This window comes from Bacilliculturomica massiliensis, assembly GCF_900605495.1.
Classification (GTDB): domain Bacteria; phylum Bacillota; class Clostridia; order Peptostreptococcales; family Anaerovoracaceae; genus Bacilliculturomica; species Bacilliculturomica massiliensis.
Genome location: NZ_LR027603.1, coordinates 2,012,766 through 2,062,642 on the forward strand (window position 1 = coordinate 2,012,766; position 49,877 = coordinate 2,062,642).

General features: G+C 51.3%; 41 protein-coding genes, 1 tRNA gene and 1 pseudogene (1 of these 43 only partly in view). 14 read left to right on the forward strand and 29 right to left on the reverse strand.

Annotation, left to right across the window (positions count from 1 at the left end):
- A protein-coding gene (locus E0E37_RS18230; protein WP_130864393.1) for an MBOAT family O-acyltransferase crosses the window boundary here: on the forward strand, positions 1–805 show its 3' portion. It extends 671 nt beyond the left edge of the window; the window shows 805 of its 1,476 coding nt (coding positions 672–1,476); the start codon falls outside the window, past its left edge; its stop codon occupies positions 803–805.
- Positions 806–817: 12 nt separating this feature from the next.
- Entirely contained in the window at positions 818–2,098 is a 1,281-nt protein-coding gene (locus tag E0E37_RS18235; RefSeq protein WP_130864394.1) for a DHHW family protein, read from the forward strand.
- Here the strand turns inward: E0E37_RS18235 and E0E37_RS18240 are convergent.
- The 6 genes from E0E37_RS18240 to E0E37_RS18265 all read right to left on the reverse strand — a co-directional run bounded on the left by E0E37_RS18240 (position 2,095) and on the right by E0E37_RS18265 (position 8,467).
- A complete protein-coding gene (locus tag E0E37_RS18240) occupies positions 2,095–3,402 on the reverse strand; it encodes an MATE family efflux transporter (RefSeq protein WP_130864395.1) in 1,308 nt (435 codons plus the stop codon). The two genes, E0E37_RS18235 and E0E37_RS18240, sit on opposite strands and share 4 nt — an antisense overlap.
- Before the next feature lie 480 nt (positions 3,403–3,882).
- Positions 3,883–5,115, reverse strand: coding sequence for a DUF4179 domain-containing protein (locus tag E0E37_RS18245; RefSeq protein ID WP_130864396.1), 1,233 nt, complete (start codon positions 5,113–5,115; stop codon positions 3,883–3,885).
- Positions 5,105–5,674, reverse strand: coding sequence for an RNA polymerase sigma factor (locus tag E0E37_RS18250; RefSeq protein ID WP_130864397.1), 570 nt, complete (start codon positions 5,672–5,674; stop codon positions 5,105–5,107). The genes E0E37_RS18245 and E0E37_RS18250 overlap by 11 nt, the downstream gene beginning before the upstream one ends.
- Positions 5,675–5,819: 145 nt before the next feature.
- Complete coding sequence (locus tag E0E37_RS18255) at positions 5,820–6,638, reverse strand: protein-ADP-ribose hydrolase (protein WP_130864398.1); 819 nt, start codon at positions 6,636–6,638, stop codon at positions 5,820–5,822.
- Positions 6,635–7,489, reverse strand: a complete 855-nt coding sequence (locus E0E37_RS18260; protein WP_207302987.1) for an SIR2 family NAD-dependent protein deacylase — start codon at positions 7,487–7,489, stop codon at positions 6,635–6,637. Before E0E37_RS18260 ends, E0E37_RS18255 begins: the two co-directional genes overlap by 4 nt.
- Before the next feature lie 81 nt (positions 7,490–7,570).
- A complete protein-coding gene (locus E0E37_RS18265; RefSeq protein ID WP_130864399.1) occupies positions 7,571–8,467 on the reverse strand; it encodes a LysR family transcriptional regulator in 897 nt (298 codons plus the stop codon).
- A 199-nt stretch (positions 8,468–8,666) separates the two neighbouring features.
- On the opposite strand from E0E37_RS18265, the gene E0E37_RS18270 reads away from it, so the two are divergent.
- Positions 8,667–10,427 (forward strand): ABC transporter ATP-binding protein, encoded by a 1,761-nt coding sequence (locus E0E37_RS18270; protein WP_130864400.1) that lies wholly within the window; start codon positions 8,667–8,669, stop codon positions 10,425–10,427.
- Between the two features lies 1 nt (position 10,428).
- The gene (locus E0E37_RS18275) at positions 10,429–12,339 is read left to right on the forward strand and encodes an ABC transporter ATP-binding protein (RefSeq protein WP_130864401.1); all 1,911 of its coding nucleotides are present in this window, start codon (positions 10,429–10,431) and stop codon (positions 12,337–12,339) included.
- A gap of 45 nt (positions 12,340–12,384) precedes the next feature.
- On the opposite strand, the gene E0E37_RS18280 is transcribed toward E0E37_RS18275, so the two are convergent.
- Positions 12,385–12,858: a DUF3783 domain-containing protein gene (locus E0E37_RS18280; RefSeq protein WP_130864402.1), complete on the reverse strand. Its 474-nt coding sequence runs from the start codon at positions 12,856–12,858 to the stop codon at positions 12,385–12,387.
- A gap of 509 nt (positions 12,859–13,367) precedes the next feature.
- On the opposite strand from E0E37_RS18280, the gene E0E37_RS18285 reads away from it, so the two are divergent.
- Positions 13,368–14,228: an AraC family transcriptional regulator gene (locus tag E0E37_RS18285; protein WP_130864403.1), complete on the forward strand. Its 861-nt coding sequence runs from the start codon at positions 13,368–13,370 to the stop codon at positions 14,226–14,228.
- 125 nt (positions 14,229–14,353) lie between these two features.
- On the opposite strand, the gene hydF is transcribed toward E0E37_RS18285, so the two are convergent.
- The 9 genes from hydF to E0E37_RS18330 all read right to left on the reverse strand — a co-directional run bounded on the left by hydF (position 14,354) and on the right by E0E37_RS18330 (position 25,906).
- On the reverse strand, positions 14,354–15,721 hold the full coding sequence (hydF, locus tag E0E37_RS18290; RefSeq protein WP_130864404.1) for a [FeFe] hydrogenase H-cluster maturation GTPase HydF: 1,368 nt from the start codon (positions 15,719–15,721) through the stop codon (positions 14,354–14,356).
- Positions 15,722–15,853: 132 nt separating this feature from the next.
- Positions 15,854–17,266: a [FeFe] hydrogenase H-cluster radical SAM maturase HydG gene (gene hydG, locus E0E37_RS18295; RefSeq protein ID WP_130864405.1), complete on the reverse strand. Its 1,413-nt coding sequence runs from the start codon at positions 17,264–17,266 to the stop codon at positions 15,854–15,856.
- Between the two features lie 222 nt (positions 17,267–17,488).
- Positions 17,489–18,904: a [FeFe] hydrogenase H-cluster radical SAM maturase HydE gene (gene hydE / locus E0E37_RS18300; protein ID WP_330548603.1), complete on the reverse strand. Its 1,416-nt coding sequence runs from the start codon at positions 18,902–18,904 to the stop codon at positions 17,489–17,491.
- Complete coding sequence (locus tag E0E37_RS18305; protein WP_130864406.1) at positions 18,897–19,187, reverse strand: TM1266 family iron-only hydrogenase system putative regulator; 291 nt, start codon at positions 19,185–19,187, stop codon at positions 18,897–18,899. Before E0E37_RS18305 ends, hydE begins: the two co-directional genes overlap by 8 nt.
- A gap of 364 nt (positions 19,188–19,551) precedes the next feature.
- Entirely contained in the window at positions 19,552–20,664 is a 1,113-nt protein-coding gene (locus E0E37_RS18310) for an IS3 family transposase (RefSeq protein WP_246019637.1), read from the reverse strand.
- An 11-nt stretch (positions 20,665–20,675) separates the two neighbouring features.
- Entirely contained in the window at positions 20,676–21,077 is a 402-nt protein-coding gene (locus E0E37_RS18315; protein ID WP_130861771.1) for an HTH domain-containing protein, read from the reverse strand.
- 1,167 nt (positions 21,078–22,244) lie between these two features.
- Positions 22,245–23,384 carry a THUMP domain-containing class I SAM-dependent RNA methyltransferase gene (locus tag E0E37_RS18320; protein WP_130864407.1) on the reverse strand — a complete coding sequence of 380 codons (1,140 nt, stop codon included), beginning with the start codon at positions 23,382–23,384 and terminating at the stop codon, positions 22,245–22,247.
- Between the two features lie 354 nt (positions 23,385–23,738).
- Positions 23,739–24,761 (reverse strand): rod shape-determining protein, encoded by a 1,023-nt coding sequence (gene mreB / locus E0E37_RS18325; protein WP_130864408.1) that lies wholly within the window; start codon positions 24,759–24,761, stop codon positions 23,739–23,741.
- A 323-nt stretch (positions 24,762–25,084) separates the two neighbouring features.
- Positions 25,085–25,906: an endonuclease/exonuclease/phosphatase family protein gene (locus E0E37_RS18330; RefSeq protein ID WP_165445448.1), complete on the reverse strand. Its 822-nt coding sequence runs from the start codon at positions 25,904–25,906 to the stop codon at positions 25,085–25,087.
- Positions 25,907–26,476: 570 nt separating this feature from the next.
- Here E0E37_RS18330 and E0E37_RS18335 point away from each other — a divergent pair.
- From E0E37_RS18335 to E0E37_RS18345, 3 genes are read left to right on the forward strand one after another with little or no spacing between them, the layout of a single operon-like run.
- On the forward strand, positions 26,477–26,704 hold the full coding sequence (locus E0E37_RS18335) for a spore coat associated protein CotJA (RefSeq protein WP_130864538.1): 228 nt from the start codon (positions 26,477–26,479) through the stop codon (positions 26,702–26,704).
- 1 nt (position 26,705) lies between these two features.
- Positions 26,706–26,963 (forward strand): spore coat protein CotJB, encoded by a 258-nt coding sequence (locus tag E0E37_RS18340; RefSeq protein WP_246019779.1) that lies wholly within the window; start codon positions 26,706–26,708, stop codon positions 26,961–26,963.
- A 3-nt stretch (positions 26,964–26,966) separates the two neighbouring features.
- Positions 26,967–27,578 (forward strand): manganese catalase family protein, encoded by a 612-nt coding sequence (locus E0E37_RS18345; RefSeq protein WP_130864410.1) that lies wholly within the window; start codon positions 26,967–26,969, stop codon positions 27,576–27,578.
- Positions 27,579–27,734: 156 nt separating this feature from the next.
- Here E0E37_RS18345 and E0E37_RS18350 read toward each other — a convergent pair whose 3' ends face one another.
- The 8 genes from E0E37_RS18350 to E0E37_RS18385 form a co-directional block, all read right to left on the reverse strand.
- The gene (locus E0E37_RS18350; protein ID WP_130864411.1) at positions 27,735–32,306 is read right to left on the reverse strand and encodes an NACHT domain-containing protein; all 4,572 of its coding nucleotides are present in this window, start codon (positions 32,304–32,306) and stop codon (positions 27,735–27,737) included.
- Positions 32,307–32,504: 198 nt separating this feature from the next.
- Positions 32,505–33,392, reverse strand: coding sequence for a type III-B CRISPR module RAMP protein Cmr6 (cmr6, locus tag E0E37_RS18355; protein ID WP_130864412.1), 888 nt, complete (start codon positions 33,390–33,392; stop codon positions 32,505–32,507).
- Positions 33,376–33,756, reverse strand: a complete 381-nt coding sequence (gene cmr5 / locus E0E37_RS18360; RefSeq protein WP_130864413.1) for a type III-B CRISPR module-associated protein Cmr5 — start codon at positions 33,754–33,756, stop codon at positions 33,376–33,378. The genes cmr6 and cmr5 overlap by 17 nt, the downstream gene beginning before the upstream one ends.
- A 14-nt stretch (positions 33,757–33,770) precedes the next feature.
- Positions 33,771–34,760 carry a type III-B CRISPR module RAMP protein Cmr4 gene (gene cmr4, locus E0E37_RS18365; protein WP_130864414.1) on the reverse strand — a complete coding sequence of 330 codons (990 nt, stop codon included), beginning with the start codon at positions 34,758–34,760 and terminating at the stop codon, positions 33,771–33,773.
- The gene (cmr3, locus tag E0E37_RS18370) at positions 34,750–35,883 is read right to left on the reverse strand and encodes a type III-B CRISPR module-associated protein Cmr3 (protein WP_130864415.1); all 1,134 of its coding nucleotides are present in this window, start codon (positions 35,881–35,883) and stop codon (positions 34,750–34,752) included. The genes cmr4 and cmr3 overlap by 11 nt, the downstream gene beginning before the upstream one ends.
- A complete protein-coding gene (cas10, locus tag E0E37_RS18375) occupies positions 35,883–37,568 on the reverse strand; it encodes a type III-B CRISPR-associated protein Cas10/Cmr2 (protein ID WP_130864416.1) in 1,686 nt (561 codons plus the stop codon). Before cas10 ends, cmr3 begins: the two co-directional genes overlap by 1 nt.
- Positions 37,565–38,584, reverse strand: coding sequence for an RAMP superfamily CRISPR-associated protein (locus tag E0E37_RS18380; protein WP_130864417.1), 1,020 nt, complete (start codon positions 38,582–38,584; stop codon positions 37,565–37,567). The genes cas10 and E0E37_RS18380 overlap by 4 nt, the downstream gene beginning before the upstream one ends.
- Entirely contained in the window at positions 38,565–39,791 is a 1,227-nt protein-coding gene (locus E0E37_RS18385) for a DUF6602 domain-containing protein (RefSeq protein WP_207302988.1), read from the reverse strand. The genes E0E37_RS18380 and E0E37_RS18385 overlap by 20 nt, the downstream gene beginning before the upstream one ends.
- 565 nt (positions 39,792–40,356) lie before the next feature.
- Here E0E37_RS18385 and E0E37_RS18390 point away from each other — a divergent pair.
- A complete protein-coding gene (locus E0E37_RS18390) occupies positions 40,357–41,535 on the forward strand; it encodes an ATP-binding protein (RefSeq protein WP_130864418.1) in 1,179 nt (392 codons plus the stop codon).
- A 73-nt stretch (positions 41,536–41,608) separates the two neighbouring features.
- Here E0E37_RS18390 and E0E37_RS18395 read toward each other — a convergent pair whose 3' ends face one another.
- Together E0E37_RS18395 and E0E37_RS18400 are read right to left on the reverse strand one after the other, a co-directional pair.
- On the reverse strand, positions 41,609–42,079 hold the full coding sequence (locus E0E37_RS18395) for a hypothetical protein (RefSeq protein ID WP_130864419.1): 471 nt from the start codon (positions 42,077–42,079) through the stop codon (positions 41,609–41,611).
- The gene (locus E0E37_RS18400) at positions 42,076–42,429 is read right to left on the reverse strand and encodes a DUF3990 domain-containing protein (RefSeq protein ID WP_330548613.1); all 354 of its coding nucleotides are present in this window, start codon (positions 42,427–42,429) and stop codon (positions 42,076–42,078) included. The genes E0E37_RS18395 and E0E37_RS18400 overlap by 4 nt, the downstream gene beginning before the upstream one ends.
- Positions 42,430–43,061: 632 nt before the next feature.
- On the opposite strand from E0E37_RS18400, the gene E0E37_RS18405 reads away from it, so the two are divergent.
- Positions 43,062–45,023: a glycerophosphodiester phosphodiesterase family protein gene (locus tag E0E37_RS18405; RefSeq protein ID WP_130864420.1), complete on the forward strand. Its 1,962-nt coding sequence runs from the start codon at positions 43,062–43,064 to the stop codon at positions 45,021–45,023.
- 110 nt (positions 45,024–45,133) lie between these two features.
- Here E0E37_RS18405 and E0E37_RS18410 read toward each other — a convergent pair whose 3' ends face one another.
- Both E0E37_RS18410 and E0E37_RS18640 read right to left on the reverse strand, forming a co-directional pair.
- Positions 45,134–45,895 (reverse strand): Fic family protein, encoded by a 762-nt coding sequence (locus E0E37_RS18410; RefSeq protein WP_246019780.1) that lies wholly within the window; start codon positions 45,893–45,895, stop codon positions 45,134–45,136.
- A 29-nt stretch (positions 45,896–45,924) separates the two neighbouring features.
- Positions 45,925–46,104 carry a hypothetical protein gene (locus tag E0E37_RS18640; RefSeq protein WP_165445449.1) on the reverse strand — a complete coding sequence of 60 codons (180 nt, stop codon included), beginning with the start codon at positions 46,102–46,104 and terminating at the stop codon, positions 45,925–45,927.
- A gap of 197 nt (positions 46,105–46,301) precedes the next feature.
- On the opposite strand from E0E37_RS18640, the gene E0E37_RS18420 reads away from it, so the two are divergent.
- The 4 genes from E0E37_RS18420 to E0E37_RS18430 all read left to right on the forward strand — a co-directional run bounded on the left by E0E37_RS18420 (position 46,302) and on the right by E0E37_RS18430 (position 49,576).
- On the forward strand, positions 46,302–48,491 hold the full coding sequence (locus E0E37_RS18420; protein ID WP_130864422.1) for a DUF3160 domain-containing protein: 2,190 nt from the start codon (positions 46,302–46,304) through the stop codon (positions 48,489–48,491).
- Between the two features lie 173 nt (positions 48,492–48,664).
- Complete coding sequence (locus E0E37_RS18425; RefSeq protein ID WP_130864423.1) at positions 48,665–49,096, forward strand: hypothetical protein; 432 nt, start codon at positions 48,665–48,667, stop codon at positions 49,094–49,096.
- A 166-nt stretch (positions 49,097–49,262) separates the two neighbouring features.
- Positions 49,263–49,421 (forward strand): DUF6774 domain-containing protein, encoded by a 159-nt coding sequence (locus tag E0E37_RS18645; RefSeq protein WP_165445450.1) that lies wholly within the window; start codon positions 49,263–49,265, stop codon positions 49,419–49,421.
- A 78-nt stretch (positions 49,422–49,499) separates the two neighbouring features.
- Positions 49,500–49,576: transfer RNA gene (locus E0E37_RS18430), tRNA-Pro, on the forward strand.
- A 104-nt stretch (positions 49,577–49,680) separates the two neighbouring features.
- Here E0E37_RS18430 and E0E37_RS18435 read toward each other — a convergent pair.
- A pseudogene (locus tag E0E37_RS18435) lies at positions 49,681–49,877 on the reverse strand (IS5/IS1182 family transposase); the annotation flags it as partial.

Here is a 49,877-nt window from a genome sequence, read left to right on the forward strand (position 1 = left end):
CAGCGCCGGAGCCGTGTTCGAACAGGCCATGCAGTCCGGCGGCGCCGGTTCCGGCATATCCGTGCTCTCCGCCTGGATCGGCGTGCTGGCTTTTACCATGCAGATCTACTTTGATTTCTCCGGTTACTCCGACATGGCCATCGGCCTGGGCCGCATGTTTGGATTTCATTTTCCGGAAAACTTCAACTACCCCTATATCTCGCAAAGCATCACGGAATTCTGGCGGCGGTGGCACATTACGCTCAGCTCCTGGTTCAGGGAATACGTTTATATTCCTCTGGGCGGAAACCGCCGGGGAACACTTCTGCAGCTGCGCAATATCGCGGCAGTCTGGGCCCTGACCGGCATCTGGCACGGGGCCAGCTGGAACTTTCTGGTCTGGGGCGTCTATTTCGGCGTCCTTCTCATCGCGGAAAAGCTCTTTCTCCTGCGGGCGCTTCAGCGGGCTCCCGCCCTGTTGCGGCACGTCTACACCATGTTCTTCGTCATCGTCAGCTGGGCTGTTTTTTCCGCGGACGACCTCTCCGGAGCAGCCGCTTTTCTGGCTTCCCTCTCCGGACTTTCCGGCGGGCCGCTGAGCGATGGAACGGGCCTGTATCTGCTGCAGAACCACGCTCTGTTCTTCCTTCTGCTTATGATCGGCTCCACTCCCCTTCCCAAGCGGCTCTGGATCCGCCTCAGCGGCGGTCTCCCCCAAACGGCCGCGGGGCTGGTCCGAAGCGCGGGCATGGCCGCCGTCCTGCTCCTGTCCGTGGCTTACCTGGTATCATCATCGTATAATCCGTTTCTGTACTTTCGGTTTTAGGAGGGCCGTCCTATGAAAAAAAAGTGTGATCCCTGCGCCGTTCTTCCGGCGCTGGTCTTCATCGCGCTCATCGCCGGGATCTCCCTGTGGAATATCCTCCTGCCCCGGAAGGATTTTTCCGAGATGGAAAACCGCAGCCTTGCAGCATTTCCGCCGCTGTCTTTCGAACAGATCCGTTCTGGAAAATGGATGAGCGAATTCGACGACTACGCTTCCGACCAGTTTCTGTTCCGCGACGGCTTTATGAAAATAAAAACGGCCGCCGATCTGTCCCTTTTGCGGCAGGACAACGGCCGCGTGTATTTTGGGAAAGACGGCTATCTGTTTCCCATGAGCCAGATCGACGAAACTCAGGAGACCGCAGCCTTAAAGCTGGTCTCGGACTTTGCGGCCAAAGCCCTGGAAAGAGATCCCCGGCTCCGCCTGTCCGTCCTGCTGGCCCCCACGGCTCAGTCCGTGCTGTCGGATAAACTTCCTCCCCACGCTCCGGTCTCCGATGAACCGGCGGCTCTCAGGCGGGCGGCGGACTTCCTTCACGCTGCGGTTCCCGGTCTGATCTTTACCGACCCTCTTGCTCAACTGCGCTCCGCAGCCTCCGCCCCAGGCGGGGAAGATCCCGCGGGAGAGTACGGAGATGAACCGGCGGACGGCGAAGGGCAGCTGTATTACCGGACCGACCACCACTGGACCACCGACGGCGCTTATCTGGCTTACCGCCAATGGGCCCAGGACAACGGCTTCACCCCCGCCAGCCGGAACTCTTTTCAGCGCGAGACAGTCTCCCACAGCTTCCTTGGCACCAATCAGGCCAAAGCGCCGGGCTACACAGTCCTTCCTGATCCCATCGCCGTCTATACGCCGAAAGAGCCCGTCGGCCCCTGCCGTATCACCGTCTGGAAGGATGCGGCGGATCCGGCCGAAATAGAGATCCGGGACAGCTTTTATGATCCTGCTTTTCTTAAAACAAAAGATCAGTACGCCTACTTTCTGGGCGGCAACGACCCGCAGCTGCGCGTCGAGACCCCGGTCAAAAACGGCCGGAAGCTGCTGCTCATCAAGGATTCCTATGCCAACTGCATGGTCCCCTTCCTGGCTCTCCACTTTGAGGAGATCTATATCACTGATCTGCGCTATTCCCACGGAAAGCTGCTGCCAGCGCCGGGAGACGGAACCGGAGACGCAGCCGGCGGCGTTTCGCCCGCCGGCTTTACGGACGTGATGTTTCTCTACAATATCGAATCCTTCTCCAGCGATAAAAATCTGGCGTACCTGACTCAGCTGAAGCTGAACTAGATCTGGTCCATTCTGCGAAGCGCGGCCGCCGTGATCGCTCCGGCCGCAGCTTCGGCGCAGACAAAGGAGAGCCAGACGCCGTTCATTCCCAGAAGGCCCGGCAAGATCAGCACGAACAGCAGGATCGCTGCCAGTCCTCTGGTGACCGATACTGCAAAGCCGGCCCCCGGCCGTTCGGCCGCGCTGAGAAAGGCCGAGGCCACAATGTTGACGCCCGCAAATAAAAAACCTGCAAAATAAATGCGGAACCCTTCCAGCGCGATGGCTGCCAGCGCGCCGTCCCCCTCTCTGTTGAACAGGCTCACCACCTGATCCGCTCTCACATTGACCGCCGCGTAGATCAGGACCGCCAGCGCCGCGGCCAGCGTCACCGAATATCTCCGCAGCCGCTTCAGCGTCTCCCCGTCCTTTCTTCCCACCGCCTGACTCACAAGAGGCTGGACTCCCTGCGCCATTCCGGTAAACACCGCCACCGCAACCAGCGCCACATTGGCCACGATCCCGTAGGCGGCCACGCCCACATTTCCCTCCAGACTCAATATCACCAGATTGAACGCCACCAGCACGATCCCTGAGGAGACCTCCGTCACGAAGGTGGACGATCCCAGTGCCAGCACCGACTTTACCTGTCTCAGTTCCGGAATACACTTCACCGGATGAAATCCGTTCCGCTTTTTCAGGATATGCACCGAGAGCACGCCCATGCTGATCATGGGGGCCAGCCCTGTGGCGAAGGCCGCGCCAAAGATCCCCATGGAGAGCGGAAACATCAGCACATAATCCAGGACCACGTTGCTGAGGCTTCCCGCCAGCATCGCAGCCATGGCCAGCCGCGGTTCTCTGTCGTTGCGCACAAAGGCGATCAAAATATTGTTGGCGATGAAAAACGGGGCGAAAGACATCACCACCTTCAGATAGGTGTTGGTAAGCCCCAGCGTATCCTGATCCGCGCCCAGAACTTCAGCCAGGGGACTGGAGAAAAACACCCCTGCCAGCATGATCAGCAGTCCCGCCGAAAGGCCCAGCATCGCTGTGGAAGTAAAGATCCGGTCTGCTTCCCCGTCCTGTTCTCTGGATCTCAGCACCGTGTATTTCGCCGCCCCGCCGATCCCCAGCATCAATCCCGCAGCGCTGATGAGACTGTACACCGGAATAGCCAGGTTCAGCGCCGTCAGACCGTCGGCCCCCAGCGCCCTGGCGATAAAAAATGTATCTGCCAGAATATAGCAGGACAGGCCCAGCATTCCGGCCACATTCAGTCCCACATACTTCATAAAATCCATCTGCAGTCTTTTCCGATCCATTTCTTCCTCCGTCTTCCCCGCTTTCACAAATCTGTCCCCTTGCTCTGCTCCCTGACGCCGCAGCCCTTTCCGGCCTGCCGTCATACTGTCGAAATACAAAAAAATACCCGGACCATTCCTTCTAAGACCTAACGGAATGTACCCAGGCACAGCCCGCTTCACCCGGTGGCGAAACGGCGTGTTGTCATTTAGCTGCATATCAACTCAAGTGAGATGAGCATACCACAAAGGCGCGGCGGTTTCAAGAAAAATCTGCGCCACGGCCCGTCTCTTTTTTACCTGCGTCCCGGTTTCCGCTCCGTCCCGTCTGGGTTTTATGTGTCGGGGACGGTGTTTGCCCGGTCAATGTTTGCCGGGGCAGCGTTTGCCGGGGCGGTCCCCGCCTGCCCATAAAAAGAGCCTCCGCGGCGCGTGCTGCGCTGCGGAGGCCTTCACTTCCGGAGAAAACTATCTCCTTACCCGGACCATTTCGTTCCGCTTCTAAAAGTCATAGCGTTCGCCGTTCACCAGAACATATGCCACATCATCTGTGTTGATGATCCGCGAGAAGGTGGACGTCTGAAGGACTTTCCCGGTCTCCAGATCTCTGGAATAGGAGTTTCCGGAGGACAGCGGCATGGTTTCATGATTGCCGCCGATCACTGCGCCTCCGCCGCCGGTCGCGCCTTCTTCTACCCATCCGGTCTCAAAGATGGACTCCTGACGACCGTCCTCCATCACCAGTATAACGTCCATGGTCGGCGTATCCGTACTGCCCGCAGGCGTCTGCATGTTCAGCACCGCGCTGATGGGACTGATCTCAAGAGACAGGATCCGGCTGGCGCTTGGGTCCTCAGCTCCGCCTTCCGCCGCGTCTCCCCCTTCTGTATCCTCTTTCCCGCCGGTCACGATGCCCAGCGCGATCTCCCTGCGCCCGTTCATGCTCTGCGGCTGGTCGATGGTCAGGGAAAGGTCTGGCTGCGCCAGCACGACGGTCTCATCGCTGGACCACTTTCTCTGTTCCAGCGACGCCAGCGTCAGATGCAGCGGCATCCCCGTGCGGTCGCGGCTGTCATCATAGGACACGCTCACATAATATTTATCCTCCGTATCGAATTCCGGCATACGGTCGCTGGCCGTGGCCACGACCCCCTGGGGCCATTCGCTGTCATCTCCGCCTGTTACCTCCGCCTCGATACGGACCTGATTGGCCTTCTCCAGCCACTTGGCCGCCTCTTTCGTCAGAGGCCGCAGTGACACGATGACCTTTGTGGAATATCCGTCGCTGATCAGCTGTTCCGCCGTCATTTCATAGTTTTCATCCTTTGCCGAAACGGCCAGCTCCTGAATGGCGTTTCCCGCGTTTTCCACGCTGCTCCCAAAGAATACGCGGAAGAAGTCCAGTCCTCCCGCCGCAAACGCCGTGGTCGTCAAAACGACGATGATAGCCACTGCGATCAAAATTTTATACGGTGCTCTCTTCATTTTATTTTTATCCCCTTTCTCCCCTTCTGCGTTCTGGGAATGGATCTTCGCCAGGGCCAGCCGCCTGATCCTCTCCACGTCGGGCTGGCGTTCCATATCAGACTGGCGTTCCACATCCGGCCGGGTCTCTCCGGCCGCGGGCAGATCCACACTCTCTCCGGCCGCGGCAGACGGTCCCACTTCCAGATCTCTGTAGAACTCTTCCGAAAGGCCGTCGCACAGACGGCGGATATCTGTCTTAACCTTCATAATAAGTGTAGCCCCTTTCCTCAAACGCTTCCCGCAGCCTCTCCCGGCTGCGGCGCAGTTTCGTTTTTACTGTCGCCGGATTCACTCCCAGCCGTTCCCCGATGGCGTCCACCTTCTCGTTGAAAAAGTAGAAGCGCGTAAATATCTCGCGGTCCGGTTCTTTCAGATTTCTCACAGCCTCGTTGAGAATGCTCTGCTGTTCTCTTTTGACTGCCAGTTCATCCGTCGTGTCCTTTTCCAATATCATGATATCGTCGTCCAGAGAGAGCGCCTGGCTGCTCTCGCGTACGCTTCGCTGCCGCATTCTGCCAAAGGCCGTGTTGCGGGCCACCCTTGCCAGCCAGGGTTTGATCTCCCGGCCGCCGCCGAAGCCGCCGGCGCTGTTCCAGAAAGCCGTGAACACATCGGCGGCCATCTCCTCCACATCCTCTGTGGTGAAGATATTTCCCGACACCCGGGCGATCACCGCCGAGACGTAGGGTCCATACCGTTCGATGAGCACTCCCAGACTCTCTTCCTCTCCCTTTTTTATATTCTGAATCAATTCAAGGTCTGTCATAGTGAGCTCCTGTAAAATATATTTGTTCGACGTCACCTATCAATACGCAGTTTATCACAAAAGGTTTCAGCAAAAACGAAAAAAACGTCCTTTCCAAAAAGAGGAAAGGACGGAGCCGCTCACTGTGGATGGATCGCTGCATTTTTCAGTTGTCCAGAAGATTCCGATACAGCGTCAGATCCACATCGGTAAAAACATCGAATATGACCTGCCGGATCGCATCGCTGCGGTCCAGAAACCGCGATACCGTCTCCACCGCGATCTCAGCGGCCCGATCCTGAGGGAAGTGAAATACCCCGGTGGAAATACAGCAGAACGCCACAGACCGGAGCCCGTTTTTCACAGCCAGCTTCAAGCAGGACTCATAACAGCTTGCCAGAAGCCTGCAGTCCCTCTCCTGAAGCGGTCCGGCGACGACCGGACCCACCGTATGCAAAACATAGCTGCAGGGCAGATTAAAACCGGGCGTGATCTTGGCTCTGCCCACAGGCTCTTCATGGCCCTGCGCCCGCATTATTTCGTCGCAGGCCAGACGCAGCTGAACGCCCGCCAGCGAATGAATGATATTGTCGATACAGGAGTGGCAGGGCTGAAAGCATCCCAGCAGCGCACTGTTGGCCGCGTTCACGATCCCGTCCACCTTCAGCCGGGTAATGTCGCCCCGCCACAGGACCATGCGCCGGTCTGCGCCCACCGCCGTCAGCCGGGTCCCGTCCACGATGCCTTTCGCCCTGACTTCCTCAGACAAATACGCGTCCTGCACCCTGAGAAATTCCCGGGCCGCAGGCAGCGGCGGTCTCAGATTCATCAGAGAACGCAGGAGCCGTTTCTGATCTGTCTCCTCCCACGGAATTTCAAGTTCTCCATACTGAGGCATCTCCGCCTGCAGCGCGCGGATCAGATAGATCCTGCGCTCTTCCTGCACCGCGGACTGCACCGTCTGTTGACCCGGCCGCTCCTTCATAACGATCTCCCCAATTCTTCCCTCACGGCCGCCAGCACCGGCCCGATGTCCCCCCGAATGCAGACGGACCGCTCTTCTATCCCGGCCGGCACGGAAACGTCCGCCGCATTGATGCAGGCGTACAGCGCTTCTGGATTTCCGTACGTCATCTGCCAGAAGGGATATTTGATAATGCCCGGCGTATTGTTCCCCACGCCCAGCTCCAGAAAAAGCACGCGCCGGCCGCCGCTGCGTTTCAGAAACTCCTCATAGCGGGCTTTTGCCCTGTACCAGCCTTCGTCCTGCACAAAGGTCCCGTCGCAGCGCAGATTCATGGCCATCGGTCTGCCGCAGACAGGACAGCGTGGGATCAGTTCTGTCGGGATCCGCATATCCTTCTGCTCCCTGTCCATCCTCCGCACCGCATCTTCATTGTCGTAGGTCTTGCTGCAGCAGGGCTTCGAACACTGCCACAGTCCATAATCCCCCTGGGTATAAAACAGCCGGGCTCCGGCAAATCCGGCCCGCTGGAAACAGTGATCCACATTGGTGGTCAGAACAAAATAATCCCTGCCTTCCACCAGCGCCAGCAGATCGGCGTAGACCTGCCCCGGGGCTTCCTGATAGCGATTGATCCGGATATAACGGCTCCAGTAAGCCCAGTATTCCTCCAGCGTGGAAAAGGGATAGAATCCGCCTATATACATATCCGGAAAATGATATTCAGCGATAAAATCCGAAAAATTCTCTTCAAACCGCCGGCCGGAATAAGTCATGCCGTCCGCCGCAGAAAGACCCGATCCGGCCCCCACCGCCACCGCGTCGGCGGACGCGATCCATCGGGCCAGCGTTTCGATCTGAATTCCTTTCAAACTGTCACCCCGCCTTCACTTTTGACTATATCTTAACGCCTGCGGCAGTCTCTGTGAAGTACGCACAATAAAGTGGGATAGTTACCTGTCGGTAACCGACGCCCCGCTCAGTTCTTCTCTCAGCAGCCCGATCAGGCGCCGCAGCGCGGGATTGCCCTTCAGCGTCTTGTAATACACGCCGAAAGACAGGCTCTCCATACCGCTCACCGCAATATACCGCAGTCCCGGCTCCCGGGCCGCCGGTATATCCGGCAGCAGCGTAAATCCTGCGCCCGCCCGCACCAGCGCTACAGTGCTCTCGTAGCCGCCGCCGAAAAACAGCTGGGCCGAAGGCTTTCTGAGCGCCGTCCGGTTCTGGATCCCAAAGACAGCCTTCGGACCCGCATGGGGATCGCTGAGCACAATGCCTCCGTCCAGCTCATCTTCCGTCAGCGAATCCCGCTTTGCCAGCGGATGGTCGGCGCTGCAGACGCATCGCACTGGACAGCGCAGCAATTCCTGATAGATGCCGGTGACTTTTTCCCCCCGCTCCTTTTTATATCCGAACATCAGCTGTATGCTTTCCCTCTCAAGCAGATTGTCCATGGAGTGAACAGGAACTACCTTAACGGACGGGTGCAGTTCCGGCTGCTCTGCCATCAGGCGCTTCAGCGCTCCCGGCAGCAGATTCAGTTCAAACTGGTTGTGACAGCCGATGTCAAGGGTGACGATCTGCTCCCTCCCCTGATCCCTGAGCCTGACTTTTGCCGTATTTGCGATCTTCATAATATCCACAGCATCGCCCATGAACTGCATGCCGGCTCTGGTAAGCTTTACGCTCTTGCTGGTCCTGACAAAAAGTCTGGTTCCCAGCTCCTGTTCCAGCGAATTGATCTGGTGGCTCACTGCCGGCTGACTGATCTTCACCACCTCCGCCGCCTTGGAAAAGTTCAGGCACTCCGCCACCGCCAGAAAGCATTCAAGTTGTACCGTATTCATATCTGCTCCCCTTTTTCACTGTGCCCACAGAATCGTTCAAACTTTAACCTAAAATATAAATTGATCATAAACAATAAATTTTATTTATCAACTATAGCACATTTGTATTTCACATTCAAGGAAAAACACTGTATAACTGAAATACAGCGTTTTTTTATTTCAACACTTGACTTAACTTAAAGTAAGGAGGCACAAGCAAATGAAGATGATTTTAGGCAGCTTGCGGCAATATAAAAAGGATTCCCTGCTGGCGCCCGCGTTCACCGCGCTGGAAGTCATTATGGAAGTTCTTCTGCCCTTCATCACCGCTGCGATCATTGATGAAGGACTGGGAAAAGGAGATCTGCAAAAGGTCTGTCTATACGGCGTCCTCATGACCGCCATGGCGGCCCTGAGTCTGTTGTTCGGTTCGCTGGCCGGAAAATATGCAGCCAGCGCATCTTCCGGTCTGGCCTGCAATCTTCGGGAGGACATCTACGGAAACATCCAGACCTTTTCCTTTTCAAACATTGACAAATTCAGCACTGCCGGGCTGGTGACCCGCATGACCACCGATGTGACCAATGTTCAGAACGCTTTCCAGATGGTCCTCCGGATCGCTGTTCGCTCCCCTCTCATGCTGGTCTGCAGTATGGCCATGTGCTTTTTGATCAGCCCTGGACTCAGCGCGGTCTTTGCTGTCGCTATCCTGTTTCTGGCCTGCGTCCTTGCATTGATCATCAGAATGACGCTGAAAGTCTTCGACCAGGCCTTTCGCAAATACGACGATCTGAATGCAGAAGTCCAGGAAAACGTGGCGGCCATGCGCGTGGTCAAGTCCTTTGTGAGAGAGGATCTGGAAAACAGTAAATTCTCCAAGTCCGCCGACGGCCTGTACCGTCTGTTTGTGAAGGCGGAAGGCCTGCTGGCCTTCAACAGCCCTTCCATGATGCTGGTGGTCTACAGCTGTATGATCGCCATCGCCTGGCTTGGCGCCAGATCCATAGTTTCCGGTTCCATGACCACAGGAGAACTTACCTCTCTGTTCAGCTATGTCCTGTCCGTCATGATGTCGCTGATGATGCTTTCCATGGTCTTTGTCATGATCACCATGAGCGCGGCCAGCATCCGTCGGATCAGAGAGGTTCTTGCGGAAACTCCGGACCTGTGCAGCCCCGTTAACGCCATCCATGAAGTGGCCGACGGGCGTATCGACTTCAATCACGTGACCTTTTGCTACCGGCACGGCAGCGGCAGGGAGACGCTGTCCGATGTAGATCTTCATATCCGTTCTGGGGAGACCATCGGCGTCATCGGCGGCACCGGCAGCGGAAAGAGCAGTCTGGCCAGTCTCGTCAGCCGTCTGTACGACGTGGACAGCGGTTCTGTCTGCGTGGGCGGACAGGACGTACGGCGCTATGACACAGACGCGCTGCGGAGTCAGGTCGCTGTGGTCCTTCAGAAGAATACACTCTTTTCCGGGACTATCCTGGAAAATCTTCGATGGGGAAGCGAACAGGCCACGGAAGAAGAATGCCGTCAGGCCTGCCAGGCCGCCTGTGCAGATGAATTCATCCAGTGCTTTCCTCAGAAGTACAGTACCCGGATCGAGCGGGGAGGCTCCAATATATCCGGTGGGCAGAAGCAGCGGCTCTGCATTGCCCGGGCGCTTCTGAAACAACCCAAAATTCTGATACTCGACGACTCCACCAGCGCTGTGGACACAGCCACTGACGCGAAGATCCGCCGGTCGCTGTCAGAACACACGACCCGGACCACCAAGATCATCATCGCGCAGCGCATTTCCAGCGTACAGGGCGCAGACCGTATCCTGGTACTGGACGACGGCCGGGTAAACGGCTTCGATACTCATGAAAATCTCTTGAGGACCAACGCTGTCTACCGTGAAATATATGAATCACAAAAAAAGGGAACCGGCGATTTCAACCGGCCGTCTCCCTCGATGAAAGAAGGTGCTTAATATGACTGCAAACTTGACTGCTGCAAGCCAAACGGAAAAGACGCAAAGCCGCCGGATCTCCAGCGCTCTGCTCCGCCTGGGGGGCTATATGCTGAAATATTATAAATTCCATTTTTCCCTGGTCGTCTTCTGTATTCTGCTGGGAGCCGCCGCCACCCTTTACGGAATGGTATTTATCCAGTCTCTGGTGGACGACTATATCCTGCCTCTGATACAGGCCGCCGCTCCCGACTTTTCGCCGCTGGCTTCCGTCCTCATCCGGGTGGCTGCCGTATACGCCGCAGGCATCGCCGCCTCATACGCTTACAACCGGATCATGGTCAACGTCAGCCAGGGAACCATGAAGCATCTGCGGGTCGATCTGTTCAGCAAGATGGAATCGCTGCCCATCCGCTACTTTGACACCCACGCCCACGGCGACATCATGTCTGTCTACACCAACGACGTGGACACACTGCGGCAGTTTCTGAGCCAGAGCCTTCCCCAGGTCATCAACTCTGCCGTTACACTGGCGGCTACTCTGATCTCTATGCTGTTCCTCAACATCCCTTTGACCGTGATCACGCTGGTCATGGCTGCAGCCATGGTCCTGACCACCGCAAAACTCTCCGGGCTGTCGCGCGTCTATTTTTCCCGCCAGCAGCAGGATCTGGGCGCTGTGGACGGCTTTATCGAAGAAATGCTGGAGGGTCAGAAAGTAGTCAAGGTCTTCTGCCACGAGGAACAGGCGCGAAACGATTTCCGCGCTCTCAACAGTCAGCTCCGTGAAAGCGCCGACAAAGCCAACCGCTATGCAAACATCATGATGCCCATCAACGCCAATATCGGTAACCTGAGTTATGTACTCTGCGCCGCGGCAGGCGCCCTGCTGGCACTCAGCGGCACGGCCGGCGTCACCGTGGGGACCATCATCGCCTTTGTGGGACTCAACAAAAACTTCAGCCAGCCCATCACTCAGATCAGCCAGCAAATGAACGCCATCGTCATGGCGGCCGCAGGCGCCGGCCGGGTCTTTGCTCTCATGGATGAGAATCCGGAAGCAGACGAAGGCAGAGTGGAATGCGTCCACGCCCAGGAACTGCCGGACGGCAGCCTTGAAGAGACTGAGAGCCGCACCGGACTGTGGGCCTGGAAGGTGCCGCAGAAAGACCGCGGCTTCTCCTTCGTCCGCCTGGAAGGCGGCGTGATCTTTGACGGTGTGAACTTCGGTTATGATGAAGATAAGATCGTCCTTCACGATATCAGCCTTTTCGCAAGGCCGGGCCAAAAGATCGCCTTCGTCGGCTCCACCGGCGCCGGAAAGACCACCATCACAAACCTCATCAATCGTTTTTACGACATACAAGAGGGAACGATCCGCTGCGACGGCATCAATATCGACCGCATAAAAAAATCCGCCCTGCGGCGGACTCTCGGTGTCGTGCTTCAGGACACCCACCTGTTCACGGGAACCGTTCTCGACAACATCCGTTATGGAAGACCGGACGCTGCAGATGAAGATTGTATTGCGGCTGCAAGGCTGGCCAACGCCGACGGGTTTATCCGCCGTCTCCCCGAGGGCTACCAGACAGTACTATCCGGCGACGGCGGCAGTCTGAGCCAGGGCCAACGTCAGCTTCTCGCCATCGCCCGAGCAGCTGTGGCAGACCCCCCTGTACTGATTCTCGACGAGGCCACTTCCTCCATCGACACCAGAACAGAAATTCTGGTTCAGGCCGGCATGGACGCTCTCATGAAAGGCCGTACCACCTTTGTCATCGCTCACCGTCTCTCCACTGTGAGAAACGCCGACTGCATCATGGTCATGGAACAGGGACGCATCATTGAGCGGGGCACCCACGACGAGCTCCTGGAAAAGAAAGGCCGTTACTACCGGCTGTACACAGGAAACTTTGAGGAAGAGGCGTCCTGACAGCGCCGTCTTCCCCAATGCGCCGAGTCCGCCCCATTCTCTTCCTCACTGCTCCTGCGGCTGATTCAGCGCTTCGTGCTCCTGGCGGATCTCTCTGTATAGATCGTAGAAGCTCCAGCGGCAGTTGGTGGGCGTCACCATGGCCTTCAGCGCGATCCGGGGCGCGCCCACCTTTCTCATCTGCGCCAGCAGTTCATTGAGCCTGCTGTTTGAAAAATTGCTCATCACCATCATTTCCTCGTCGATGAAAGGCAGGGCGATCTTTTCCGGCGCCTTCTCCCCATCTGACGCAGCGTCCCTGTCCAGTGTTTCCGATCCTCCGCAGGACGCGCCCGCGCCGTCTGCCCCTTCTCTGGACTCAAACCCCTTCATCCCCGCCAGATAGCCCACTGTCTCCAGTATCTCCTCCGGCTTTACCCTTCTGATCCGAACTTTCATGCGGAACAGCACGCCCGTAAGTTTTGCAGGCTTTGCCGTCCCGTCAGGATTGTAATATAAAACTGTCTCTCCAGCCGCCATCGTTTTCTCTCCTTTTTCCATTCTTACTGGTTCAACTTCCATCTTTCATTCAATGGGGCCCATCCGTGCACCGGCCCATTTCAGCCGCGGCCGCATAAACCACCGCCATACAGGAGCATTGAACAAAAAAACAGATCTTATTCGTCTCTGGGGCTATTATACCATGACTGGCCGCAGGCCATCATGGGATAATCCGCGCATGGCGTCCGCCGCGCACAGAATCTGGTATAATAGCCGCTCTGCGGCTATTATACCATGACTGGCCGCAGGCCAACAAGAAATAAGCCTTTGACAATCCCGCTCCCTGATATTAAATTAGAATAGGCTCTCCGATTCTGCATCCCAACAGAGAGGACAGCGGCTTTCTTTCGTACTATACTTTGATTAAAGTTTCCGGTGGGATCACAGATCCGGCCGGAGACCTGCAGCACCGGCGGCAGTCTCTGCATGTTCTCTCACGCAGGAGACACAAGCCAAAACAGCTGCAATTCACTGAGGAGGTAATAATAGTGGAATGGATCGACAGACTGAACGACGCCATAGATTACATTGAAAACAATCTGGCAGGCGAGATCGACATGGAAAAGGCTGCGGAACTGGCCGCCTGCTCCTCTTTTCACCTGCAGAGAATTTTTCCTTACATCACAGGCGTTACTCTCGCTGAATACATCAGACGCAGACGTATGACCGCAGCGGCCTTCGAACTCATCGACAGCGGAGCCAGGATCATTGATCTGGCAGCCCGCTACGGGTATGAATCGCCGACCGCGTTCAACCGGGCGTTTCAGAGTATTCACGGCGTTCCGCCCACAGCCGCAAAAGCGGAGGGCGTCAAACTGACCGCATTCCCGCGCATTACCTTCTCGCTGTCCATAAAAGGAGGAGAATCAATGAATTACAGAATTGAAAAGAAAGGCCCTATTCGCATCGTCGGAGTGTGCACAAAGGAACCGATGACCATGGAAGACTGTTTTGAGAAAATTCCTGTTTTCTGGGAAAAGATACATCGCGAGAACTGGATCCCGCGTCTCTGCCAGCTGGCAGACGACCGCGAGCCCCAGGGCATCCTGGGCGTTTCCACCTGCGATGGCGGAGTTTTCTCCGGTTACTATGTGGCCGTGTCTTCCGAACAGGCTGCGCCTGAAGGGATGGACGAATATGTGATCCCCGACTGCACCTGGGCGATCTTTGAATGTACCGGCCCCCTGCCAAATGCCATGCAGAGTCTCCAGCAGCGCATTTTGTCTGAGTGGCTTCCCTCCTCCGGCTACGAATACGCCGCCGCGCCGGACATCGAAGTCTATCCACCCGGCGATCAGAACGCGGCGGACTACCACAGCCAGGTCTGGCTGCCCATCGTGAAAAAATAGTTTTTCCCGCCATAGACGCAAACAAAAAGCATGACGCTCTCCGCCTTCCGCGGGAACGTCATGCTTTTATATTGACGCAGTGCACTGTCTGCGCCGTCGGTTCCGCTGCCGGCGTCTCTTTTTTGTCAGTTCTGCCGCAGGGGCGCCATGCTCCGTTCCAATATTCCGTTCATGTAGGCGATGAGCATGCCGTAATTAGTCACCGGAATTCCCTGATCCTCCGCGCATGCCAGCCGGTACTGCATTTCCCGGCGATTCAGCATGCAGCCGCCGCAGTGAACGATCATACCGTATTCCTCCAGCTCCTCAGGAAATTCCGTCCCGGAAGTAAAGTCGAATTCCAGGTTCTTTCCCGTGTAATCTCTGATCCAGCGCGGCAGCTTTACGGTCCCGATGTCCTCGCACTGGCGGTGATGGGTACAGCCTTCCGCGATGAGAATGCGGTCGCCGTCTTTCAGCCTTTCCAGAGCGCACGCGCCGGAGACCGTGATATCCAGATCTCCTTTATGCCTGGCGAAAAGAATGGAAAACGATGTGAGCGGAATTTCCTCCGCAACCACCCGCGATACCTGAGCGAAGGCCTGACTGTCCGTGATGACCAGACGCGGCTTTTTCCCAAGCTCTTCCAGCGTCTGAGCGAGCGCGTTTTCCTTGACCACAACGGACACCGCGTCCCCATCCAGAATATCCCGGATGGTCTGCTGCTGCGGCAGGATCAGCCTTCCTTTCGGAGCCGATTTGTCCACCGGGATCACCAGCACCACCAGATCTCCCGGAGTCAGAAGATCCCGAACAATAGGCCGTTCAGGCTCCTCTTTCGCCGCCTGGCAGGCGATCAGCTCTTTGAGTCCGTCGATATTCGCTCCGGTTTTCGCGCTGACGAAGATAGAATGACCGCCGCAGAGGCCTTCGTCAGGGGCGGCCGGGGCGTTCGGAGCGGCCGAAATTGTCGGGGCGTTCGGAGTAACCGGGGAGGATGAGGTGACCGAAGCAGCCGGACCGGCCGAAGTTGCCGGGGCCGCAGAGACGGCTGTTCCGGACAGTCTTTCACTCAGACAGGCTGCGCCGGCCGGCTCCCCGGCCCCGCCCGCCCCCTGTAACAGATCCACCTTGTTATACACGATCACGTAGCGGATCTTCTTCTTCTGCAGGACACGGATCAGTTCTTCCTCCTCCGGTCCCAAGCCTGCTCCAGCATCCGCCACCACTACGGCAAAGTCTGTCTTATTGAGCACCTGACGCGCTTTTTTCACCCTCAGCAGCCCCAGTTTCCCCTGGTCGTCCAGCCCCGGCGTGTCGATAAGCATGACGGGGCCAAGGGGCAGAAGCTCCATAGCCTTATAGACCGGATCTGTGGTCGTGCCTCTCACCTCTGAGACAATGGCCAGATTCTGGCCCGTCACCGCATTCATCACACTGGACTTTCCCGCGTTTCTCCTGCCGAAAAACCCGATGTGGATCCGGTCTCCCGACGGCGTACTGTTCAAACTCATCCTTTCCGCCCCTTTCCCGCACCTTCTCTTATAACTTACGGTACAGTCAGCGGCTGTTTGCCGCTTTCCTGTCCCTTCTCACAACACAACAGATCAACTTTCTAAGATCTGCAGCTTTAACATCTGCCGCTTTTAGAACCGGAAATCCCGTCTGCCCTGCTCGATGGCCTCCAGATTCTTATAGACGATCCCTCTGACCTTTTCGTTAGGGATCTTCTCCGCCTGCCTGCGGATCAATTCCTCTCCGATACGCTTCGTCTCCGGAGATGCGTAGTCCTCCAGATATTCCTTCAGCGTCATAAGCGCGTTGGGATCGCAGCAGTTCTGGATCTGCCCGCTCTTGCACAGACTCATGAAGCGGTCCCCCGTTCTGCCTTCCCTGTAACAGGCGGTACAGAAACTGGGAATATACCCCTGGTCCATCAGCCATCTGACCACTTCATCCAGCGTACGGTTATCGCTGACGTCAAACTGAGCGGAATTTTCTTCTTCTGCCTCGGCGTAGCCGCCCACGCTGGTCCGCGACGCGCCGCTGACCTGGGAAACGCCCAAATGGAGCAGTCTTTCCCTGCATTCTTTGTTTTCCCGGGTGGAAATGATCATGCCGGTATAGGGCACCGCCACACGGATACAGGCAGTGAGCTTTGCAAAAATATCATCGGAGATCCCGTTGTCAAAATTGTCGGGATCGATATCGTCAGCAGGCTTGATACGGGGAACACTGATAGTATGAGGTCCCACACCGTGCACCGCCTCCAGATGCTCCGCGTGCATGAGCAGCCCTGCGAGCTCGTAGCGGTAAAGCTCCAGACCGAACAGTACGCCCAGTCCCACGTCGTCGATCCCTCCCTCCATGGCCCGGTCCATGGCTTCCGTATGGTAATCGTAATTGTGTTTCGGTCCCGTGGGATGCAGCGTCTCGTAGCTCTTCTTATGATACGTTTCCTGGAATAATATGTACGTCCCAATGCCCGCTTCCTTCAGTTTCCGGTAATTTTCAACGGTAGTGGCCGCAATATTCACGTTGACCCGGCGGATCGCGCCGTTCTTGTGCTTAATGCTGTAAATAGTATCGATACATTCCAAAACGTATTCGATGGGGCACATTTCCGGATCTTCTCCCGTCTCGATGGCTAGACGCTTGTGTCCCATGTCCTGCAGCGCGATGACTTCCTTTCTGACCTCTTCCTGGGTCAGCTTCTTCCGGGCGATGTGCTTGTTTTTCAGATGATAAGGACAGTATAGACATCCGTTGATACAGTAGTTGGAAAGATACAGCGGCGCGAACATGACGATGCGGTTGCCGTAAAAATCTTTCTTGATCTGCTCTGCCAACGCGTAGATCTCCTGATTCTTCTCCTCGATCTCACAGTCCAGCAGCACCAGCGCTTCCCTGTGGGTAAGCCCCTTGCGCAGACGCGCCTTATCCAGGATCCTGTCGATGAGTTCTTCGTTGTTTTTGTTCGCCTCCGCGTAAGCCAGAGTCTCAAGGATCTCGTCGTGGCAGATAAATTCTTCCGCCTTCATTGATTTGGGATCGTACATCTCTTTTCTTCCTTTCTTACACAGACGCCCGCGTTCGCGCGCATCTCCGCCTCTGTCCACATCAGAGCATGTGATCGCTCCTGATGGATCCGCGGCGGACTCTGCCGTAAACGCCGGCCTCCCGGGTCAGGCCGCTTGCCGCGCCTTCCCCTTCAGAAATAATGGATCGACTGCTGCGCCGGCGGAGGCCCGCATCTGTCAGAGTCTCCTTCGGCCGCTTCGTCAAATATATTTTTTATGATCTCCGCGGTCGACTGCGACCTCATAACCGATGCCGGCCATGTGCTCCCGCAGACTCTGCAGGCTTTCCGCCGCTTCGTCTCCCGTGCAGATCTTATTGTCGTAAAGCAGATATTTTTTCCGTACATTCCCCGGGGAAAGATTGGGCATGACCACGTTGGCGCCAGCTTTGATCCCCTGTTCCCGACCGTCTGCCAGAGCCGTGCCCAGAGCCGTCGTGGCGGGCAGCAGTACCTCCGGCAGCATGAGCCGGCACACTCCCAGCAGAAACAGCGTCATCTCCGCAGTCCCTCCTTCACACTGCGCAAAGGGCGTGTCCCGGTGCGGGATAAACGGTCCGATCCCCACCATGTGAGGTTCCAGCTCCCCGATAAATATCAGGTCCCGGGCCAGACAACCCACGGTCTGCCAGGGAGAGCCTACCATGAATCCGCATCCCACCTGATAACCGATCTCCTTCAGATCCCACAGACAGCGCCTGCGGTTTTCCAGAGACAGCTCCGGCGGATGCAGGCGCCGGTAATGAGCGTCGTCCGCCGTCTCGTGACGCAGCAGATACCGATCCGCCCCCGCGTCATAAAAACGCTGATAACTTTCCCTGCTCTTTTCACCGATGGAAAGGGTGATGGCACAGTCCGGAAATTCTGCCCGGATGGCCGCAACCAGCTTTACCACCCTGTCATCCGTATGGTATGGATCCTCTCCCCCCTGCAGTACAAATGTCCGAAAGCCCAGTTCATAGCCGGATCGGCAGCACGCCAGGATCTCTTCCTCCGTCAGGCGATACCGGCTGGCCCTGCCGTTTCCTCTGCGGATCCCGCAGTAATAGCAATTGTTTCTGCAATAATTGGTAAATTCGATCAGACCTCTGATGTACACTTTATTTCCGTAGATCGCCTTCCGCACCCGGTCGGCCCGGTCAAAGAGAAAGGCGTCCAGCGCTTCCCCCTCCCCGTCGGTCCCTCCGGCAGCATTCTGGGCGACCTGTCCAGTGGACTTGCCGGTGTCATTCCGGGCGGCCCCTCCGGTGACCTTGCCGGCGTCATTCCGGGCGGCCTCTCCGGTGTCATTCCGGGCGGTCTCTCCGGTGATATTCCCGGCGACATTCTGGGCGGCCTCTCCGGTGGACTTGCCGGCGACGTTCCGGGCGGCCTCTCCGGTGACCTTGCCGGCGGCATTCCGGGCGGCCTCTCCGGTGGATTTCCCGGCCACCGCCGGAGCCGGCAGCTGCGATCCAACGGGGGATCCCTCTTGTCCTTCGGGGGATCCCGCCGCCCTGCCTAGGCGGGCGGCGCGCCAGCCGATTAGCCGTACAAATTCTTCCCGGTCCAGCATCCGCTGATCCTCCAGCTTGAGGATCAGCGCTTTCATTTCCTCCAGACCGCCCCTGCTATTCATCTTTTCCGCCGCGGACCGTTTCTCCGCCGGACCCTTCCGGAAGCTTTGAATACACTGCCTTGGAGGTAACGCCCGGAAGCATGCCCAACTTTCCGGACAGTGCGCTGATCGCGTCGGCGGGAGCGTCCATGGCGATGCTGATGATATTGATCCCCCTCTTATGATAAGGAAGTCCCATTCTTCCGATAATGTACCTGCTGTACTGATGCAGAATCTCATTCAGACGTTCCACGTACGCTGCGTCCTCCACTACGATCCCGATCAGCGCCACTCTTGTTTCCATATGCCACTCCTCTCTGCTTCTGCCGTACCGGCTTAGTCTAAACATACACGGGCCGCCGCCCGGTTCGGTTCGGCGCTTCGGCTCCGGCGAGCTATCGCCCAGTTCATTTCGGCGCTTCGGCTCCGGCGGGTTGTCGCCCGGTTGAGCTTAGGTGAAAACCTTAAAAAATCAGCGTTTTCACCTAAAACACTGCTATTTCAAGCCCGTTTTTACCATAAAATTACTTATTATGAGCAATTTGAATGGTACCCCATGTCAAGGACAATATCAATTTTTGATTTCCCTATTTTTTGGAATCAAGGTTTGGATAAACCTGCATGTTAGACAGTTGCTTTTTGTGTGCCCTGAATCATGGACAGCATGTTCAGGTGCTCTTTCTTTGATCGTTATCCTGGGCATTGTCCTTCGCAGGGAAGCTGGAACAGACGCCTGTTCCTTTTCTGCAAGGCTGTTCGACTGCACAGCCAGGCCTGCTGTTTCCTGGCTCCGCTTCCGCTCCCAATTCGCAAACCGGTTTGTGCGCAGCTGGCACAGCCGGTTTGTTGGGAATGTTTAATGGATACATTCCCGTCGTACAAAATTCATAGAACTCGGTTGGTGAAAGCTTTGCCAGATCCCACTGGTATCGCCGGTTGTTGTAATAATCCATGTATTCGTCCACCACCGCCTTTACGTCCTTCCATTCCTTGCACTCACCCAGTTTTTCCTTGATGTGATCCTTCATATGGCCAAAGAAGCTTTCCTGTGGCGCATTATCCCAGCAATTGCCCTTCCGCGACATCGAACGCCGCAGCTGCTTATCCGTCAGGAGGTTGATAAAGCAGTGGCTGGTATAATGGCACCCTTGATCACTATGAACGATCGTCTCGGCGGTGAGCGCGATGCCATGCCGATCAACAAGCTGTTTTACTGTCTCCAAAACGAAGTCCATTTCCAGCGATTCGCTCACTACGTACGACAGGATCTCTTTCGTAAAGGCATCCAGAATGGTCGACAGGTAAGCAAATGTCCCGTTGTAAGGCAGGTACGTGATATCCGTCAGCAGTACCGTCCTCGGTCCATAGCATTCAAATTCACGCCGGAGTAAGTTCTCCGCAACGTTGTCCGTCTTCAGCGCCCTGGCCATCCGCCGATAGGGATTCGCCTTCCTGATCGGACACGACAGGTTGTACTTGTTCATCAAGCGGCGGATCTTCTTCTGATTCATGATGACGGGTGGATCCTGATGCAGCAGCGCCATATGGATACCGCGGGCCCCCTTGGTGTAGCCATGCATCTTGTAAGCGCCAAGAATCTGATCGAACGCTCTGCGATCCGCTGCCTCTCGCCGTTCCCGGATCGGAGCCGCTTTTACCCAAGCGTAATAGCCGCTTCTGGATACCCCTGCGATCCGGCACAGTTCTGACACACAAAGCGGGGGCTCTCCGGCCGCGATCGTTTGATCGATCACTTCAAATACAAAGGAAGATTCATTCATTAGCAATGCACCTACTTCCTTGTATTCTTGATCGAGGTAATTTTTTTTAAAAACTCAACCTCCTGACGGAGGTACTGTACCTCATGCAGAAGATCACGGATCGCCGCTTCGGGCGTATCCCCAATTAGGGGCAGTTCTCTCCTGCTCGTGGGACCTTCCCGGAACCCCTCCGGCCGCTTTGCTTCCTTGCGGATCATGGAAGAAATACCGCTGATCCGGCTCTCGCCCAGAATGCTCATCGGAAATCCATGCTCCTCAAGGATCTGCCGGGGCAGCTTCCCCTTTCTATATTCTTGATAAAAGAGTTCCTTGAATTCTTTCGTGAGATAGAGGGTGTTGGGTGTAACGTTGTAGGTATATGGGTTCTCTTGCAGCAGTTTTATCTGCTCTTCTGTGAACGGTATTTTGCTCATGACGACCTCCTGATGTCCCTAGCGTACCATACACAAAAGCGAATGTCTATTTTGCAGGATGCACCAAAACCCTAGCGGGCTGTGTGTCCATAATTGGGGTATCTAAAATCTGGTCGTGTCCACACTTATGGGTACAGTATAATTTTTTTAAAAGAGCATCTTTTTCGCCTATATTTCGGCTCGATTTCGGTGAAAACTAACTTTTTTCTCCATTCTCACCTACGCTATCAACTAATTGTAAGCGGTCCTCGCAAGCTGTCGGTCATTTGCAAGGTCAACCCTCTCCCAACCTGCCGGTCATTCGCAAGGCAACCCTGTCGCAAGCTGTTGCCCATTACACAATTCGTCAGCCGGGCTCTGACCGCGTAATCTCCAAGTGGTGATCCGATGCGGCGCCCTCCCGCATCCTGTACCAATAGCCGCAAGTCATTCACTGGGGCCCATTCTCATCTACTGCGCAGGCTGCTGCCAAAGCAGCGAACAGGTACTGTTGCCAGACAGGCAATGCCACCACCTTCATTAGTTAAGCGGAGAACAGGCATATAGACCGCAGCTCCAGACAAAACCCCTGCATAAAAAAATGCGCCCGAAGGCGCGCTGAAATACGCGAAAACAATGGGCCGGGTCTGCACCCGTCCATCTATTTTTCTGTAACCGCGGCCTTCCCGCTCAGGCACAGCTATTTCTCCGTCCTTTGCAGTCAGTTCCCTTTATTTATTTTGTGTTTCTTCCGTTGATCCGCCTGATCTTTTCCAATCTGCCAAACCACCGGTAATCTTTATACTTCCACTTTATCCTATCTGTATAGAGACTGTCAAGAGAAATGATACATCTCCTTATCCAATAATCTGCTTGCCTGAGCAGCCGGCAGACAACCCGGAAAAGAATGTAGCCGGCAAACGATACAACCGGAACGCAACGTTAGAGACAGTGCAGCCGTCAAACAGTGCGGCCAGCGGACAACGCAGAGGGAATGCGGCAGTCAAACGGTACGGCCGTCATACAGTGCGGCCAACAGGCAACACGGAAGACGATGCCGCCGCCAAACGGTGCAGCCAGCGGACAACGCAGAGGAAATGCCGTCGCCAAACGGTACGGCCGGCAGGCAACGTAGCAGGCAACGGCCGATGCAGAAGCCGGTGCGGCAGGCAGAAGGGTTAAGACGAATCACTCCTTCGGCGGCCGGGTCCCGTAATACTGATAATAACAGGTCTCGATCCTGCCGTTATAGAGTTTACGGCGGCGATCCGCGGGCCGGTCCAAAAACGATCCTTCAAATTCTTTGTCTGACGTGATCAGATAAAGAGACCAGGTGGGATTCGCCGTCATGAAACGCCGCAGGTCTTTATAGATCCTGTGAATGGCGTCCTTTTCGCCGATCCGTTCCCCATACGGCGGGTTAGCCACGATAACGCCGTATTCTTCCGGAGCAGTGAACGCTGAGACCGGCGCGGCGGCGAATTCAATGTACTGGTCGACACCCGCCTCCTCCGCGTTGGCCCGGGCGGCTTCCACGGCTTCACTGCTGATATCGGAGGCCAGAATTCGAATATCTGCGTCGTATTTTACGGCGCTGTATGCCGCCGTCCGTTCCTCTTTCCATATTTCCTTTGGAATGACGCTCCACTCTTCAGACACGAATTTCCGTGAGAGGCCCGGCGCGATGTCCGCCGCCAGCATGGCCGCCTCGATGGCGATCGTTCCCGAACCGCAGAACGGATCCGCCAGAATCCGGCCCTCTTTCCAGAAAGAAAGCTGCACCATGGCCGCAGCCAGCGTCTCCTTGATGGGCGCCGCCACATCGCAGATTCGGTAGCCCCGCTTGTGGAGTCCCGGTCCCGTGGTATCCAGCGTGATCGTCGCCCGATCTTTCAGCAGCGTTACCTTCACTGTATACAGCGCTCCCGTCTCCGGAAACCAGTCGCAGGCGTAGGTCTCCTTCATCTTCTCCACAATAGCCTTTTTCACGATCGCCTGACAATCAGGAACGCTGTGCAGAGTCGATTTCACCGATGTACCCGTGACCACGATTTTTCCGTCCTCCGGGATCCACTGTTCCCAGTCCAGAGCTTTCGTCTGCTGAAACAGTTCTTCAAAACTCTTCGCCTGAAACTCTCCCAGCTTGATCAGCACGCGGTCTGCGCTGCGCAGCCACAGGTTTGAGCGTACGATCGCCCTCTCGTCGCCCAGATACGTGATCTTCGCATCCTCGGATCTGAGGATCCGATAACCCAGCTTTTCAATCTCCCGCTTAACGACTGCTTCCAGCCCAAAAGTCGCCGTAGCGATCAGTTCTATCTTCGCCATATTCTTTCCGCCTTTACTCCTTAAATCCAGAGAAGCCTGCGCCGTATCCCACAGGTCCCGGACCCGTGAACAAGCCCGCTGCCGTCTCGACCCTCTACACAGGTCCCATCATCTAAAACAGGGCTCCCAATCTCCGTTGAGAGCCCTTTCGCCATTCCCTTATCCAGTTGTTTTGCTATATCCGCGTCCCGGATCCACATCTTGCTGCGTTATCCCGTGGATGCCTGTCCGCCCTTCGATACACTTCACGATCCGCATTTTGGCGCGTTGTCGCCTACCAGTCCACGTCTGCTGCGTCATCCTGATCGAACGTCGCAGCAATTGACCTACTGCGGTGGAGCGTCATTGATAGCTCTACAGGATGGGTTTCTTCTTGTTGAGCTGATTATTCTGAATGGCCTCCAGCGAATTCAAGGCTTCGCCGGTTCCGATGGCCACGCATGATTTGGGGTCGTCGGCGATGATCACCCGGATGCCCGTCCGCTCCTCGATGCGCTTATCGATGCCGTACAGCAGCGCGCCGCCTCCGGTCACATAGATGCCCCGATTGCAGATATCCGCAGCCAGTTCCGGCGGAGTGCGCTCCAACACGCTGTGCGCCGTCTCGCAGATGGTCTGCAGCGGCTCGTCCAGCGCTTCCAGCATCTCCTTCGACGTGATCTCCACAGATTTGGGCAGACCAGTGACCAGGTCTCTTCCTCTGCACTCCTGAGTCACGATCTCTTCTCTGGGATAGGCCGTCCCGATATTCATCTTCAGCTCTTCCGCCGTCCGCTCTCCAATATACAGCTTGTGTTCTTTTCTCATATACTTGATGATGGACTCGTCAAAGCGGTCGCCCGCCACCTTCACGGAGGAGCTGGTGACGATGCCGCCCAGAGCGATGACCGCCACATCCGTGGTTCCGCCGCCTATGTCGATGACCATCACGCCGTCCGGCTTGGAGATATCAAGCCCTGCGCCGATAGCCGCGGCCACAGGCTCTTCCATGAGAAACACCGCTTTGCCGCCGGCTGCCATGGCAGCCTCCCGGACCGCCCGCTTCTCCACCTCTGTGACTCCGCTGGGCACGCACACCATGATCCTCGGCTTAAAGAACCGGCTGTTTCCGCAACTCTTGCGGATGAAATATTTCAGCATCCGTTCCGTCACGTCATAATCGGAGATCACGCCGTCCCGCAGGGGGCGCACCGCTACGATGTTCGCCGGAGTTCTGCCCAGCATCTGGCGGGCTTCCTCCCCTACTTCAAGGATGTCGTTCGTATCTCTGTTGATGGCTACCACAGAAGGCTCGTTCAGTACCACGCCTTTTCCTTTTATATAAACCAATACATTTGCTGTTCCCAGGTCGATTCCAACTTCATCTGTAAAACCCAAAATTCTCACTCCTCTTTTTTCTTCCGATTTTCCTGTATCTTCCGATAGACGCGATCTCACGCCGCGCTCATTCTCTGCTGTGTTTCCTGCCCCAAATCGGCGAATCAACGCAAAATCCGCCAGGGCTCAATACCCTGGACGGACGAAAGCGTTCCCCGCGCTCAGCTGCGATACTTTCTAATTTTTATCTAATCCGTCACTTTTTGTTCACGGTATTATTCTTTTTCGAGCCTTTCCGCGTGAAAAAGCGGCTCATCAATCTATTATATCCATTTTTCCGCCAAGTTTCAATTTTAATTTCCAATCAACTGGTATTTTGTTTTTTACTCCGGTGTTCCGCCGGTCTTTTCCTGTTCAAGCGGACTCACAGATATTTTCATGACGATGGGAAAATGGTCGGAGGGATATCGCCCGTCGTATTTGTCCTGCACGATCCTCGCCTCGACGATCTCCACCTCTTTGGACGTAAAAATGTAGTCCACCGGCTTTCCTACGGTTTTTCCGTGAAAACCGTGATACGTCCGCTGCCCCTGGGTATTGAGAAACAGATTGTAGCTGTTTCCGGAAAAAAGACCGTACTTGATGTCCATTTCCTCCAGAACGCGGATGGCGCCGCTGCCCGGCGTGGCGTTGAAGTCCCCTGTGAGGATACAGGGGACTCTCCCGCCCTGCCTCTGGATATGCCTTGCGATCAGATCCAGACCCTTCCTGCGGGCGATGGGACTGATATGGTCCAGATGTGTATTGTATACCAACAGCTTCTCCCCGGTCTCCTTCTCCCTCAGCAGCACCCACGTGCAGATGCGCGGCAGCACCGCCATCCAGTCCCGCGTTCCCTTCTTCTGTTCGTTTCTCGCAAGCCAGAAGGTTCCCTTATCCAGCCATTCAAAACGGTTCCTTTTAAAAAAGACAGCGCAGTATTCCCCCTGCTCGCCGCCGTTTCTTCCCTGGCCGATCCAGTCGTATTCCGGCAGCAGTGCTTCCATATCGCCGATAGTACGGCGGGTCAGTTCCTGAGTGCCCACCACATCAGGGGCCGTTTCCTCAAAAAACTGTTTTACAGCCTCTGTCCGCTTGCTCCAATGTGTGGACAGCCATGCGATATGATCATGCTTTAAATTAAAGGTCGCTACGGTCAGCTCCATGCCTTTCCTCTTTTCTCCCGGCCGCTCCATCCGTTCTTATTCTCACCGGTAAACGTCTTATTATGATACGAGAATGCCTGTTCTCTGTGAAAATGTGATTTCACTTGCCAACGGCCATTATGGGATCGCGCACAGGATCTGTAATAGCCGCTATGCGGCTATTATACCATGACTGGCCGCAGGCCATCATGGGATAATCCGCGCATGGCGTCCGCCGCGCACAGAATCTGTAATAGCCGCTCTGCGGCTATTACACCATGACTGGCCGCAGGCCATCATGGTATAATCCGCGCATGGCGTCCGCCGCGCACAGAATCTATAATAGCCGCTCTGCGGCTATTATACCACGATCCGGCGTCCTGCTTCCACATGCCGCTGATTAATATTTCGATCAAAAAACAGACGCATTCTCCGCCTGACCGGCTGCGGCGGCCCCTGCCTTGTCTTTTTTCTTTCCTTTCCTGAACCTTTATCCCGCCGAATTCATAATATAAACAGAAAGCCGGCCGAAAAACGCCCGGCGCTTCAAACTCCAATTACAATTAACCGAAAGGAGCTTATATTTTGGAAATGAACAATGGAATGCCAGGATATGCCTGTGTCCCGGCAGTAGAAGTTCCCGACGTTTCCGCCGCAGCCATGACACGCGGCGAAACGCCTTTAGACCAGCTCCCGCTGGCCATGGCCTACGTTCCCATGCAGAAGTTCGGAGAAACTTACGACGGTCTGCGCGCTTTGGAACGCGGCACGATTTTCCCCGATCTCGATTTACCGTTTTGTGGAAGAGGGGTGAAATAGTATGGCAATGACAGAACAGCAGAATCTCATGAGAAGACTGCAGGTACAGAGCTTCGCGATCGACGATATCAAGCTCTTCCTCGACACCCATCCCAATGACAGACTGGCGATGGAATACTATCAGAAATACCGTCACCTGAGAGAACAGACCATGAACAACTATGTAAAGCAGTTCGGTCCCATCACACCGGATCAGGTAGAAGGCACAGACAGATGGACCTGGATCGACACTCCATGGCCATGGGAAGGAGTTTTATAGGATATGTGGACTTACGAAAAACGACTGCAGTACCCCATCAACATTAAAAAACCCGACGCAAATGCTGCAAAGATCATCATCACGCAGTACGGCGGACCCGACGGCGAGCTGGGAGCCTCTATGCGGTATCTCTCGCAGAGATATTCCATGCCCTTTAAAGAAGCCGCCGGTATTCTCAACGATATCGGCACAGAGGAACTGGCCCACCTGGAAATGGTCAGCACCATCGTGCACCAGCTGACGAGAGATCTGACACTGGAACAGATCCAGGAGCAGGGCTTTGCCCCCTACTTCGTAGACCACACGGTCGGCGTCTATCCTCAGGCCGCCGCTGGTTTCCCCTTCGACGCGCTGTGCTTCGCCTCCAAGGGCGACGCCATCACGGACCTGACGGAAGACATGGCCGCAGAGCAGAAAGCAAGGACCACCTACGACAATATTCTGCGTCTGGTCGACAACCCGGAGGTCATCGATCCCATCCGCTTCCTGAGAGAGCGCGAGGTGGTGCACTTCCAGCGGTTCGGCGAAGCGCTTCGCACCGTGCAGGATAAACTGGACGAGAAAAACTTCTACGCCATTAATCCGGAATTCGACATGCGGAAAAATCCGAGATAAGAGACCGGGCTAAACGCCCGATCTCACTGCTCTTTTACATGAAAACAACAATGGGAACCGGCATGTAAACGTACCGGCTCCCATTTCAATTATCAAATATTATTCTTTTGCTTTTTCCAAGTATATGTTTGTATAGATATAGATATAGATATGTATCTATTCAAAATTATCCATCATGTCGGACAATGACCTGATGTCTTGAAGATTACTTCGAAAAAGATCATCCCAAATATCAAGGCAAATATTTCTGATCCGAAAATCATCTTTACCGATGTCGAATAAATGAATCACACATTGAATTAAGTCACTGACAGCTAACCGTCTGTTCCATTCTTGTGGGACTTCAGCGGCGGATTGCCCGACTGCTTCTAAAACGTCGGCATATTCCCTGATATCTTCATTCGTTTCACGCAGATATCTTAAAAAAGTATGTACCAAGTGGGAACTCATTTTTGACTGCATAAGGGAAATCAGAAACGCTTTATCCCTATGGATTACAATACAACGATCATGAAAGAGCCTACTGATTCCCTTCAGATCAGATGTTGAAGTTTCTATTAAGTGCATTAGGATCTCTTGGCTTAGTTCATGATATTCTTTTTGATTAAATGTTGACGACGCCTGTCTACAGATTCGTTCTTCCTGTTTAGCGCTATATCTTTCATTCGTCAGGTGTGAAAAAGCTTTTTCATCCTGAAAAAAGATTGCAACTGCACACAGTAAACCGGCGGCATGCACTGCCAAGTCCTCTATCGGGGTTCTGCATGCTTCGATCAATCGTTCCCGGTAGTAATCCGGCTCATTTTGATATTGTCTGGATAAAATTTCCCAGCATCCAGGTGCGGCAAGAATCCTTAGATCCATGGATAATAGCTTATTTAAAACATAGGCCGAAAATGATTGGTCAAAATTATAATATGGCAGTATACAAGATACCACGGCAAATCTTACTGCTGCGTTTGCATCTGAACTTGCAGCATAAATTGTAGATTTGAATAGCTCACTCAATTCTCGATGCTTCCATAACAAAGCAGCAATTGCTTGTAATGAACATCCCCGAACACAATTAATGGAGTTGCTGAGCAAAGAGTCACATGAAGTATCCTCTGGATCGGATCTTCTGGTTACAACATATTCATCAGCTTTAGGATCAGGGTGCTTCAACGCAAAATTATTTAAAGTATCTATGATGTCATCAGGCCACGATATCTCTGCATGTTTTTCAATTAGTCTCACGATTCCGGCGGCTATATTACGTTCACAATCATTACTGTATCGTCTTATAACTTCACTCATTAGTTCAACGTCAGGTTTCTCATCGGTCTCTGCATAATCCGCGAGTGCGTATAAAACGGATGTGACATACCCTCGATAACAATGTTGAGGGAATTTCAGGGCAAGCTTAGCAAATCTGGTTGGCTGAAGTCTGGCTTGATTTGCAAGTGAAGCAGAGAACGATTCATGAGTTGCTTCAATATAATAAGGGTTGGTTTCGTCATCGTCACCTCGCCAGTGGTTATTTATTTTTTCATTTGGCGTAGAAATGATTTTAAGCCAGCATTTGTCACTAATTCTGGCGGTATAACCGGAAATGGGAGAAATAACATTCTTTGCGGGTCCACACGAAAAACCGGAATAATAATGCGGAAGGTATATCCAAGAATTCCGATTTAAAACTCTAATTAACTCTTTTGCATAGTGAGAAAGGCGTGTATATTCCATAGCTGGTAACAATTCCTTTTGAAAATGTCCCCAGTATGCATAATACATTGGCTCCCACTTATGTTCCTGATTTGTTTCTATTCGGTGCTTGTAAATGCGAACCATTTCCTCCGAATCATCTTTCCACATACATATTTTTTTCTCTAATTGCCTGAAAAGATCCATACTACAGTGTAATGAAAACATCTTAAGAATCGTTTTTGTACAGGAGAGAAAATCGGATTTATTACTTGTGTATTCAAAAACTTTTTTCTCAAAGTCCGTTAACAGCCACTGTATCACTTCGTCGCAGTATTCGATAGGAAGATTAGCTGCTGTATACATGACCAATTCATGTCCAACGATTGAGATCGGATATTCGAGGCTTTTAATCAGCCGGATTGCATTGTCTGCATGTTTTTGAGCGTATTCTTCAAAAGAAATTTTGACGAACTCTACAATCTTTCTCTCATTGGATTCATGAAGTTCATGGGCAATCCACCTGCGATATTCGTCATTATAAAAACGAAAAGGCTTAGCAGATGAAAGGTTACTTGTAGCTTCACAAATATCAAGGAATAAGCTTTCAATTATTGTTTTGCAGTTTTTACGAAAGTATGTAGAGATCTGCTCAGTCTCGCCCCAATATATATCTAAAGTATCTGTTTCTCTGTTTACGCTTTCTTTCAATAAATATTTCAAAATTGTTACGGCACGGGTCGATTGATGTTCAAACAACGATGAAAATCCCCAAAATTCATTAAACAGCTCTGGTAAATGCGCCAACAATTCCAATCTGAACTGAAACATACGATCGGAATCATTGGAAGCCTCTTGACACAGCGTCAAAAATATTTTTCTATCATCAGCAGCTGTCACAAAAGCATATGGGCGAAGTACATCAACAACAAAGTCAGGAACCTTGTCGCTGACAGATTTTAATAAGATAAGGCTTTTATTTTCTAACCAATTGTATTCAGACTCGACGTTCAGATGCATAACAAAAGCCGGATGCCCATAGTACACGGTTTGAAGAATATACTCGTTCCATTTAGGGTCATGCAAATAAATTTGAACAAAGTTAAAAATAATTTCACCAGGTTCAGTGCATTGCCCTATTATTTCAAAAACAGCACATTGAAAATAATATCGTACGGAATCTGTATCTAATATATATTTACACTGTTGAATAAACATGGATATGTCTGAATCCAGCAAGGTTTGCAATATGATTAACAGTCGATACCGTAAAGTTGGAATCTGGTTTTTTGGCAAACCCAATAGATCGGATAGTCTCCGTCCGGAATAAATATTTGCTAACGTCTGCGCCGCTATAAAGTAATCGAGAAAACTTTGATGTGTAAATGATACTTTATTTTGACTTTTTACAAGCAAACCATTGGAAACAAATCCATCTATGACTTTTTGATAGTCTGCAAACAATTGTATAGGAAGAGAGAGAACAGCATTTTCATCCATTCTTAACACAATCGCATCTTTGCACAACCGTGCTTCTGTCCTGGGTATCCCCCCTATGAGCTCACAATGAGTTTGAACCTGGTTCCACCAAACATCCATTAATTGATAAACGGATGTAATAACATTCGACCTTGCGGACTTTTCCAATTGAGACCACACATATAAAGATGATGGGACCTGAAGCAGCTTTTTAAGTCGTGTGGGCATCGCATTATAATCTGGTCCAACAATTTGAGACACTTCTTTTTCTGAGAAAATGTCCACACTAATTTTATCCCAAACAAGACTATGACTTTTTTCATTATCCGCAAACAATGACTGCAATCCCTTATCGTTTTCCAAATCGAAGGTACGTGAAACAAATATAATTGATATTTTCCCGCCTTGATATTTATTGACGGCTACTGCCTGTGAAATCAATTCTTTACAAACATCCAAGGCTTTAGCTGAATGCTTGCTTGTCCAACGAAGCGAATCAAGCTGATCAAGAATTAATACGCATGGTTCTCCAACTGATAATGTATTTAAACAATACACAGGAGATTCCGGAAGTCCCAAATTTTTTCCATATGCATCCGCAGATATATCTGGGATATCCTTGTCCAACTTTATTCCGAGATATAAAATATGAGTATCGTTCAGATAGTTGATAAACTCTTGAATACATCCACTTTTTCCAGAACCGGCTTTACCGTGTATGATGATAGAATGTCCTGCGTTGTATTTCTCAATTAGGATATCTGCTGTCGCCCTGCGTAAAAGCCGGCCTTTAATTGGTTGATAAACACCCCAGTATATTTCATTTAGAGCACTAATTCGAGCAAGGATTCTGTCATCGCCGCGATAATTTCGTAAATAAACACCCAAGCTATCAAGGTAGTCAACAATCTCTTTTGCGGTAATCTTTACTCCATATCTGCCAGTGTTATTCGCATACGTTTCAAGCAAAACTCTGGTAGAATCTGCGCTTCCTGTAAAGACCATTCCTACATGCTCGTTCAAATCTTGTTCAGCTTCTACACCGGTGGGACTCTGTTCAAAATAACAATGTGCTAACACATAATGCAAGCGTTTTAATTCCTCGGGTTTTTCTTTATTAAAATTAAATGAAGCGGCACAATCATCGAACGTGGCGCGAAGAGGAGCATTGCTTAATTGGTAGGTTATGAAATCCTGCGCTGACATATTAGTTCGCGCTCGTTTACATAGTTCATCCAGCCCGTTATATTGTAACGGTGAAATGAAGAAATAACGACTATTTTCCACTCTTTCTATGATGGTCCTTGATCGTTCAAATACTTTATAACGCTTTAAATCCGCAACACTCCAAGCGTTGTGTGTTGTATTGCTGGCTTTACACTGATAATATGCATTTGTGCCATCAGAATATGTTGTTATAAATTCTACACCGTCTCCGTCTAACCCTAACGGTTCTACCGTTACTGAAGTAATCTCTTCATTTACAAGCCGCAAAAACAATCGCGCCAAATAACGATTTTCATATTCATTTCCATATTTGTCAGCTCTACCACCGCTCTCAAGACTCATAATTCGTTATCTCCTCAAAACCACCATATACAACTGATCCTGCCGCTTCCTTTGTCCGTTTAAAAAAGAGGGTACACTCTAAAATCCAGTATATCCTCTTTTTAGAAAAAAGAAATCAAATCCAGCGGTTAAATAATCCATATTGAATACTTAGGTGACGCCTTTTGATGAATTACGGAAAATTTAACCCTGGAAAACCTATAAATTATTTACAGAAAATCTGTCACAGACAGACTCACCAACTCCGTACCCCAATGCGGTCTTAGCTCCAAAGCCGTATTGTAAAAATGTAAAGTCCATTATTTCTTGTAATCTTTTTAGGTTCTCACTCCAAACCTCTTGATCTCTGCATGCCACGATAATTTTAAATGCTGCATTTACAAGACAAGTAAAAAATATAGGGGTTGGAGACTGATCGTCTGTCATTCCTTTTGAATAATGCGGGGTTTGCACATCCAGTCCTATTGTAAACGTACTGGGAAAAATATCAAAGAACACCAGTGCGCCCCGTTCTCCGCCCTCTTCATCATCAGCGCTTCCAAACAGGCTGCGAAAGGATGCGTTTTTTTCCGCCTTCTTCTCGTCCCCTTCAAATTCATCTAAGATCCAGCAAGTGCGGATAGAACCCTTAATTGCGGTAGCCGGCAGATAGGGGACTCCATAGATGGAATGCAGCCGAAGCATTTGCACATTGCCGTAAGGCGTACTGCTCCCGGTTCCAATAATCAGCTTGCCCGGCTTATACGAATACTCCATGCTTCTTGAAAATTCCTGGGCTATGCTCTTATTACGCTCATTTGCCAGCTTCATGATACTGATCAGTTCCTTATCACAAAATTCTCTGGCTTCCACTGGGCGCTGCTTCAATTTTGAAGCCAATGCTGAGTCGTACAAATCCCTGTCGTTCCTATCCTTTGATATTTGCAGAATTCGATTATGAGACAGACTCGGATTGATTTTGCACACATTTTCTTTCACAATTCCGTCAATAAACTTCGTTGAGTCTTGTGGCAGAACAAACCTTCTTTCAGACTGTGATGCTGACCCATTCCGTTGCCCGGTTCCTGTTCTATTCCCCATCTCCATCAACCATTCCTTCCGCAAAGCGTTTGATCCAAAGGCACAGATTCATGATCTCATTCGTATATATTCTGTACTGCGGGCTGTTCAGCGCCATGATGCGCCCAGTCAGTTCTTCACCGTCAAATGTTCCAAATTTATGGGCTGCCCATTCGGTTATCAGTGTATACAGTTTGTTGTGAGGATCTTTTCCTCGGGCGCTATTTCCTTTCTTCTTTGAAAATAAGTAAGCGGTGGCTGCTCCCAGGCCGTTTATTTGTATCATGGATGGAAAGGATCGCGCCAGGCTGCGGAATTCTTTGTCAGGGCTCAGTTCCAATAGCCTTGTATACGCGAATTCCGCCATTTCATTATGCTTCATATTATTCATCTGCTGTTCCTCCCTCAAGCATTTCCATCGCCATTTTCATTCTCATTTCCACGCTTATTCCCATTCTCCCTTTTCTGCGAATTGTCTGCGCCGCTCTCTTTCTCCCACAAACGTTTCATGATCATACCTTTTCCCAATGAGCTGTCTGCGCCGACCTGGAATACATCTTCTGCAAATAGCTTCGTGAAGCTCTCTCTCACGTGTTCCTTTTCCTTGATCGTCCCCTGTTCGCCATTCTTTTGAGGAAGATGAGTATTTGTGAAGAATATCAGACTGTACAGAATGCATTCAGCCGGTAAAAACTCTTCTGTAAACAGCGCCGCACCGTCCACGGTTCCCGTTGCCGGATTTATCTTAATCCGCGAATTCACCTCCGTGGAAAATTTCACAAATCCTGCGAAATCATCATCGCTGACCATCACTACATGGTCGAAAAAACGGCTTTTCATCATCGTATTGTTGGGCAGGTGCTCCCCCAAACTCGCAATAAAATCATTGAATTTCTCATCCTTGGATGCTTCAAATACGTAGTCTTCCAACATAATCTTATTATCCGCAGCAAGTCGGCATGATTCCGTAATCAGCGCCCCACTCCCGCTGTTCGCACTGTTCATATTCAGGTCGGTAAACGCCTCTCCGGTGGCCAGCTCATAGTCGTCCATAAATTTCTGTATAGCCAGGGGGCAGGTTACCCATGCAAAGACGCCAAGCACTGATTTCACTGGAAAAAACAGGAGCCTCGCATCCGAGAACGCCACGGCCGAAGCAAAATCACCCTTGTCCGGTTCTCCGAAAATTTGGTTGATCTCTTCGCTCTTCGACTTATCTTTACTGGTTAAGGCATGACGGACACAGCCCTTCAATGTGGAGGCCTCGATTTTGGGAAAACCCGTATGGGGTTCTCTTTGAATTGGCAGATCCACATAACTAAGCTGTGTTCCGCTTCCCGCATGCGTCGGGGTTAATGTGCTCATCATCATAATCATCGCTGTATTATCGTACATCTATGACTTCCTCCTGTTCTTCACTGAGTGCTCCCACGAGAGCATAACCGAATCCTCGGTCGCAATATCTGCTTCTGTCGAATACTTTGTAATCGAAGCCAAGCCCTTCCCGATAGTCGCTAATTGTTTTCCTATCAAAAAGCGCTGCTGCCTCCTCTATCGTACCCTGAAGCAATTCAAAATAGTAAACGCTTCCTGCCGGAACCGCGAATCGAAGTTCTTTGGGCCTGTATTGTCCAGCTTCCCTGTCAAACCCAAAGCCGCCGCAGGGAACGCGCCTTCCGACACATGCACTGATCAGTCTGACCTTCACAGACTTTTTGCGGTAGCTGAACCTGCCTGTCATGCCGGCTTTGTCAATCCATCCGGGCAGCCATCCATTTTTGAAAATAGCCGGCGTGGCAAGATATAGTTTGAAGAATCTGGATTCTTCTTTTTTTGAAACTTGTATAGCCAGCTGGTGTTGACCATTCCGCACCAGCGCTGTTTTTCCCTCGCCTCCCAGCTTAATTAATTGGCGGTCGTTCACATTCACTCCGCTCACATCCACAGCAAGCTTCAATCCTTTGGCTGGTCTGACGCTGACCACCTGGTACATTTGCTGATTCTTTGACGTACCGCTGCCCCGTTCGACCTCGATTCCTATCTTCGATTCTGAAATAATGTACCCATCGTCCATATCCTTTGCGGCCACCTGGTTCACACAGCCATTCAGATAGCAGCTTAAATCCTGTTCTGAGAGATACAGATTCTTTTTTTCTTTCGATTTCCCTGCCGCTTGAGAAGCTGTGTGCAGAAAATAATCCAGCGGATAATTTGACAGCGGCCTTTTCTTCAGCCCCATTGGCCTGAGCAGCCAATCCTCTCCCCTTCTGACCTCCAACCGCTGCATGTCCAGCGGCGCTGGAAAATAGTACCCTTCATCGAGCCAAAGACCGTTCATACCTATTTTTAATCGCTGTCCGCCCGCTTCGCTGGCATTGTACAGAGGACGAAACGCTCCTGCATAAACGGAAGGAAGCGGCGGAAAAATTCCCTTCACACCCACGGTCTCTCCTCCGGCCTCAAATGGCACGGAGGAACGAAAAAACAGGTTGTCCACCGGCTTAATTACATACGGCATTACAGCACCTCCCTGGCCACAAAGGATATGGCGTTAAGGACGTTGAGAAACCCTTCCGTTCCATATTCGCCGCCATAAAACTTCATCAAGTCATCCATCAGCTTCCTTCTTTCAGGCTGTGAAAAATCCAAAGCAGCGCTGTCGACGCAGCCTTGTATCAAAAGCTCAGCCATTTGTGTCTGCGGCATTTTCCCGGAATCTCTAAACGGTTCTAACAGACGGCTGATATTGAAGAATAATGATCGCGAGAGGCTTCCATCTTTTAACAATGCCGTCAACTCTGCCACGTCTGCCAGACAGGGCGTATGGGAGATGTTCCGATCCATTTTATAGGGCGGCATGTGAACCCGCTCCCCGCTGCGTTTCATAACTCCAAGAACAAACGCATTTTTCCCATTCGCCCTTTTTGCTGCTTTTTCCAGAACGTCTGCCTCTGCAACCACTTCTTTTAGGGGCTGCATTAAATGAGCAATCACAATCCCCGCAGAAAAGGTAAGGCCCACTTTTTTCAGAAACTCTGTCCTCAGCTCCTGCATACAGTTGAACAGCGTATCCAATGGCAGGAAGCCGAAGAAATCCTCACCTCCGGCAAAGACTGGTAATCCTCCATACCGCAGCAGGATTCCCGGTGCAGCCTGGGCAAAGTTACCGATTTTTTTGCTCAGCTCTTTCTGCTTAGCTTCCGTTCCCTCTTTTATAAAGGTTTCTCCCATGCTATCTCCGTCAAATTTGACCAGTGCATAATAGGACGCCAGTTTTATGTTTTGCTTTTTAATGCAGCGGTATAGTTTTTGCGCGTCACAAAGCTCGTTCTCCCTGTATTCCTCCGCCGAAGCATCAACATCATTTGCCAGATCATACAGTGCATTTGAAACGCCGTCGCTCAGCTGTATATCAAGATCTCTCACTACGTCTTCTCCCAATCGGCTCTTCAGCAGCATCAGTCGGATAGAATAGATGTCCGCCTCCGGCCTTGGATACATTCTCTTCACCAGAGCGATGGCCGACATGGCCTCACCTGGTTTGACACGATAGCGCATCTTCTGATTTTCTGTTATATCATACACATACGCTTGATTCACATGATGCGGAAAACGAGACGGCGATTTAGAAAGATTACGCTTTGCAAAAATTGCGTTGTACTCAGGAAAAAGGATACAACTTCTCCCCCACGGTTCCCCCGTCTGCTCAAAGGGACGTATGCCCTTCACCGCGTTTATACCGGAAAACAATCGTTGATACGCCCCCGCGTAATCTCCGTCTTCATATTTTTCGTACATCCAATAGACTTCCAGAAAGTCCTTCAGCTGGAGTTCAGAAAGCTCCAATCCTGTCTCTCCGATTTGCACCTCCTGCAGAATCTTCCTGCACAGTGACAGAAATGCGCCGCGAACAGAAGCTTCTAAGCTGCTGGCAATGGTTTTCAGCGTCTCTTCATCTTTATCCCGGAATTTTGCAATGAGGCGATTTGGCATATTGGAACCGGAGTTCTGCCCCTTCTCCGGCCACTCCTTCATCTGCAGCGGAAAAACCACATCCGCGTTCCACCCGCGTTGCAGCTCCCTCACCGCTCCCTCCATGAGCTGAGAAAGCAGCTTGCTTCCAGCATACATATCCCTTGCTTTGCGGGAATTTTCAATGAAGGATTGAACTGGTCCTATCGTGAAAATGAATAAATAATTCAACCCTTCACCTCCTCTTTAAAATATTTTTCAACTGTCCTCACAAACTCTTCTCTTTCTCTGAGATCCTCATCTATAACAGACGAGCCTAGCACTGCGTGAACGAAAGTGTAGACCGGATAAATTCCTTCCACCGTCCTCATCAAGCTTACAATCAAAGGGGATGCTAACCGTTCTCCTCTACCTGCCCATCCCGTGGCCTGTTTCTCTCTGTCTTTTTTGACTTTACTGCATTTCGTATCGTGGCTTGCCTTGTCGATTGCACGCAAGTATTTTCCCACTTGCTCCTGGTCTAATCTGCCGCCAAATTCGATCCTGCGAATAAGCGGACGTCTCAAACGTTTGCAGCCTTCCTGATTCAATTTACTGTAAATCCCTTGTCCGGAAATTGTATAGAGGTCTCCTTGCCGTGGGGCCTCTGAAGTTTTTGCAACCCGGTTCAGCTTCCTGCAAATCCACTCTGCAGCCTCGGCCTTGTTGGTAAATGTAAGCTCCTGCACGGCAACATTTCCCCTGCCTTTCCTGCTCCGTTTCCCTAAGCCAAAGAGCGTCAGAGCCAGCGTAATTAAATCCGTATACCAATCCAGCCCGATCTCTTTTTCAGATATTTTCGCCCTCCGTGTTGCTGCGCAGCTCATCCTGGCAATGATTTGAATATCTCCTGAGGCTATGTAGTTCAGCGCAGGGTTCCTGTCCCTTTTACCGTGCAGCAGCAGAACGTCCGTATTCCTGCTTGTACCGTCTTCTCGTATTGACAGTCTCACGGGTGATGCGTACTCAGCCGCAGTCCTTCCGTCCGCCCCTGAATGATGACTTCCGGAACCCGCAGCCCCGCCAAACAGCCTTTTTTCATCATCGGATAAAGTTTTTGATTCAGCAGGGCAGGCAATCCGGTACGTATACCTCATCAATCCCTTCAGCTCAGAGGTCCGAAACTCCGATTTGCCCCTCACTCCATTGTAGGCTCCATAGGAAAACATCGGCGAGATTATCGTGCAGTTAATCGTTTTCTCCTCCATCATTCCCTCCTTTCCGCTTGACCTTTTTGGTCTGTTCATTCTTCTCGGACTTCTCGGTCTTTTCAATCTTTTCGGTCTTCCCTGGATTTTTCTCCGCCTTGCTCTGCCTGGATTTTTTCCCCTGCTTGTCGGTCCTTTCTTTTTCCTGGTCCTTCCCCTGATCCGTCGCTCCTTCTTCTGTCGTCCCCAGCTTCATATTTCGTTTGAACAGATCAGCGTATGCAAGGTGAGGGAATAAAATCGGATTGTTGATTATCATAAGCAGCTGATTCAGTTGAAAGTTAAAGGACAGCAACGAAACGTTTTCCCCCTTCTCATCTTTCACTTGATAGGCTTCCAGCTTATAATCGTTTAGCTCATTACATGGGTTGGGTTCTATTTCAATCTGCTTTTCTTCACTATTGCCCCCCTCCCCACAGTGTATCTCTGTCTCGTCTTTACCCGCATTGCTGTGTTCTTCGCCGAATTTCTTCGCTTTTCCTTCATGATGGTCTAAGCTATCATACCATTCTTTCAGTGTACGTTTCTGGCTATACACCTCAATTCCCGTATCCTTACCCTTCGCCGCGATCAGCACGAAATCAAATAAGTCTAAGAGGTTATTCACCTCCTCAGCTGTCTTATAACCACAGAAAATACGGATCGGCCTTGTAGATGTTTGAGTACTTTCCGATATTTTAAATTTTGAAGTATATGACACTCCGTGAATTACCGTTCCCGCCGCCATACGTGCAATAGACTTGTTTGAGGTTTTCAGCGCTTCAATGCTTTTGTACCATTCCTCCAGCGCACTGCTGTCAGATTTCTCCCCGTTCTTCTTTTTTCGGGGTGAATTACAGGCATCAGTACTTTTGCATTCGATTACAGCGGCCACTGCCTCGATGGGTACAAATTTCAGTTTGCCGTATTGAAAAATATACGGGGTATACATATTATCAATAATAGCCAAGTCTACTTCCTTCGAAATGTCTCCCCACGAGTCGATGATAAACACAGAGTGCTCGATTACAAATTTTTTAGGTATAATCATGTCGAATAGCTGGCGCCAAATATCCTCGCGGGAATGACCGATCGTCCCCGGATGATGAATATTGTACAGCTCCAATTGGCTCACGATAGATCTTTCTACGCTTTTGTAATTAGCGACAATGTTTTGAACCGTCTTTTCAATCCGTTCCTGCTTCGTCAGCTGTTTACGCTCCGCCATTTCGCCCTCCTTTTACTTTGTTAACTTTATACGTTCCAGCAAAATATATGTATAATATAGTATAACATGGGAAGCAGAGAAAATCATTATCTGAAAATTAACTCGTGGTCTTTTTTAACCGTTACGATTCTGCAGTCAGATAAAGCAGGTGGCGTGGACCAGCCGCCTTCCTCTCCATTAAGCAGCAAAGGGGGCCTTTCGCCATTTACAATTAAGTATTGCGCCTCATCAATGGCCAGGATCATGACTAACATACTATTATGACGGGAGATTTTGAATGAAAGTCCATATAAACATAGTGCCTGAGGAAATAAGGAGGAGGTCAGCTTCCGGATTGACGGCATGAATGAGCAGGTCCATCAGACATTGTACACAGTTATTTGCATACGCGGACAAAGCTGTGTTTGAATTGACAAACGTCTGTATGAAGCGGGAGCCTGCAGGTGTACCTCTCTTAATTTATATTATCCATTACGTTATAAGTTATATCTTTTATAAAATTAGAAATTTATTTGATTAACCGATATACTTTATGGTAATCTTTAATATAAAGGAGTTGATGGTTATGATCATTCGTGAAGCTTACTTATCGAAAATTCGTCCGTTTATAGGCAAGGATATTATCAAAGTACTGACCGGTATCCGCCGGGGTGGAAAAAGTGTACTGTTGGAACAGATTCGTGACGAGATCAACAGTGCTCATACAATCTTTCTAAACTTCGAGGACTTGGGAAATCAGCATCTGTGTGAATACAACGCCTTACATGACTATATCTGCGAGAAAATCGGGAACAGCACGGAACAATTCTATCTGTTTTTCGATGAAATCCAGGAGGTTCAGGGATGGGAAAAAGCGGTCAATTCCCTGCGCGTGAAGTTCAAGGCAGACATTTACATCACGGGGTCTAACTCGCAGCTCTTGTCGGGCGAGCTTGCCACCTATATAGCGGGACGCTATGTCTCCTTCGTGGTTTACCCCTTTTCTTTCTCAGAATTTAAGTCCATCAGCGCGGACTATACCTTTGACGACTATATAGAATATGGCGGAATGCCGTTTTTATCCAGCTTAAACTTTGAACCTGAGATCAGCAAAAACTACCTGCAGGATGTGTTTAATTCTGTGATGCTCAAAGATATCGTCAAACGCAATAAGATACGGGACGTGGATCTTTTGGAGCGCATTATTTCGTATGTGCTGGCTAACGTGGGAAGGAGCTTCTCGGCCACAAGTATCTCAAAGTTTTTCAAAGCGGAAAAGCGGACGGTATCTCCTGAAACGATTCTGAACTATCTGAAGGCCTGCGAGGAAGCCTATCTGTTATATCGCCTGAAAAGTCAGGATGTAAATGGAAAGAAGATGCTCAAGGTAAATGAAAAATACTACGTGGTCGATCACGGCTTGCGTGAGGCGGTCGTGGGGGCGAACCTCCAAAGCGTAGAAATCTTACTTGAGAATATCGTAGGCTTAGAGCTCCTCCGCAGGGGTTACAAGGTCTGCGTCGGACGCGTGGGCGAAAAGGAAGTGGACTTTATCGGCGAAAAAGCCGGCGACAAGCTATACATTCAGGTGTGCTATTTGCTGAACGATGAATCCACCATTCAAAGAGAATTCGGTTCCCTTTTGGAGATTAAAGACAATTATCCCAAGTTTGTTCTGTATGAGGAAGGCTCTTTTAAGGGGAATTACGAGGGGATTCCTGCTGTCAGAATACCGGACTGGCTGACCGGAAAAACAGTGGGCTAATGCGCTGCCCGGCCATTTTCCATTTATCACTCTAATTATCGCGCTAAACGAAGAGCCTTCCGCCATTAGCTCCTTAAAACCCGCCGTCGTTATATGCCCTGACAATCACATAAGAAGGCTCGTAAAATGCGCTGGAGTTATAGTTGTCGATTACCTCACAGAGAGGGTCGTTATATACCCGGATCAGCCCTTCCACGTAGTCCTCTTCGGGAAGCTGCGTATCGCAGATCAGACGCGTATAGACCTTCCCCATCTGTGTTGCGGTAGGAATGTGTTCTGCCAGCTGCCTGTCCACATCCGTTATATCGAAGGCTCCCTTCTCCAATTTATATTCTTCGATCCACTCATCCTCTATCTTCAGCGGATTTTCGCAGTGAAGCACGTTTGCCAGACTGATCAGCCTTGCCCATTCTTCCTTTTTGATCGCATTTACCACGTAACAGTTTCTTTGATGCAGCTTTCTGGCAACTCGCTCTATCATATAGCAGATAAAATACAAATCATTTCTGGAAATCTCCTCATCCGGGAAAAAAATATTTGTCATAGCGGATAGCTCCCTTCATATTTGATCGCCGAAAGCGCTTCCGACGTGCAGAAAACGATCTGATGTGTGGGGTATTTGGATTTAACCAGTTCCCAAAATGCTGCCTGTGAAATGTTTCCCGCCACGTAGTCTTCTATATAGTCCCAAATCGTATCATCCGCCATAGGGCCCTCGACAATATCAAATTCGTGTTCCACTCCCCTGCGGCAGCTGACCACGAATGCCAGCCATTCTTCCGACATGTCTTTAAATCGACAGATATTGAGTCCTGGCGCTTCCCGATATTCGTAGCGATTTACGATATGGCCCCTTTTCTTAGTTAATGCCCATCTCCGGCCCTGTTTTTCTATATTTGTACACTAAAATCCATATCCGAAATCTTTGTAGTATCCATTTACAATAATTTTCGGTTCCTGTACCGTCGCACTGCTCCCATGAAAGATAATCATTGCTGCAACCTCTTCTTATTATTTATGTTTTCGTCGATACTTTGATTATACGCGAGAAGTCACTCAGAGTCCAGCATTCGTCAGGGTAAATCCCCCAAGAAATCCAGTAAATATCTAGGTGCAAAAGCTCTGACCAAGGGAACGATCTATCCTATATCCACCATTCAAAGGAAGGTTGGAATAAAGAACTTACATCAAAATGAGACGGATTCGGCGCCTTGACGGGACGTTGATCTCCGTCTCATTTTATTATACTAATCTTTGTATTTCAGTATTTTTTCATAACAAAAATTGATTTTAAGCAATAAGTTTTGTTTTAATATTACAAATTCAACAAAACTACCCTAAGTTTATTTTGTATAGACCCTCCCCTCCCCCTCTCTCTTCTAAAAATCAGATACAACGATCCAAAGTTACGAAAATGGATATAAGGAAATGTTAAGATTTTCTTCCAAGGGATTTAATTGAAACTGTTCTGTGATGTGTAGTAAACTGAATCATCGTTTTAAAATTAGAAAGTAGTAGAGGTAACTATGAGACAGTTATTAAGATATTCATTCGACATTTCATTAAAAAATTGGTCCACGCTGCTGTTGTTTGATATAGCTTATAAAGCATTTGGATACTCTATCATTTATTCCATTACAAGCGATCTGCTGTCGCTCATACTGAAAGCATCCGACGTACCCTATCTATCCGCTGAAAACTGGTACGTTGTTCTGCAGAGCTTCCCGGCAGTCCTGCTGTGCCTGCTGTTAGTTTTTGTGACCACATTTTCAGTATTTTTCGAAACAGTGGCCTTTTATGTGTACTGCGAATCGGGCTGGCAGCAAAAGCAGATCTCCATAGGTAAGCTGCTGAAACAAACCTTATATCGCTGCAGGAAACTGCTTAAGGTGCAGAATTTAATGCTGTTTTCAGGCTTCCTTCTCACTTCGATCCTGACCGTCCTGCCCTTTGCCCCTTATGTACTGCAGTGGCTGCGCATCCCGGAATTCATAATGGACTATATTAAGCAGAACCCCTTCTTGTTTTCACTATATGTGATCATTGCTGTTCTCTGCAATGTCATCTGCTTTTTATTTTTATTTTCCTTGCCCGGCGCCCTGTTTCACGATCGCCCCATAAAAACTGCGTGGCGCGAGGGGCTCCGGCTTTTAAATAAGCGGAAAACAGCCGCCGCCTTCCGGCTCCTGGGTGCTTTTATTGTATTTGGCATAGTGGCGTCCCTCCTTCTCGGTCTGGCCGCCATGGGGCTGGTCTATTTCACAAAGTCTGCGGAACCCGCCGCAGAGCTCATTTCCACGTTCTCGCTTTCTTTCTATCGGGCGATACCAGCCGTTTTATTCGTCGTGGGCTCCCTGGCCACCATTTGGCTGTTTGCCGTATTGATCACACTCTTCCATCAGTATCGGGGAGATGAGAGACCCGCTAATGGAAGCTCAGCCGATACCGATTCTAATGAGGAAGCATTTAAAAATGGCTGCTCTGAGGATACTGTTATCAGACGCTTTTGGGTCAAAGTCGGAGCAGGCAGACTGGGTACCGTCAGGTCAATTTTTAAGAAATTCAGTTTTAACAGACCCATAGTCCGGAGGTGCCTCGCCTCTGCACCGGGCCGCTTCTTGAAACAAATAATAATGATTCTGCTCGCCATTTTTATTATCCTTATTTTTAGTGAGAGCGAATTGGGCGGCACCCTTCTGAATCGAACCTATGTCAACCCGCTGGTCGTGGCTCACCGCGCCGGCGTTACGGCTGCTCCGGAAAATACTATGGCAGGGCTGGAGCATTCCATCGCTTTGGGAGCTGACATGGTTGAGATCGACGTGCAGCAGCTTCAGGACGGAGAGATCGTCCTATTGCATGACGACAGTTTTTACCGCACTACGGGTCACGATAAAAAGGTGTGGGAAGTGGGTTACGACCAGGTGAAGACCTACGATAACGGCAGTTGGTTCTCACCTGAATTCGCCGGCGAGCCTGTTCCAAGGCTGGAAGATATTTTGATGCGCGCGAAAGGCAACATTCAAGTTATGATAGAAATAAAGTTGACCGGTCACGAGACGGATGTTATAGAACAGGTGGCGGGATTGATTGAGCGCTGCGATATGTTCGACCAGGCCAGCATCGGTTCCCTGAACCTGGAGGTTCTGAAAAAGGTGAAAACCATCGATCCGAAGATCGAAACGGTGTACATTACGCCCCTGATCTTTTCCAAACAGTATCACATTGATTTTATAGACGCCTTCAGCGTGGAAACCACTTCCGTCAGCAGAGAAATGGTGTTTGCCGTGCATGATCAGGGAAAAAAAGTATATGGGTGGACCGCTAATTCAAAGGAGACCATCGAGAAAAATCTGCGCTGCCAGGTCGACGGCATCGTAACCGACGACCCGGAATTGGTGCAGCATTACACAATGAAGACCTGGGAAAATCAGCTTTTGAATCTGTTTATCAAATTATTCTTCGAAGAAAATCATGATCTTCAGTAGATATCTCTTTGGATATCTTTGAGATCAACTCTTGCATTGACGAACCGGTTCCCTTACAGAAGACCCCCGCCGCGGCTTTTCCTGCCCGGCGGGGGTCTCGATTTCTCTTGCTATATGCAGTTTAACAGCTCAACATATTCCTCCAGCCGCTCTTCCACATAGCCTGCCACCAGTTCGACCATAGCGGACGGGTCGCCGTCTGAGCCGTGATAGGCCGTGAAACAGTCGTAGTAGCGCCTTCTGTCCGCAAATTTCACATTGATCGGAGGAAATCCGGCTTTCATAAGCTCCAGATTCAAAAGCAGACGGCCGGTGCGTCCATTTCCATCGATAAATGGATGGATCTCCTCAAACTCCAGATGAAAGCGAGCGATCCTCTCGATCGTATGTTCCTTTTCCTTTCGTTTACAGTAGTCAGCTAACAGCTGTTCCATCCGGACAGGCACCTCCCAGGGCTGCGGCGGATTGCAAACGGCTCCCATGATGCGGACAGGCACCCTGCGGTACACCCCTTTATCCTGCGGCTTGTCCATCAGCACAATACTGTGAATGTCCCGTATCACCTTTTCAGAGAGAGGCTGTTTATGCTTTACCAGATCTTCCACATAAAAGTATGCTTCCTTGTGGCCGATCACTTCCAAGTGGTCTTTTAAAGGCTTTTCTGCGATCGTAATGCCTTCGTTTATGATCAGCGCCGTTTCCTGAAGCGTCAGTGTGTTTCCCTCTATGGCATTGGAATTGTAGGTAAAATCGATCAGGAATTCTTCACGCAGTCGTTCTACTTCCCCTTCCGTCAGAGGGCGGCACTTATTTAGCTCCAGAAGAAGCCCATCGATTCGGCTGAACTCCATATTCGAAATCCTTTCAGTCATGTATTCTCTATCCTCGATCCATAGCAGATTCATGCTCTTATTGCTCTTATTGCCCTTATTGCTCTTATTGCTCTTATTGCTCTTATTGCTCTTATTGCTCTTATTGCTCTTATTGCTCTTATTGCTCTTATTGCTCTTATTGCTCTTATTGCTCTTATTGCTCTTATTGCTCTTATTGCTCTTATTGCTCTTATTGCTCTTAAGAGCATTATATAGCATTCTCATCATTTATAAACACTAAATTTGAAGAATGCCGCGCATTTTGACATACGGCTTACTCTTTCTGAGTTTCGGGGGCTCAGAGGATCTGATGCCGACTGTTCTTGCGCACGGCAGTGAGATCGTATATGATGAAGACAGAAGTAGATCTTATTGTCATCTATGATGCAGAAAGGGGGAAAGAGAGATGAAAAGAAAGGCGTTGGCCGTAATTCTGACGGCGGCGATGGTATCCGGCCTTTATGGCTGCAGCGGCGGGCCGCCCGACTCCGGGGAGCAGGGCGGCGAAGCCCTCACCCGGAACATGTTTCTTGCAGCGCAGGAGGAGCTGTACGATCCGGACCTGAAACCTTCCGTAAAGCCTTACACTGTGGAGGGTGATTTCAGCAATGTTATCAACTTCGATGTGTTCGGCAATCTCAACGATGAGGCGAAGAGAATGCTTCTGGAAAACGGGTTCGTTGTCACGGACGGCTATGCGGAGGAATTCTTCGATCTGTACGAGGCGAACCGGTACAGCAATATTCCTAATTTTGTAACTACAGACTCCATGGTCCATTCCTACCACCTTTTCTTCAGTCGGCTGTTGAAAGGCATCGAAAAGGAACATTTCTGTCAGGATCTGACGCAGCTCAGCAAGGCTATGCAGGAGGACAGCCTTGAACAGTACGCAGCCCTGAAGGGGACAGAGTGGGAAAACGCTGCGAAACGCAACGCCGCATTTTTCTCAGTGGGACTGGCGCTGCTTCAGGCGGACGCGGCCATACCCGCCGAGGTGAACGGTCTCGTTGAACAGGAGCTTTCCCTGATCCAGGAGGCCGCCGGCATAACGGAGTCCCCTGTCATGAATCTGGGCGGAGCAGAGAGCGGCGCCCTGCCTCTGATGGAGGATTATACCCAATACATTCCACGCGGCTATTACACCACCTCGGAGGAACTGACCCGCTATTTTAAGGCGATGATGTGGTATGGGCGTCTCAGCTTCCGTCAGAGCGACGAGGATCAGAGCCGGAGCGCTCTGCTGATGACTATGGCTCTGGAGCAGAGCCCGGAGCTGAAACAGTGGGAGACGATCTATTCTATCACCAGCTTTTTCGTGGGAGCCAGCGACGATCCGGGTATCTACGAGTATTCTCCCCTGATCCGGCAGGTTTACGGCGGCATGCCCTCTCTGGAGAAGCTGCCTGAGCAAAAGGAGCAGTTCAACGAATTCTTACAGAAAATTTCTGAACTGGAGCCGCCTGTGGTCAACTCCATTCCCATCTACGATGAGACCATTCAGGCGGATAAGGACGCCGCCGTCCTGGCCTTCCGCTTTATGGGACAGCGGTCCGTATTGGACGCAGCCGTCTTCCAGCGGCTGATCTACCGGGAGGTAGGGGAAAACAGCGCCGGTGAAAAGAGGATGCTGCCCTCCGCTCTGGATATTCCTGCCGCGGTCGGCTCACGGACAGCTCAGGAATTCCTGCGGGAAGCGGGCGCTGAAGATTACGCCGGTTACAGCAAGAATATGAAAGCAATCCAGAACTATCTCGCAGAGGCGCCTCAGACTCTCTGGAACGGCAGCCTGTACAACGGATGGCTCAACACCCTGCGCCCGCTGACTGTGGAAAAGGGCGAGGGCTACCCTCAGTTCATGCAGAATCAGGCGTGGTCCGCCAAAGGCCTGAATACATTTCTGGGCAGCTGGACGGAGCTGAAGCACGATACGGTGCTTTATGCCAAGCAGGTCTATGCCGAAATGGGCGGCGGGGATGAAGAAGACAGGGACGACCGCGGCTACGTGGAACCGGAGCCCGTGCTTTACTCCAGACTGGCCGGTCTGGCCCGGGCGACTGCCGACGGATTGAAGCACTTCAATGTGCTGCGGGATTCCGACGCAGAAAATCTCGACCGGATGGCGGAGCTGGCTCAAAAGCTGATGGTCATTTCAGAAAAGGAGCTGAAGGACCAGCTGCTGGACGACGGGGAATATGAACTGATCAAAAGCTTTGGGGGACAGCTGGAGCACTTCTGGTACGAAGCCCTGAAGGACGAAAAAGGCGGAGATGAGATCTACAGCAAGGACTTTCCGGCGGCGGTGGTCACCGACGTGGCCACAGACCCCAACGGCAGCGTTCTGGAGGTTGGCTCCGGGCGGATCAGCGATATCTACGTTATCGTGAATGTAGACGGTTCGCTGCGCATTGCCAGAGGCGGCGTCTATACGTTCTATGAGTTCCAGCAGCCGCTGAGCGAACGCCTGACCGATGAAAAATGGCGTGAAATGCTGGGGATCGACATCGCATTTGACGAAGACGGCAATATGATCGACAAACAGGTCGAGATCCCGTACCCGGTATGGACGACGCTTTTCCGGGCCCCTGCCGAACCGTGATGACTGGGAAAAAAGACGTTTTCCCTGAAAGGCGGCGTACTGCTGCGATCTCCGCACCTCTTGCCGTACTGTGCTGCGCGGCTGTCTTTTCTCTATGCTGCGGAGCGGTTCTTTTCCTGTGGAACGGGGGCGCCTTTTCGGCCAACCGGCAGGACCGGACAGAGATATACGATATGGACGGCGACGGCCGGATGGAAACGTTTTCTCTGGAGAACCGCCGGATGAAGATCTTCGCAGACGGCAGGGAGATCTGGGCCTCGGACAGTAAATGGATAGTGGAAGACTTCATTCTGGGAGATCTGGGCGGAGACGGTACGGAGGAAATGGTGTTATTCGTACGGAAACGGGGCAGCTACGGCCCGGTGAAACCCTTCTGGATAAAGAAGGACGAAACCAGCTATTCACAGCATATTTTTCTCTACCGTTGGAACGACGGAGGCCCTGAACCGTTGTGGATGTCCTCCCGCCTGAGCCCGGAGGTGCGGGAATGGGAGCTGCTTGCCGACGGGAGTCTGAAACTCATCACCGACTCGGGAGAGGATACGCGCTGGGGCTGGCATATCTGGGGGCTGGAACGTCTTGACGGCGAAACGATACCCTTCTGACCGGCCCCGGCCTGCCGTGGTCTTTCTCGTCGCTTATTTTATGGCCTCCGCGCAGCTGCCGCTCTCCTCTCTGCGCGGAGGCCTTTTATCAGACTCTGTATTTTATTTTTTCCTCCGGCATTAATTCACGTTTGTTTTACATATATTGTACGGAGGTGATCCATCGATGTCCCCATTTGAACTAACAACGTTTGTCACAGTGCTGGCCAATACCATCGCTGCAGAGTGCCCCGCTGACGATCAGGCCCTTCTTGCCGCCCTTTTCACACAGCTGGGCGATACGCTGGCCACGCTCTCGATCCTTTCTGCGCCGGCGCAGGATTAAATAAATGTACCCGACATATATTTTTTGCAAAACATATTGACTTTTTAGTATATCTTTCATATAATATAAGAGCTGTATCGGGGCGTGGCGCAGTTTGGTAGCGTACTTGACTGGGGGTCAAGTGGCCGCTGGTTCGAATCCAGTCGCTCCGACCATAGACTGTCCGAAAAGACAGGAAAAAACACTGTAAATCCAAGATTTACAGTGTTTTTTTACGTTGGAATGAGGAAAAAGGGCAAAAAAACAGAAAAATGAGGGGTTAAATCCCCCTCATTGCCTCCACAAGGGCCGGAACCCCCTTCATATTGATGGCTCTCTTCATATTGTACGCAAGAAAACTAAGCCCCGCTTCCGCCGAGGTTTTTTGGATCCCCTTGCAAAGAAAGTAGTAGGCCCCGTGGGACCACTTTACCGTGCCGAAGGGATGCTCCGACACGCACAGTCGGAGCTTCTGTT

Bases quoted from the DNA above. Each gene is read 5' to 3' on its own strand.
- E0E37_RS18385 (WP_207302988.1), bottom strand. From the start codon at position 39,791: ATGGCGGAGCGTAAACAGCTGACGAAGCAGGAACGGATTGAAAAGACG.
- E0E37_RS18420 (WP_130864422.1), top strand. From the start codon at position 46,302: ATGAAAAGAAAGGCGTTGGCCGTAATTCTGACGGCGGCGATGGTATCC.
- E0E37_RS18410 (WP_246019780.1), bottom strand. From the start codon at position 45,895: ATGACTGAAAGGATTTCGAATATGGAGTTCAGCCGAATCGATGGGCTT.
- E0E37_RS18250 (WP_130864397.1), bottom strand. From the start codon at position 5,674: ATGACAGACCTTGAATTGATTCAGAATATAAAAAAGGGAGAGGAAGAG.
- cmr5 (WP_130864413.1), bottom strand. From the start codon at position 33,756: ATGAATAATATGAAGCATAATGAAATGGCGGAATTCGCGTATACAAGG.
- E0E37_RS18330 (WP_165445448.1), bottom strand. From the start codon at position 25,906: ATGGAGCTGACCGTAGCGACCTTTAATTTAAAGCATGATCATATCGCA.
- E0E37_RS18270 (WP_130864400.1), top strand. From the start codon at position 8,667: ATGAAGATGATTTTAGGCAGCTTGCGGCAATATAAAAAGGATTCCCTG.
- E0E37_RS18240 (WP_130864395.1), bottom strand. From the start codon at position 3,402: ATGGATCGGAAAAGACTGCAGATGGATTTTATGAAGTATGTGGGACTG.
- E0E37_RS18275 (WP_130864401.1), top strand. From the start codon at position 10,429: ATGACTGCAAACTTGACTGCTGCAAGCCAAACGGAAAAGACGCAAAGC.
- cmr3 (WP_130864415.1), bottom strand. From the start codon at position 35,883: ATGCCGTATGTAATTAAGCCGGTGGACAACCTGTTTTTTCGTTCCTCC.
- hydF (WP_130864404.1), bottom strand. From the start codon at position 15,721: ATGAGTTTGAACAGTACGCCGTCGGGAGACCGGATCCACATCGGGTTT.
- E0E37_RS18320 (WP_130864407.1), bottom strand. From the start codon at position 23,384: ATGGCGAAGATAGAACTGATCGCTACGGCGACTTTTGGGCTGGAAGCA.
- cmr4 (WP_130864414.1), bottom strand. From the start codon at position 34,760: ATGTACGATAATACAGCGATGATTATGATGATGAGCACATTAACCCCG.
- E0E37_RS18335 (WP_130864538.1), top strand. From the start codon at position 26,477: ATGAACAATGGAATGCCAGGATATGCCTGTGTCCCGGCAGTAGAAGTT.
- E0E37_RS18405 (WP_130864420.1), top strand. From the start codon at position 43,062: ATGAGACAGTTATTAAGATATTCATTCGACATTTCATTAAAAAATTGG.
- E0E37_RS18245 (WP_130864396.1), bottom strand. From the start codon at position 5,115: ATGAAGGTTAAGACAGATATCCGCCGTCTGTGCGACGGCCTTTCGGAA.
- E0E37_RS18235 (WP_130864394.1), top strand. From the start codon at position 818: ATGAAAAAAAAGTGTGATCCCTGCGCCGTTCTTCCGGCGCTGGTCTTC.
- E0E37_RS18310 (WP_246019637.1), bottom strand. From the start codon at position 20,664: ATGAATGAATCTTCCTTTGTATTTGAAGTGATCGATCAAACGATCGCG.
- cmr6 (WP_130864412.1), bottom strand. From the start codon at position 33,392: ATGGAGATGGGGAATAGAACAGGAACCGGGCAACGGAATGGGTCAGCA.
- E0E37_RS18395 (WP_130864419.1), bottom strand. From the start codon at position 42,079: ATGACAAATATTTTTTTCCCGGATGAGGAGATTTCCAGAAATGATTTG.
- E0E37_RS18265 (WP_130864399.1), bottom strand. From the start codon at position 8,467: ATGAATACGGTACAACTTGAATGCTTTCTGGCGGTGGCGGAGTGCCTG.
- E0E37_RS18280 (WP_130864402.1), bottom strand. From the start codon at position 12,858: ATGGCGGCTGGAGAGACAGTTTTATATTACAATCCTGACGGGACGGCA.
- E0E37_RS18305 (WP_130864406.1), bottom strand. From the start codon at position 19,187: ATGGAAACAAGAGTGGCGCTGATCGGGATCGTAGTGGAGGACGCAGCG.
- E0E37_RS18390 (WP_130864418.1), top strand. From the start codon at position 40,357: ATGATCATTCGTGAAGCTTACTTATCGAAAATTCGTCCGTTTATAGGC.
- E0E37_RS18255 (WP_130864398.1), bottom strand. From the start codon at position 6,638: ATGAAGGAGCGGCCGGGTCAACAGACGGTGCAGTCCGCGGTGCAGGAA.
- E0E37_RS18380 (WP_130864417.1), bottom strand. From the start codon at position 38,584: ATGGAGGAGAAAACGATTAACTGCACGATAATCTCGCCGATGTTTTCC.
- E0E37_RS18315 (WP_130861771.1), bottom strand. From the start codon at position 21,077: ATGAGCAAAATACCGTTCACAGAAGAGCAGATAAAACTGCTGCAAGAG.
- E0E37_RS18640 (WP_165445449.1), bottom strand. From the start codon at position 46,104: ATGCTCTTAAGAGCAATAAGAGCAATAAGAGCAATAAGAGCAATAAGA.
- E0E37_RS18350 (WP_130864411.1), bottom strand. From the start codon at position 32,306: ATGAGTCTTGAGAGCGGTGGTAGAGCTGACAAATATGGAAATGAATAT.
- E0E37_RS18345 (WP_130864410.1), top strand. From the start codon at position 26,967: ATGTGGACTTACGAAAAACGACTGCAGTACCCCATCAACATTAAAAAA.
- E0E37_RS18425 (WP_130864423.1), top strand. From the start codon at position 48,665: ATGGACGGCGACGGCCGGATGGAAACGTTTTCTCTGGAGAACCGCCGG.
- E0E37_RS18645 (WP_165445450.1), top strand. From the start codon at position 49,263: ATGTCCCCATTTGAACTAACAACGTTTGTCACAGTGCTGGCCAATACC.
- hydE (WP_330548603.1), bottom strand. From the start codon at position 18,904: ATGAATAGCAGGGGCGGTCTGGAGGAAATGAAAGCGCTGATCCTCAAG.
- E0E37_RS18340 (WP_246019779.1), top strand. From the start codon at position 26,706: ATGGCAATGACAGAACAGCAGAATCTCATGAGAAGACTGCAGGTACAG.
- hydG (WP_130864405.1), bottom strand. From the start codon at position 17,266: ATGTACGATCCCAAATCAATGAAGGCGGAAGAATTTATCTGCCACGAC.